Raw genomic sequence first — 57,671 nt, 5'->3', positions numbered from 1 at the left:
GCGGAGCAGCTCCTCCTGGCGCGCGTCCAGCTTGGTCGGCGTCTCGACGATCACGCTGACGACCAGGTCGCCGCGACCACCGCGCAGCCCGGGCACGCCCCGGCCGCGCAGGATCTGCTCGGTGCCGGACTGGGTGCCGGGCTTGAGCTCGAGCTCGAAGGACGTCTCGACGCCCGAGTCGGCGCCGCTCTCGACGTCGGCCTCCAGCGTCGGCAGGGTCAGCGTGGTGCCCAGCGCGGCCGCCGACATCGGCACCGACACGGTGCAGTGCAGGTCGTTGCCGTGGCGGGTGAAGGTCTCGTGTGGCGCGATGTGGATCTCGACGTAGAGGTCGCCGGCGGGGCCGCCACCGGGGCCGACCTCGCCCTGCTCCGTGAGCTGGACGCGGGTGCCGTTGTCGACACCGGCGGGGATCTTGACGGTCAACGTGCGGCGCGAGCGGACCCGGCCGTCACCGGAGCACTCCCGGCACGGGTCGGGGATGATCGAGCCGAAGCCGCGGCACGCCGCGCACGGGCGCAGCGTGCGGATCTCACCGAGGAAGGACCGCTGCACGTGGGCGACCTCGCCCGCACCGCGGCAGGTCTCGCACGGCACCGGGTGGCTGCCGGGAGCGGCGCCATCACCGTTGCAGGTGGTGCACAGGACGGCGGTGTCGACCTTGAGCTCGCGGGCGGTGCCGAAGGCGGCCTCGGCGAGGTCGACCTCGAGGCGGATCAGGGCGTCCTGGCCACGGCGTACGCGCGGACGCGGGCCCCGGCCCTGCGCGGCGCCCGGCGCCCCGCCGCCGAAGAACGCGTCCATGATGTCGGTGAAGGAGAAGCCGGCGCCCTGCCCGAAGCCGCCGCCCTGCCCGCCGAACGGGTCGCCGCCGCGGTCGTAGGCCGCGCGCTTCTGGGGGTCGGAGAGCACCTCGTAGGCCATCGAGACCTCCTTGAACTTCTCCTGCGTCTCGGGGTCCGGGTTGACGTCCGGGTGCAGCTGCCGGGCCAGACGCCGGTAGGCCTTCTTGATGGCGTCGGCGTCCGCGTCGCGGGCGACACCGAGGAGGTCGTACAGGTCCTGGCTCAAAACACGTTCCTTCTCGTTGCTGTGGGGGGCGTTCGGGGAAGAGGGCCTCAGCCCTCGTCGAGGAGGCGGGAGACGTAGCGGGCGACCGCGCGGACCGCCGCCATCGTGCCGGGGTAGTCCATGCGGGTCGGGCCGACGATCCCGAGGGTCGCCACGGCCTCGTCGCGCGGGCCGTAGCCGGTCGCGACGACGCTGGTGGCCGACAGCTCCTGGTAGGGGCCCTCGTGACCGATCCGGACGGTGACCGCGCCGCCGGTGGAGGCCTCGCCGAGCAGCTTGAGCAGCACCACGTGCTCCTCCAGCGCCTCGAGGAGCGGCCTGACCGCGGAGTCGAAGCTGTCGCCGTAGCGCGCGAGGTTGGCGGCACCGCCGACCGCGATCCGCTCGTCGGAGCGGTGGTCGACGAGCACCTCGACGAGCACCTCGACGACCGAGCGGGTCGCCTCCCCGTCGACGACGGGTACGACGGCACGCAGCGCCGTCACCGCGTCGGCGATCACGGCACCCGTCGCCGCCCGGTTGACCGCGAGGCGCAGGTCGGCGAGGTCCTCGTCGGTGATCGGGGCATCGAGCTCCACGACGCGCTGCTCCACCCGGCCGGTGGAGAGGATCAGCACCGCCAGCAGCCGGGTCGGGGAGAGCGCGACCAGCTCGACGTGGCGGACCGTGGAGCGGGAAAGCGTGGGGTACTGCACGACGGCGACCTGACGCGTCAGCTGCGAGAGCGTCCGCACGGAGCGCTGCACGACGTCGTCGAGGTCGACGGCGCCGTCGAGGAAGGTCGAGATCGCCTTGCGCTCCGCAGCGCTCATCGGCTTGACCGTCGAGAGGCGGTCCACGAAGAGGCGGTAGCCCTTGTCGGTGGGCACCCGGCCGGCGCTGGTGTGGGGCTGGGTGATGAACCCCTCCTCCTCCAGCGCGGCCATGTCGTTGCGCACGGTGGCCGGTGACACGCCCAGCCCGTGGCGCTCCACGAGAGCCTTGGACCCGACCGGCTCCTCGGTCGAGACGTAGTCCTCGACGATGGCGCGGAGCACGGCGAGCCGGCGCTCTTCCTGCATCGTGACCTCCTCGGCGCTGTCGTCAGTCTTGGCACTCGCGTGTTCGGAGTGCCAAGGGTACTAGGGTCTCGGGCCATGACGGAGTTCACGGAGGTGGCCGAGCGCGTGTGGGTCGCGCGCTACGAGTGGTTCGACGTGAACGTCACACTGGTCGGCGGTGACCGCGGGCTGCTCGCGGTCGACACGCACGCCTCGGCGCTGGCGGCGCGCGGCGTCCTGGACGACGTACGCCGGCTGGGCGCGGGCGAGGTGGTCGGCGTGGTCAACACCCACGAGCACTTCGACCACACCTTCGGCAACGGGATGTTCCGCAGCGCCTACGGCCAGATTCCGATCCACGCCCACGAGACGGCGGCGGCGCGGACCCTCGAGGCGGCCGAGCGGATCAAGGGCCTCTACCGGGACGACCCGTCCGACCCGCACCGCGACGAGGTGCTGGAGACCGAGGTCGTCGTGGCCGACACGACGTTCTCCTCAGCAGTCTCCCTCGACCTGGGCGACCGCGCGGTCGAGCTGGTCCATCCGGGGCGCGGCCACACGGGCGGCGACCTCGTGGTGCGCGTGCCCGACGTCGACGTGCTGCTGGCGGGCGACCTGGTGGAGGAGTCGGCGGCGCCGGGCTTCGGCGGCGACTGCTACCCGCTGGAGTGGCCGCTCGCGCTGGACATCGTGCTGGGGCTGACCACGTCGTCGACGGTCGTGGTGCCCGGTCACGGGGCTCCGGTCACCCGCGACTTCGTCGAGGAGCAGCGCAACGCGATCGGCATCGTCGCGGAGACGATCCGCGACCTCGCGACCCGGGGCGTGCCGGTCGACCAGGCCCTGGAGGTGGGCGACTGGCCCTACCTGCGCGAGGTGCTCGGACACGCCGTACGCCGTGGCTACGAGCAGCTGCCCCGCAGCCAGAAGCGTCTGCCCCTCATCTGACAGCGCACGCACGACCGGCCCGGAACCCCTGGAGGTCCGGGCCGATCTGACGAGCGGGCCACGCGGCCCGAGGGCTCGACCCCGGCGCTCAGCGCTCGATGTCGATGTCGCGGCGGGGCTGGACGTGACCCTCGACGTCGTCGTCGTCGGTCAGCGTGTGACCGCCCGCCCTGCGGTGACCCTCCACGTCCTCCTCCTCGGAGAGCGTGTGGCCGCCCGCCCTGCGGTGTCCCTCGACGTCGTCCTCGTCCGTCAGCGTGGGTCCACCCATCCTGCGGTGGCCCTCGACGTCGTCTTCGTCGTCGGTGAACGTGTGGCCGCCGGCCCTGCGGTGGCCCTCGACGTCCTCGTCCTCGGCGAACGTGTGGCCGCCGGCCCTGCGGTGACCTTCCACGTCCTCGTCCGTCGGCTCGTTGATCGGGTTGTCGTTCATGGTGGTTCTCCTCTGTTGGTGGGCCGCTCGCCCTGGTTGTTCCGAACTGTGCTCCTGCTGCTCGCTCCGTTCCGTCTGCTCGCTGACACAGCGAGCGTCTTCTCGCCGACCCCTACGGGACGGCGTTCTCGCTCACCGCCTGGAGCACCGCCTTCACCTGGAAGGGCGTGAGCCCCGGGTGCTTGCCGAGCAGCAGCGTGACCATGCCGGCCACGTGCGGTGCGGCGAAGCTGTTTCCGGTCGCGACGATCGAGGACCGGTCGGCCCACGCCACGTCGACGTCGATCCCGCGCGCGCCGAACTCCACCGGCGGCTTCGGGTTGTAGGCCAGCCCCATCGGGTCGGCGCCCTCCCGGGCGGCCACCGAGACGACCGAGGCGTACTGCGAGGGGTACGTCGGCCCGGGGCTGTTGTTGGCCGCGCTGACCAGGACCGTGTTGCCGAAGTAGGCCTCGTCGGCGACCTCGTGCAGCGGCCCGAACATCGCCTCGCTCTTGCTGGACAACGACAGGTTGGCCACGTGCATGCCGTGGTCGATCGCCCAGCCGATGCCGCCGTAGAACAGCGCGCCGCGGCCCTTGAGATTGGGGCCCAGCACCCGCACCGACCAGATCTCGGCGTCCGGCGCCATGGCCTTGATGATCGCGGCGCAGGCGGTGCCGTGGCCGACCAGGTCCTCGTGGGGACCCTCGTCGGCGCGGAAGCCGTCCTCGGTGTCCGGGTCGACCACCATCGCCACTCCCCCGGCGATCCCGCCGACCCGCGGGTGGTCGCCGTCGATGCCGCTGTCGATGACCGCCACCTTCACGCCCGCCCCGGTCGAGCCGCCGAACGCCCACTCACGCGCGTCGGCGATCGGGAGCGCCCGCACCTGGGCGAGGACCCCCGACTCGAACGCGGCCGACCAGGCCGGCAGCAGGCTCATCGGCGCCCCGGGGCGCCGTACGTCTCCACGGCGGCGAGGACCGACCGGCCGAGCTCGAGCAGCCGGGTCTCACCGACGTCGCCCCGGTCACCACCGGCGACGAGGGCCGCGATCGGCACGGCCAGGGTGCCCAGCACGGCCAGCACCCAGTCGGAGGCCTGGTCCACGGTCGGGTCGAGCACCTCGACCACCCCGAGCACCTCGCCGTCGGCGCCGTACAGGGGCGCTGCCAGGACCGAGGTCGGCACGTAGGCGGTGGCCTCGGCGACATCCCGGGCGAAGCGTGAGTCGGTCCGCACGTCGCGCACCGCGATCGGCTGGCCCGACATCGCCGCCCAGCCCGCGATGCCGCGGCCGATCGGCAGCGAGACGCCGACGATCTCGGCCGCGCCCTGCCCGTCGGCGGCCACGAAGGTCAACGACTCACCGGAGTCGTCGACGACCGCGCAGGAGCAGGCCTCGGCACCGAACAGGGCGCGCATCGCGGCCAGCGAGCGCTCCACCTCGGGGTTGGGTGTCACGGGTCCTCCTGAGGGGTTCCGGGTGGTTCACTGGCGCCATGGAGTGGCCCCTGCTCGCCTCGCTCGACGACGAGGAGCGCCGGCAGCTGCTGGCGACGACCCGGCGCCGCACGTTCGCGCGCGGCGAGGTGCTGGTCCACGAGGGCGACCCGTCCGACAGCCTCCATCTCGTGGCGGCCGGCCGGCTGGCCGTGCGGGTCTCCACCGCCGACGGCGACACGGTGACGCTCAACGTGCTGGGGCGCGGCGACTACTTCGGCGAGCTCTCGCTCCTCGACGGGCACCAGCCGGTGCGGTCGGCCACGGTCGTGGCCCTCGAGCCGGCCGAGACGCTGTCGCTGTCGGCGGCCGCCTTCGACGAGCTGCGTCGTCGCCACCGCGGCGCCGACCAGCTGCTGCTGACGCTGATGGCGCGCCGCGTCGAGGACCTCTCCGCCCGGCTCCTCGAGGCGTTGTACGACGGCCTCGACCGGCGCGTCTTCCGGCGCCTGGCCGAGCTGGCTGCGATCTACGGGGGCGACGCGGGCGACGGTCCGGCCACGATCCCGCTCACGCAGGAGCACCTCGCCGACCTCGTCGGGGGCACCCGGCCGAGCGTCAACCAGGTGCTGCAGCGACTCGCGGGCGAGGGCGTGGTGGAGCTGGGCCGCGGGCGGATCACCGTCCTGGACCGCGGCTGGCTCACCCGCAAGTCGCACTGACGTCACGTCGTCGCGCCCGCCAGCTGCTCATCGAGCTCCGTGGCCCAGGTGACCGCCCCGAGCTCGTCGAAGAGCTCGCGCGCCCGGGTCAGCAGGACCGCGGCCTCCTCGGGGCGGCCCTGCCGGCTCAGCCAGAGGCCCAGGTCGGCGCAGCACCGCGCCAGGGCCGGCCGTGCGTGCCAGGCCTCGCAGCCGGCGATGGCGGCGCGCAGGTGACCCTCCACGACGTCGGGCGGCTCGCCGTCCTCGGCGGCGAGCAACCCGCGGACCCGGTGGACCGAGGCCTCCACCCCCAGCGGCGGCTTGTTGCGGCGGTCGGAGTCCACGATCTCGAGCAGGGTCTCCAGCGCCGCCCGGTCGCCCCACCGCCAGGCCGTCTCCGAGACGAGGTGGAAGAGGGTGCTGAAGTCGTCGAAGAGCCCGATCGCGTCGAACACGGCCCGCATCTCGGTGAGCACGCCACCGAGGTCGCGCGCACCGCCCCGCTGCGCGCGGTCGAACGCCAGCGCGAGCTGGTGCGAGGCCCGCAGGGTCGGGTCGTCGGTGATCCCCTCCTCGTCGAGGCGCTCCGTGGGCCGCCACTCCTGGCCCCGCGCGAGGAGGACGCGGGCGCGCAACATGTCCGTCATCCCGATGTCGAGCGCGTTCATCGAGTCCTCGTCGGAGCGGGCGAGGACGCCGTCCCAGTCGCCGGTGATCGTCTGGGCGAGGACGAGGTTCAGGGCCGTCGAGCTGATCCAGTAGGCGTCTCCGGTGACCCGGGCGGCCTCGACGGCCTGGCGGCCGTAGCCGGCCGCGCGCTCGGCGTCGTCCTGGGTCCAGTCGGCGTTCAGGTTGGTCAGCGCCCGGCACAGGATCAGCGTGTCGTGGCTGTCGCGGGCGATCTCGGAGGCCGACTGCAGCAGCATCCGTCCCAGCCCGTGCGGCCCCTTCGTCATGTAGTGGAGCGCCAGGCTGACGTAGCTGTTGGCGATCTCGGTCGGAGTGCCGAGCTTCTCGGCCAGCCGGGCCGAGTCCTCGGACAGGTTGCGGATGTTGCGGCCCGTCCGGATGCCGGAGGAAATCATCGCCCGGAGCAGCAGCATCTCCTCGAGCGGGCCGATCTGCAGCTCGACCTCCCGGTGGCGTTCGGCCGCGACGTCGAAACCGCGTTCGTACTCGCCCGAGTTGGTCAGCGCCGTCGCCAGGCTGGCAACCGCCCGGGCCGCGAGGCTGACCTCGCCGGCCGCGTCGAGAGCGTCGCGAGCCCGCTCGGCGTGTGCCATGGCCGCCTGGTAGTCACCGGCCTTGGCCAGCTGCTCGGCCAGCTCGACCTCGATCCGGGACCGCAGCGCCGGGTCGTCACACCGCTCCAGCGCCGTGCCGAGGTGGCCGGCCGCCTCGGCCGGGGACCCCAGTGCCGCGGCACGGGCAGCGGCCCGCTGCAGGTGGGTGACGGCGGCCGCGGCGAGGGCGGGGCGGTCGGGGTCGTCGGGGACCGCGTCGAGGGCCTCGAGGTAGTGCTGGGCCACGATCGAGGCCACCTCGCCCGAGTCGTCGCCCTCGGCCTCCATGAGCGCCACGACCGCGAGGTGGCTGGCCTTGCGGTCGCGCCGCGACAGCGTGCCGTAGGCGATCTGGCGCACGGCGCTCTGCACGAACTGGAACTGCCCCAGCTCGGTGCTGAAGCGGTTGGTCTCGCGGCGCAGGAGCTGCACCCGGACCAGCGCCTCGAGGACGGACTCGAGATCGACGACCTCCGGGCACAGCGAGGCAATGGCCTCGTGGGTGAAGGCGCTGCCGACCACGCTGGCCTGGTCGAGGACGCGCCGCTGCTCGGGGGGCAGGGTGTCGAGGCGGGCGGAGATCAGCGCCTGGAGCGACGCCGGCGCGCCGATGGCACCGAGGTCCAGTGAGTCCGGCTCGGCCAGGACGTACTGGCCGCCGCGCGGCACGACCAGGTCGCGGTCGATGAGCGAGCGGACCGTCTCCACGGCGAAGAGCGGGATGCCCTCAGCCCGCTCGACGAGCGAGGTGCGGACCCCGTCGGGCAGGCCGACCACCAGGCCGTCGAGGAGCGCCGCCATGTCCCGCTCGGACAGCGTCTCGAGGTGCAGCACCGTGACGCGGCGGTTGGTGGCCAGCGACGGGTTGGCCTCGAGCAGGCCGGGCCGGGTGAACAGCACGACGAAGCAGGGGAAGGTGCCGACGCGCAGGAGGTACTCCAGGAACATCAGCAGGCCGTCGTCGGCGTGCTGCGCGTCGTCGATGACCAGCGCGACGGGGATCTCGTCCTCGCTGACCCGGTGCAGGAAGGTCGTCCACGCGGCGAAGAGGTCCTCGCGCGGGAACGCCCCCACGGCGCCGACCCCCAGGAGCGCCCCGAGTCGGGGGCCGAGCCACTCGCGCTCCTTCAGGTCGGGCACGTAGCGCTCCAGCCCGGCGGCCAGCAGCTGCGCCGGGTCGTCGTCGGGCTCCACCTCGTCGTCGGTCGCGGTCAACCGCTGGAGCCGGACCCGGACCGCCTCGGCCAGCGCGAAGAACGCCACGCCCTCGCCGTAGGAGAGGCAGCGGCCGCTGTGCCAGCGGACGGGGTCGTTGAGGCCGTCGACGTACTTCTCGAACTCCCACCCGAGCCGGGACTTGCCGACCCCGGGCTCGCCGTCGACCACGAGCAGGCTGGGCCGGTGGGACTCCTCGACGGCGTGGAAGAGCTCCTTGACGAGCCGCAGCTCGCGGTCGCGACCGACGATCGGCGCCTCGAGGCCGTCGGCACGCTGGGCGCCGCCGACCGCCGCGACGACGGCCCGCACGGACCAGAGCGGGACGGGGTCGGCCTTGCCCTTCATGACGTGGCTGCCGACGTCGACGTACGAGATCGCCGACGAGGTCAGCAGCCGCGTCGTCTCGTCCACCCACACCTGGCCGGGCTCGGCGGCGGACTGCACGCGCGCGGCGGTGTTGACGGCGTCGCCGGCGACCATGCCCTGCTGGGCCGCGCCGACCGTGACCGCGACCTCGCCGGTCACGATGCCCACCCGCATGGCGAGGTCGGGGATGCCGACGTCGGCGCCGAGGGCGTCGATCCGGTTGACCAGCTCGAGACCGGCGCGCACGGAGCGCTCGGCGTCGTCCTCGTGGGTGGTCGGGACGCCCCACACCGCCATCACGGCGTCGCCGATGAACTTCTCGACCGTGCCGCCGTAGCGGGCGATGATCTGGCGGCACTCGTCGAAGTACGTCGACAGCAGCTCGCGGACGTCCTCCTGGTCACGACTCTCCGAGAGGCTCGTGAAGCCGACCAGGTCGCCGAAGAGCACGCTGGTGACCCGGCGCGACGCCACCGCCTGCACCGGGACCGCGACGGCGGGAGCGGCGGCCCCCTGGGCCGCGCCGCAGGTGCCGCAGAAGCGGGCGCCCGGCACGATCTCGGCCTGGCACGCCGTGCAGGTGTGAGCCACCAGGCTGCCTCCGCACGCGTGGCAGAAGCGGGCCGTGTCGGGTTGCCCCGCGACCCCACAGGTGGCACAGGTGGTCACAACGGATCCCCCGATCGCTCACGTGACGCGTGGCCATCCTGCACCGCGAGCCACCCCCGCGTCGCCCTTTTGGGCTCAGATACCCAACCGCCGCGAGACCACGTCCTCGGCGGCCGCACGTGCCTCGTGGACGCCGGTGACCGCCTCGAGGAAGTCGGCCCTGTCCACGGCCAGCAGCGAGGTGTCGGTCCGTGCCGTCACCGTCGCCGTGCGCGGGACGTCGCGGACCAGCCCGATCTCGCCGAAGAAGTCGCCCGGACCCTCGGCCCGGAGGACGTGGCCCTCCTGCGTCACCTCGACCTCGCCGGCGACGATGACGTAGAAGCGGTCCGAGGGCTCCCCCTCCCGGACCACCGCCTCCCCGGCGGCCACCGCCACCGGCTCGGCCCGGTGCGCCAGCGACTCCACGACCGGTCGCGGCAGGGGCGCCAGGATCGAGGTCGCGGCCAACAGGTCGAGGTGGGCGGGCACCGCCAGCCGGCCGTCGAGGCGCCGGGCGCGAGGCAGCATCGAGAGCGCGTACGCCGTGACGGCCACGCCCAGCACGGCCAGCGAGGCCCGCAGCCCCAGCCACCCGATCAGCGGCGGCGCCAGGAACGCCCCGATCGCCACGGCGGCGATCAGCGCGCTGTCGACCGCCGCGAAGACCCGTGACAGCACCCGGTCGTCGACGATGCGCTGCGGGATGGTGTCGAGCCCGACGTTGACCCACGGGTCCATCAGCCCGATCAGGGCCAGCGCGACGAGGGCGGTGACCGGCGAGGGGGCCACGGCCATCAGCAGCAGCGGCAGCGACCAGCCCAGGACGCCCACGACCATGTCGCCGGCGAGCCGGCCCTTCGTCGTACGGGTGAGAATGACCAGGCCGCCGAGCACCGTGCCGACCCCGAGCAGCGCGTTGAGGTAGCCCACGCCGGCCGCACCCGTGTCGAGCATGTCGACGGACACGATGACCATGAGCACGGTCAGCGCGCCCCACACGACTCCCTGCGCCGAGGCCAGCCCGGTGACCAGCAGCAGGTCCCGGTCGCGCCGGATGGTGGTGAAGCCGGCCGTGACCTCGCGGAGGAAGCCCTCGGGCGTCTCGTGCTCCTCCGGCTCCTCCTCCCCCGGCGGTACGTCGATCGCCGCGACGAGCAGCAGCGACCAGCCGAAGGTGGCCACGTTGAACCACAGCGCGGCCTCGACGTCGACGAGCCCGACCAGCAGCGCGCCGAGCGCCGGTCCCGCGAATCCGACGACGTTCTCGATGTTCGCCGCGACCGCGTTGGAGGAGGTCAGCTCGTCGGGGTGCTCGAGCAGGCGCGGGATCAGCCCGGCCTGGGCCGAGCGGAACGGCGCCCCGACCATGCCGGCGACGACGGCCAGCGCGTAGACCACGAGCGGCGGGCCGCCGAGGCCCATGCTCACCGCCGCCGCGGCGACGAGCACCGCCCGGGTCGCGTCGGAGGCCATCATGAACGTCTTGCGCGCCACCCGGTCGGCCACGACCGCCCCCAGCGGGGCGGCCACTGCGATGGTCACGAACCGCACCGCCGAGAAGACACCGACGGCGGTCGCACCGCCGACCGAGTAGGCCCAGACGGTGATGGCGGTGGCGTAGGCCCAGTCCCCCATCCCCGAGCCGAGGAAGGCGAGCTGCACGCGGCGCAGGCGGCGGTTGGCCAGGACCCGTCGCAGGGACTGGGTCGCCGTCATCCGGCCAGCGTAGGACCGGGCGGACTTCGGGTCCGGTGCTTTGGCAACACTGTCGCTCGGCGCCATCGGCGGCTAACGTCGCGTGCCATGACGGACTCCCCCAGCAGCCAGGCCGACGGCGGCATCTCGGACGACCAGCTCCCCGAGGACCTCCGCCCCACCGACGACAACCCGCTCGCCCAGGACCTCGACGAGGACGTGGAGGTCGACGACCTCGACATGGACGGCGGCAAGGGCGCGGACGAGTGGGACGACGAACAGCTCGAGGACTGACCTCACACCGGGTCTCGCGGCGCGCCCTGCCCGGCCCGGCGGCGTACTCCTTCTAGCGTTGAGCGGGTGACCTCCCGCGACCGCTACGGCTCCGACGTCCTCCAGACCGACTGGCGCGCGCCCAAGCGCGGCCGCGCCGTCGAGGCGCCCGCCGAGCTCGGCGCCGTCGTCGAGGAGGTCACGACCGACTGGTGCGGCGAGATCGTCGCCGTCGACCGCGACCTCGACACGGTGACGCTGGAGGACCGGCGCGCGAGGCGGCGTACCTTCCCGCTCGGGCCGGGCTTCCTGCTCGACGGCAAGCCGGTCATCCTCGTCGCGCCCGTCCACGTCTCGGCGCATGCGAAGCCCACCCGCACCGCCTCCGGCTCGGTGGCCGTGCACGGCGCCAAGGCCCGCGTCGCACGGGCCAGCCGGATCTTCGTCGAGGGCCGCCACGACGCGGAGCTGGTCGAGAAGGTCTGGGGCGACGACCTCCGGATCGAGGGCGTGGTCGTGGAGTTCCTCGGCGGCGTCGACGACCTCGCCGACCACCTCCGCGACTTCAAGCCCGGGCCGCAGCGCCGGGTCGGCGTCCTGGTCGACCACCTCGTCCGCGGGTCCAAGGAGAGCCGGATCGCGGCCAACATCGCGAAGTCGCCGATCGGCAAGGACGTCCTGATCGTGGGCCACCCCTTCATCGACATCTGGCAGGCGGTCAAGCCGCAGCGGCTCGGGTTCGAGCGCTGGCCGGACGTCCCGCGCAGCATCGACTGGAAGACCGGCACCTGCCAGCAGCTCGGCTGGCCGCACCGCAACCAGACCGACATCGCCCGGGCCTGGCAGCACATCCTCGGCGGCGTCCGGTCCTTCGCCGACCTCGACCCCGCCCTGCTCGGCCGGGTCGAGGAGCTCATCGACTTCGTCACCGCCGAGGGCCCGGCCCGTGGGTAGGCCCGTGGGTAGGCTGGCGGGCATCGAGAGGGGAGCACGCCATGAGTGACCCGAACCAGCCGATGAACCAGCCGATGAAGCCGCCGCCGCCCGGCACCCCCGTCCAGCTCACCAAGGACGAGGTCACCTGGGGCTGCGCGGCCCACTGGACCGCGCTCGTCGCCTCCGTCGTGGCGCTGGCGTTCCTCGGCCCGCTGATCGTGATGCTGACCAAGGGCAACGAGTCGGCCTACGTCCGCGCCCAGGCGGTCGAGTCGCTGAACTTCCAGCTCTCGATCCTGATCTACGGCGTCGTGTCGTTCGTGCTGGTCTTCGTCCTGGTCGGCTTCCTGCTGCTGCCCGCCGTCGGCCTGCTGTGGCTGATCTGCACGATCGTGGGCGCGGTGCGGTCCAGCCGCGGCGAGCTCTACCGCTACCCGCTGACGATCCGGCTGGTCAGCTAGGGCAGGAGGTCCCGCACGACCGCGTCGGCGAGCAGCCGGCCGGTCGTGGTGAGGACCAGCCGGTCACCGGCGCGCTCGAGCAGGCCGCGCTCGACGAGCCCGGGCACGGCCGCCGCACCCGCGTCGTCGAGGACGTCGGTCGGCAGGCCCTCCCGCAGCCGGAGCTCGAGCAGCACCCGCTCCACGCGCCGGTCCTCCGCGGACAGCACCTCCCGCGCGTGCCCGGGGCTGACGCCCGCGGCCAGGCGGTCGGCGTACGCCGCGGGGTGCTTGACGTTCCACCAGCGCGTGCCACCCACATGGGAGTGCGCGCCCGGGCCGGCGCCCCACCAGTCGTCGCCGCGCCAGTAGAGCCGGTTGTGCTCGCAGCGACTCGCGTCGTCGCGCGACCAGTTGGACACCTCGTACCACCCGAGCCCGGCCTTCTCCATCGCCTCGTCGGCGAGGAGGTACTTGTCGGCGAGGTCGTCGTCGTCGGGCATCGGCACCTCGCCGCGCCGGACCATCCGGGCGAACGCGGTGCCGTCCTCGACGATGAGCGCGTACGCCGACACGTGGTCCGGCTCGCAGGCAAGCGCCGCGTCGAGGCTGGTGCGCCAGTCGTCGTGGGACTCCCCCGGCGTGCCGTAGATCAGGTCGAGGCTGATCTGGTCGAAGCCGGCCGCCCGCGCCCACTCCACGACCGCCGGGACCCGCTTGGGGTCGTGGGTGCGGTCGAGGGTGGCCAGGACGTGCTCGACGGCCGACTGCATCCCGAAGCTGACCCGGTTGATGCCACCCGCCCGCAGGTCGTCGAGTGCCTTGAGGTCCACGCTGTCCGGGTTGGACTCGGTGGTCACCTCGGCGCCCTCGACCAGCCCGAACTCGTCACGGATCGCCCCCACGACCGCCGTCAGGTCGGCCGGCGCCAGCAGCGTCGGGGTGCCGCCGCCGAAGAAGACGGTCGACACGGGGAGGTCGACGTCGCCGAGCGTCCGGCGGGCCCGGCGTACCTCCGCGATCGCGGCCTCGGCGTAGGTCGAGCGCGACGCCCCCGGCGCCGCCCCGGGACCGCCCAGCTCCTCGGCGGTGTAGGTGTTGAAGTCGCAGTAGCCGCACCGGACCGTGCAGAACGGCACGTGCACGTAGAACCCGAACGGCCGGCTGCCCAGCTGCGCCAGCGCCTCCTCGGGAAGCGACCCGTCGGCCGGGACGGGATCACCTGCGGGCAGGGCGGAGGGGGGCATCCACCCATCCTCCCACCCGGGTCGGGATCGCCGGTCCACCGGTGATCCCGGGCGGTGGTGCGCGAGTGACGGGTGGTGCAACCGCCCGCGACGACCCGGACGCCCCGGTCAGACCGGCACGTTGAGCGAGATCGTGTAGCCCTCGTCGACCGACCCGGTCACCGAGGCCATCTGCAGGGAGTAGCCGTCGCTGAAGATGCCGTCGGACGACAGGCTGATCTGCGCCAGGTTGCTCGCCGACTGCTCGTAACCCGAGGCGGTCCCGCAGACGTCGTTGCAGACGTCCTCGGGCAGCGCGAGCTGGGAGGTGCGGAGCTTGTTGGCGTACGTCGTGGCGTCGTCGACGGACGGGTAGACCGCGAAGTGCATGTGCTGCCAGCGGCCGGAGTAGCAGGCCGGGAAGATGCTGGTGAACTCCAGCGTGCCGTCCGCGCCCGCGACCTGGACGCCGCGCAGGTAGTTCTCGTCGGCCACGTCGGCGGAGTACATCGAGTAGTTGCCGTCCCGGTCGCAGTGCCACAGGTAGACCGCGGCACCGGCCAGGGGCGTCGCGTCACTGCCGTTGAGGTCGTAGACCTTGAGCTTCACCGTCACCGGCACGCCCTCCGCGACGCCCGAGGCGTCCCCGAAGGGGGAGGTGATGTCGGAGCGCACGATGCCGCTCTCGGAGAGCACGTTCGGCCCGTTGGAGCCGTCACCCGGGTAGGGGCCGGGGACGTCAGCGTCGTCGTGCGGTCACTCCCCCCCCCCCCCCCCCCCCAGCGAGCATCCGGCGAGCACCGCCGTCGCGCCGAGGCCCCCGAAGATGCCGAGCATGCCGCGGCGGCCGAGCCGCTGGCGCTCGACGATCCGGGGCAGGTCGTGGGAGAGGCCGACGTCGTGGTCCTCGAGGTCAGGGGCGTCATGCGAGTCGTGGGTGCTCATGCGGACATGACACCGGCGCCCCCTGTGCGGCCGCTGTGGACCGCGCAAGGGGCGCCGATGAATGAGTCAGTGACGGACGATCAGCTGTAGAACGCCGCGATCTTGTCGCCGTAGTTGCCCTCGACGACGTTGCGCTTGACCTTCATCGAGGGGGTCAGCTCGCCCGACTCGATGGTGAGGTCGTGGTCGAGGATCTCCCACTTCTTGATGGTCTCCCAGCGGTTGAGCCGGGCGTTGAGGTCGTCGACGTACCCGCTCACCAGGGCGTGGACCTTCTCGGACCGCACGATGTCGGTGTACGACGCCCCCGACATGCCGTTCTCCTCGGCCCAGCCGGCCATGGCGTCGGGGTCGAGGGTGATCAGCGCGACGCAGAAGTTGCGCTCGTTGCCGAACACCATGAACTGGCTGGCGTAGGGACAGACCGCCTTGAACTTCGACTCGATCGCCGACGGGGCGATGTACTTGCCGCCGGAGGTCTTGAAGAGGTCCTTGATCCGGCCGGTGATGGTCAGGAAGCCGTCGGCGTCGAGGCTGCCCTTGTCGCCGGTGTGCAGCCAGCCGTCCTCGGTGAGCGTCTTGGCCGTCTCCTCGGGGAGGTTGTGGTAGCCGTCCATGACGTGCGGGCCGCGGATCAGCACCTCGTCGCCCTCGCCGAGCTTGACCTCGCTGCCCGGCAGCGCGGGGCCGACGGTGCCGAACTTGTAGTCGTCGGGGTGGTTCACGAAGCCACCGGCCGAGCACTCGGTGAGGCCGTAGCCCTCGAGGATCACGATGCCCGCGGCGTGGAACCACTCGGCGATGTCGCGGTTGAGCGCCGCGGCACCGGAGATGAAGAAGCGGACCCGGCCACCGAAGCGGTCGCGGACCTTGCTGAAGACCAGCTTGTCGAAGAGCGCGTGCTGCACCTTGAGCGGCAGCGGGACCGACTTGCCCTGGCGCTTGAGCTCGTCGACCGCGAGGCCGACCTTGAAGGCCTGGGTGAAGATCTTCTCCTTGGCGCCGCCCTCGGACTGCGTCATCGTGACGATCCGGCCGTGGGCCTTCTCGAAGATGCGCGGCGCGGCGCCCATGAAGGTCGGCTTCACGATGCCGAGGTTCTCCACGATCTTGTCGACGCGGCCGTCGATGGCGGTGGCGAAGCCGCAGGCGAGCTGCGCGGAGAGCAGCACCTTGCCGAACGAGTGGGCCATCGGCAGCCACAGGAACTGCAGGTCGTCCTCGTGGAGGATGTCCTGCACCTCGATCGCGGCGCCCTCGTAGACCCACGACTTGTGGCGCAGCCGCACGCCCTTGGGGCGGCCGGTGGTGCCGGAGGTGTAGATCAGGGTGGCGAGCTGGTCGGGGGCGATCTTCTCGGCGATCGCGGCGATGATCCCCTCGTGCTCGGCGAGGTAGGCGTCGCCCAGCTCGGCCAGCTGGTCGAGGTCGATGACCCAGCTGTCGTCGGTGGTGCCGTCGAAGGTCACCACGCGCAGCAGGTGCGGCAGCTCGGCCTTGCGCTCCTTGAGCTTGGCGATCTGCTCGTCGTCCTCGGCGAAGACCACGCGGCACTCGGAGTCACTGAGGATGTACGCCGTGTCCTCGGCGTTGGTGGAGGGGTAGACCGTCGTGGTGGCGGCCCCCGCGCACATCACCGCGAGGTCGGCCAGGATCCACTCGTAGCGCGTGCCGGAGGCGATGCCGACGCGCTGCTCGGACTCGATGCCGAGCGCGAGCAGGCCGGCGGCGAGACGCTCGACGCGGTCGCCGGCCTCCTTCCAGGTCACCGACTCCCAGGACTCACCCCGGGGGAAGCGGAAGGCCTCGGCGTTGGGCGACTTGGCGACCCGGTCGAGGAACTGCACCGCGACGTTGGGGGCGAGGTGATCGACGAAGCTGGTGTCGGTGTTGACGGCCATGACACTCCTGCACAGGCATCGAGGGGCTGCGAGCGTGGGCTAGCACGCGAGGAGGTCGTCCGTGGTGACTTCCTCGATCAGTAACCTAGATCACCGGGTTACGGACCGGTAGCAAAACCCCCTGCACGCTCAGGATCCGGATCGTGTACCGGCCCGGCGACGATTCGTGCCTACGCCAGCGACGCGACGTACTTCTCGGCCCGCTCGCGGGCCTTCATGGGGAGCCCGTCGACCCGGAGCAGCTCCGGCAGCAGGGCGTGGTCGGTGGTCAGCGCCCGGAACATCGTCGTCACCGTGACCCCGTGACCCGGGCGGTGGCTCACGGTGATCTCGTCGCCGGCCCGTACGACGCCCTCCCGGACCACCCGCAGGTAGGGCCCGGGCCGGCCGGTCTCGGTGAAGCGGCGGACCCAGGCGCGGTTGTCGTAGCCGCAGCGACCCATCCAGTTCTTGAAGTCGTTGCACGGGATCCGCACCGAGGCGACCTCGAGGACCGCGTCGCCGACGAGCCAGCGCTCCCCCACCTCGGCCTCGTTGACGTCGATGCCGGAGGTGGTGAGGTTCTCGCCGAACTGCCCGTCGCGGACCTCCTCGCCGAGGTCGGCCGCCCACAGATCGAGGTCCTCACGGGCGAACGCGTAGACCGCCTGGTCCACGCCGCCGTGGTGACGCCGGTCGGAGATCTGGTCACCGTCGAGCCCGAGCCGACGGGCGAGCACCGGGCCGGCCACGGGCTGCTTGTCGATGGAGGTGCGCCCGATCTCGGCCCAGGCCGCCTCGCGCGGAGTGCCGAGGTTGACGGAGAGGAGGAGGGCGCCCATGCGCCGATCCTCTCAGTCCTGCATGGCCTTCGCGATCGCAATACAGCGGGTGATCCACTCCCGCTCCCCCTCGTCGGGGGCGCGCCCGGCCCGTTCGGCGTCCTGGATCGACCAGTGCGCGTTGAGCACCATCCGCACCACCACCCAGTCGCGGGCCCGCTGCTCGTCGAGGCCGCCGTCGTCGACGAGGGTGAAGAACCGCCGCCGCACCGCACCCCGGACGTTGCCCGACTCGGTGACCCGGTCCCAGAGGTTCCAGAGCATCGGGGCGGGCTCGTAGTGCGGGTCGCCCGACATCGGCTTGGGGTCGATGACCAGCCACGGCTCCCGGTCTGCAGCCAGCACGTTGTGCTGGTGCAGGTCGCCGTGCACCGTCGTGCCGACGCTCGCCGGGTCGGCCACCAGGTCCCGCGCGAGCGAGACCGCCTGCTCGACGAGCCGCCGCGGGACCGGCGCGTCCCGAGGGAGCGTGCCGAGGGCTGCGGCCCAGCGAGCGACGTACGACGTGACGGTGCGCAGCTGCGGCGGCGCCGGCCGGTGGATCACCGGGTAGAGACCGGCCACGATCTCGCACGCCTCGGTGTCGCCGACCGTGGACAGGTCGCGCGCGTGGACGCGCTCAAGCAGGAGGGCGTGGCGTCCCGGGTCTGCCCGGAGCAGCCGGACCATGCCGCGGCCGCCGGCCCGCTGCAGCATCAGCGCCTCGAACTCGCCCTCGTCGTCCCCGTCGAAGCCGACCTTGAGCACCGCCGCCTCGCCGGCAGCGGTGATCACCGGCACCACGACCGAGCAGAAGCCGCACATCGGCTCGCCGTCGACGACGAGCTTCCACTCGTCGAGGAGCTCGTCGGCCAGCCGCGGCAGGCGGTCCAGCCACACACCCCAGTCCGGCCCGAGCGCGCGCTGGCGCTCCAGGTCCGCGGGGATCCGCACCCGGGGCGTGGCTACTTCTTGCCCTTGTCGACCGAGCTGCCGGCGCCGTCGTTGGAGAGCGCGGCGACGAACGCCTCGGGCGGGACCTCGACCGAGCCGATGTTCTTCATCCGCTTCTTGCCCGCCTTCTGCTTCTCCAGCAGCTTGCGCTTGCGGCTGATGTCACCGCCGTAGCACTTGGCCAGCACGTCCTTGCGGATCGCGCGGATGTTCTCGCGGGCGATCACGCGGGCGCCGATGGCGGCCTGGATCGGCACCTCGAACTGCTGGCGCGGGATGAGCTCCTTGAGCTTGCCGGCCATCATCACGCCGTAGGAGTACGCCGCGTCGCGGTGCAGGATCGCGCTGAAGGCGTCGACCGGCTCGCCCTGGAGCAGGATGTCGACCTTGACCAGGTCGGCGACCTGGTCGCCGGAGCGTTCGTAGTCGAGCGAGGCGTAGCCCTTGGTGCGCGACTTCAGCTGGTCGAAGAAGTCGAAGACGATCTCGCCCATCGGCAGGGTGTAGCGCATCTCGACCCGGTCCTCGGACAGGTAGTCCATGCCCTGCAGCTGGCCACGCTTGAGCTGGCACAGCTCCATGATCGTGCCGATGTAGTCGGAGGGCGCCAGGATTGTCGCCTTCACGACCGGCTCGCGGACCTCGGCGATCTTGCCCTCGGGGTACTCGCTGGGGTTGGTGACGGTGTGGACCGACCCGTCCTCCATCTGGACCTCGTAGACCACGTTGGGCGCGGTCGAGATGAGCTCGAGGTTGAACTCGCGCTCGAGGCGGTCACGGGTGATCTCCATGTGCAGCAGGCCCAGGAAGCCGCAGCGGAAGCCGAATCCGAGCGCGCCGGAGGTCTCCGGCTCGAAGGTCAGGGCAGCGTCGTTGAGCTGGAGCCGCTCGAGCGCGTCGCGCAGCGTCGGGTAGTCGTCACCGTCGATCGGGTAGAGGCCGGAGTAGACCATCGGGTTGGGGTGCTTGTAGCCGCCGAGCGCTTCGGTCGCGCCGTTGTGCTGGGAGGTGACGGTGTCACCGACCCGCGACTGGCGGACGTCCTTCACGCCGGTGATCAGGTAGCCGACCTCGCCGACGCCGATCTCGGAGCCCTTGACCGGCTCGGGGCTGATCACGCCGACCTCGAGCATCTCGTGCACCGCGCCGGTCGACATCATCTTGATCCGGTCACGGTGGCTGAGCTTGCCGTCGATGACCCGGACGTAGGTGACCACGCCGCGGTAGGTGTCGTAGACGGAGTCGAAGATCAGCGCGCGCGGCGGGGCGTCCGCGTCGCCGACGGGTGCCGGCGTCTGCTTGACGATCTCGTTGAGCAGCGCCTCGACACCCAGCCCGGTCTTGGCGCTCGTCTGCAGCACCTCGGAGGGGTCGCAGCCGATCAGGCCGGCGAGCTCCGCGGCGTACTTCTCGGGGTTGGCGCTCGGCAGGTCGATCTTGTTGAGCACCGGGATGATGTGCAGGTCGGCGTTCATCGCGAGGTAGAGGTTGGCCAGCGTCTGGGCCTCGATCCCTTGGGCGGCGTCGACGAGCAGCACGGCCGCCTCGCACGCCTCGAGCGAGCGGGACACCTCGTAGGTGAAGTCGACGTGGCCGGGCGTGTCGATCATGTTGAGCACATAGGCGCCGGGCTCGGCGCCCTGCTCGTTGTCGGACGGCACCGTCCAGGGCATCCGGACGGCCTGGCTCTTGATCGTGATGCCGCGCTCGCGCTCGATGTCCATCCGGTCGAGGTACTGCGCCCGGGCGGCGCGCGCGTCGACGACTCCCGTCAGCTGGAGCATGCGGTCGGCGAGCGTCGACTTGCCGTGGTCGATGTGCGCGATGATGCAGAAGTTGCGGATGATCGCGGGATCGGTGTGGCCCGGGCGGGGCGCGGTCGATGAGGTGGCCACGAACTGCTCTCGTCAAGGATCGGGTGGACGGGGGCATTCTTCCATTCACTCGGGCGAGTCCACGAACTCCCGGGTCTTGGCGATGGCGAAGCCCCACCCCTGCTTCAGCGTGGGCTTCGGCGGTACGACGATCTCGTCGGGGTTGGTCAGCACGTCCAGGAGCACCGGGCCGGGGTGGTCGAGCATCGCCAGGACGCCCGCCTCGACGTCGTGCGGGTCCTCGACGCGAATCCCGTGCATGCCGACCGCCTCGGCCACCCGCGCGAAGTCGGGGTTGTGCAGGACCGTCCCGAACTCCGGCAGTCCGACCTGCTCCATCTCGAGCTTGACCATGCCCAGCCGGCCGTTGTCGAAGACGACCAGCTTGACCGGCAGCTCGTGGCTGACCGCGGTGATCAGGTCCCCCATCAGCATCGACAGGCCGCCGTCTCCGCAGAACGCGATCACCTGCCGGTCGCGGTCGAGGCCGGCGGCGCCGAGCGCCTGCGGCATGGCGTTGGCCATGGAGCCGAGGTTGTAGGAGCCGACCAGCCGGCGGGTGCCGCTCATCCGGACGAACCGGCTCAGCCACACCGTCGACATGCCGGTGTCGCTGGTGAACACCGCGTCCTGCGCCGCGTGCCGGTCCACGATCCCCGCGAGGAGCTCGGGCCGGACCCGGTCGGAGGCGTTGTCGACCTTGCGCCGCAGCAGCCCGACGGGCTTCTGGTCGTAGTCGGGGTCGACGAAGTGCTGCTGCCGCTCGCGCCAGTCGTCGTACGACGACCGCGCCTTGTCCAGCAGGGTCCGGTCGGTGCGGGCATCGAGCAGCGGGAGCAGCGCGGCGAGGCCGAGCCGGGCGTCGCCGACCAGGGGGTGATCGACGGGCGTGCGGCGCCCGATGTGGGTCCCGCGGACGTCGAGCTGGACGACGACCTTGCCCGTGGGCAGGAAGTCCTTGTAGGGGAAGTCGGTGCCGACGAGCACGAGCACGTCGCACCCGTCGAAGGCGATCTTGCTGGCGTGGTTGCCGATCAGGCCGGACTGCCCGACCTCGAAGGGGTTGTCGTGCTCGAGCCCCTCCTTGGCCTTGAGGGTGAGCACCATCGGCGCGGCGAGGCGGTCGGCGAGCTGCAGCACCTCGGCCCGGGCATGGCGCGCGCCCTGCCCGACGAGCAGGGTGACCCGCTCCCCCGCGTTGATCGCGTCGGCCGCCGCCCGCAGCGCCTCGGGGCCGGGCTGCTGGTCGGGCCGCTCGGCGACGAAGCGCGGGACGGCCGTGTTCTTGGGCAGGTCCAGCCCTCCCACGTCGCCCGGCAGGGTCAGCACGGCCACCCCGCGCGCCTGGAGTGCCGCGTTGCCGGCCTGCTCGATCAGGCCGGGCAGCTGGTCGATGCTGGTCACGGTCCTGCAGAAGACCGACACGTCGGCGAAGAGCGCGTCGTTGTCCACCTCCTGGAAGAAGTCGCTGCCCATCTCCTCGCGCGGCACCTGGCCGCAGATCGCCAGGACCGGCGCGTGCGACTTCTTGGCGTCGTAGAGCCCGTTGAGGAGGTGGATCGCGCCCGGCCCGACGGTGCCCATGCACACCGCGAGCCGGTCGGTCAGCTGCGCCTGGGCGCTCGCGGCGAAGGCCGCGACCTCCTCGTGGCGCACACCGACCCACTCGATGCGGTCCTCGCGCCGGATCGCGTCCGTGACCGGGTTCAGCGCGTCTCCGACGACGCCCCACACCTGGGTCACGCCGTGCTCGGCCAGCGCTTCGATCAACAGCTCGGCAACGGTGGTCAACGGAACCTCCAGGTCGGGGAACGGGTCACGGGACGAAGCGGTCGGGGTCGGCGCGCGCCCAGTCCCGCTCCCACGAGGCCGGCGCGTCGCGGAGCAGCTGGCCGGCGGCCAGGTGCGGGAAGAGGTCGCCGTACGACGCGATCGTGCCGGGCGCCGTGCGCCGCCGCAGCATGTGCGGGCGCAGCTCGTCGAAGGAGTGCAGCCCCATCGAGGCGATCACCTGCATCGCCTGGTCGACGGTGGCCTGCTGGTAGCGGAAGACCCGCTCGGTCTTGTCCGGCACGTCGAGGGCCCGCATCCGCTTGGGGTCCTGGGTCGCGACGCCGACCGGGCAGGTGTTGGTGTGGCAGGTCTGGGCCTGGATGCAGCCGACCGCCATCATCATGGCCCGCGCGGCGTTGGTGTAGTCGGCGCCCTGGATGAGCCGCTTGACCAGGTCGATGCCGGTCGCGACCTTGCCGCTGGCACCGACCTTCACCCGGTCGCGGACCCCGGCGCCGAGCAGCGCGTTGTGGACGGTCATCAGGCCCTCGGTCAGGGGCATCCCGACGTGGTCCTCGTACTCCAGCGGCGCCGCGCCGGTGCCGCCCTCGGCACCGTCGACGATGATGAAGTCGGGCGTGATCTGCTCCTCGACCATCGCCTTGCAGATGGCCAGGAAGTCGGTGCGCGAGCCCAGGCAGAGCTTGAAGCCGGCCGGCTTGCCGCCTGCGAGCTCGCGGAAGTGGCCGATGAACTGGACCAGCTCGCGCGGCGTGGAGAAGACCCGGTGGTACGACGGCGAGATCACGGTCTGGCCCTGCGGGACGTCGCGCGTCCTGGCGATCTCCGCGGTGACCTTCGCCCCGGGCAGCACCCCGCCGATGCCGGGCTTGGCGCCCTGGCTGAGCTTGAGGCTGACCATCTTCACCTGGTCGTCGGCGGCCTTCTCGGCGAACTCGCGCTCGTCGAAGCCGCCGTCGTGGGTGCGGCAGCCGAAGTAGCCCGAGCCGATCTCCCACACCAGGTCGCCGCCGTTGCGGTGGTAGGGGCTGATCGCGCCCTCGCCGGTGTCGTGGGCGAAGCCGCCCTTGGCCGCGCCGCGGTTGAGCGCCTCGATCGCGTTGGCCGACAGCGAGCCGAAGCTCATGGCGCTGACGTTGAGCAGCGCCATGTCGTAGGGCTTCGTGCAGTCGGGGCCACCGATCCGGACGCGCGGCGGCTCCTCGAGCTTGTCGACGGGGACGGTGGAGTGGAGGAGGTACTCGTAGCCCACGGCGTACAGGTCCCGCTCGGTGCCGAAGGGCTGCTCCTCCTTGATCCCCTTGGCGCGCTGGTAGATCGAGGAGCGGGTGTCGCGGTCGAAGGGTCGGCCGTCGTAGTTGCGCTCGATGAAGTACTGCTGGAGCTCGGGCCGGATCCCCTCCAGCAGGAAGCGCAGGTGACCGAGCACCGGGTAGTTGCGCAGGATCGCGTGCTTCTTCTGCACCAGGTCGTGGACGCCCACGACGAGCAGCAGGGCGAGCAGGACCAGCAGGCCCCACCAGCCGGGGCCGCCGATGGAGGCAGCCAGCGCGGTGATCGCGCCCAGCGCGATGATGATCCCGAGCACGAAGAAGCGCAGCACGTGCTGTGTCTACCACCGTCGGCAACCCGGTCGCCTGCAACCAACATGGTCGGCAAGGATGGATCCGTGACGACCCGGATCCCCACGACCGTCCCGCACGGCCGCACCGCTCGCCGCGTCGAGTGGTCGTTCCTCCCTCCGCAGGTGCGCCGCCTGGTGGAGCAACGCCTCGGCTCCCCGGTCGTGAAGGCGACCTCGCAGCCGACCGGCTTCACCCCCGGGCTGGCCTCGGTGCTGGAGTGCGAGGACGGGAGCCGGCACTTCGTGAAGGCGGCCTCGGTCAAGGCCCAGCGCGCGTTCGCGGAGTCCTACCGCACGGAGGTCCGCAAGCTCGCGGCGCTGCCGGCCGGTGTGCCGGCGCCGCGGCTGCTGTGGAGCTTCGAGGAGCACGACTGGCTGGTGCTCGCCACCGAGCACGTCGAGGCGCGACACCCCGCCCGCCCCTGGCGGCAGGACGACCTGGACCTGGCCCTGGACCTGCTCGAGGAGGTCGCCGACCGGCTGACCCCGGCTCCCGCCGCGCTCGGCCTCGACGGCTTCGCCACGGAGTACGCCGACTGGCCGGCGCTGTGGGACCACGTCCTGGCGACCTACGTGCTCCCCCACGGCGACGAGGCCGCCGCCCTGGCGGCCCGGTTCGCGGAGGTGACCGCCGGGTCGAGCGTCGTGCACACCGACGTCCGCGACGACAACCTGCTGATCACCGCCGACGGCCGGGCGCTGCTGTGCGACTGGAACTGGCCGGCGGCCGGGGCGCCCTGGCTCGACACGCTGCTCCTGCTCATCGGTCCCCGCGGAGACGGCCTCGACGCCGAGGCGGTGCTGGCCTCCCGGCGGCTGACCCGCGACGTGCCGGCCGAGCACGTCGACATCGTCCTGGCGCTCCTCACCGGTTACTTCCTCCACCAGGCCGACCAGCCGGTGCCGCCGACCTCGCCGCACCTCCGCGACGCCCAGATGTGGCAGGGTGACGTGGTCTGGGACTGGCTGTGCGAGCGGCGGGGCTGGGCCTGATCCGGTCGGATTTGGGCGCCTGAGCGGCCCGCTGCTAACCTTTTACGTCGCGTGTCCGGCTGTAGCCTGCGCCGACCGCACCCCCAGAACAGCACCACCCCCACACCTACGACGAAGGCGCAGTAGTGGCGAACATCAAGTCCCAGATCAAGCGGAACAAGCAGAACATCAAGGCGCACGAGCGCAACAAGTCGGTCAAGACCGGCCTGAAGTCTGCCGTCCGCAAGTTCCGCGAGCTCGCGGAGGCCGGTGACAAGGACGCTGCCGTTCTCGCCGGCCAGGCGGCCGCCAAGAAGCTCGACAAGGCCGCCTCCAAGGGCGTCATCCACAAGAACCAGGCCGCGAACCGCAAGTCCGCGATCGCCAAGAAGGCCGCCTCTCTCTGAGGCCCCTCGCTCTCAGGCGTCGTCCCCTCGGGGTCGACGCCTTTTTGCGTTGTCTCGGTGGTTGAGGAGCGAGCGCCAGCGAGCGTCTCGAAACCCCCCCCGCCCGAAGGCTCAGCGCTGGTCGCGGAGCCCGGTGACGGTGAGGACCAGCCGCTCGAGGGTGTAGGACGCGTCGCTGGCCGCACCCTTGATGTCGGCGTCGGCGCGGGCCACCGCACGGATCGCCCGGGCGATGCCGGCGTCGGACCAGCCGCGTGACTGGTCGCGGATCGTGCGCAGCTTCCACGGCGGGACACCGACCTCGCGGGCCAGGTCGAAGTCCTTCATGCCGCGCGGGGCGGACATGTAGCGGGCCAGGCCGCGGGCGCCGCCGGCGAACGCCGACGTGACCAGGACCGCCGGGGTGCCGGCGTCCAGGGCCCAGCGGAGCTCCTCGAGCGCCACGTGGCGGCGGCCCCAGAAGGCGGCGTCGGCCACGGCGAACGACTTGGCCTCGGCCCGGCCGCCGAAGTACTGCTTGACCTTCTCGACGGTGAGCGCCTCGCCCGGGAAGTCGCTGGCCAGCTGGCTGGCCGCGGCGGCGAGCGAGCGGAGGTCCTGGCCGACGGCCTGGATCAGGTGGTTGGCCGCCTCGTTGTCGATGGTGGAGCCGTGGGTGCGGACCTCCGAGACCACGAACGACGGGAACTCCGAGGCCTTCAGCTCCCCCGACTTGGCCTCGGTGACCGTGCGCAGCTTGCGGAGCTTGGTGAGCACGCCGCTGCCCTTCTGGCCGCCGCCGTGGACGAGCACGAGGGCGACGTCCTCGACGGGCGCCCCGGCGTAGGCCAGCAGCCCGTCGACGGACTCGTCGGGGAGGTTCTCCAGGTTGCGGACCACGACGCAGCGGATGCTGGAGAACAGCGAGGGGGCCGCCATCTCGCCCAGCGTCGCGAGCGAGAGCTCCGCCGCCTGGGACTCGGCGAGCTCGGCATCCGGGTCGTGGGCACGCACCGCCTGCCGCACCGCCCGGACCGTGCGCTCGTTGAGGTACTCCTCCTTGCCGGTGACCAGGGTGACCCGACCGAGGACGTCTGCTGCCTGTGGACCTGCCATCGTGCGAGAAGCCTGCCACAGCCCACCGACGGCCCTGCAGGCTCACCCGGACGTGACCGCCAGCAGGTCACCGTCGCGGGCGACGACGGCCACGTCGCCGTCCTGGTCGGTGCGCAGCACCCGCGCTCCGGTCGACGCGAGACCGGCGATCGTCGAGCTGGCGGGGTGGCCGTAGTCGTTGTCCGCGCCGACCGAGACGACCGCCAGCCGGGCGCCGAGCGAGGCCAGGAAGTCGAGGTCCTGGTAGCGGCTGCCGTGGTGCGGCACCTTCAGCACGTCGACCCGCAGCCCGGGCAGCTCGCGGGCGAGCTCGGCCTGCCCCTCGGGCTCCACGTCGCCCGAGAGCAGCATCCGCACCCCGTGCACCTCGGCCACCATCACCACGCTCGCCTCGTTGGCGGTGCTGCCGTCCCCCGGCCCGGTCGTGGGCGACTCCGGCAGCGGCCACACGACCTGCAGGTGGACGTCCCCCACCTCGGCGGAGGCGGCGTACGGCGCCGGGGTGGGCACCAGCCCGACGGCCGCCGCGGCCGCGCCGACCTCCTCCACGCCGTAGGGCGGGTCGAGCAGCCGGGTCGTCCAGATCGCCCCGACCCGGCGGCCGTCGAGGACGCCGGTGATCCCGTCGACGTGGTCGGCGTGGAAGTGGGTGAGCACCAGCAGCGGCACCTCGGTGATGGCGAGCCGGTCCAGGCAGCGGTCGACGAGCACCGGGTCGGGCCCGGCGTCGATGACGACGGCGGCGTGCGGCCCCGCCCGGACCGCGAGGGCGTCGCCCTGGCCGACGTCACAGGCCACCAGCACCCAGCCGGCGGGCGGCCAGCCCGGCGTCGGCGGCCGGACCAGGACCACGACGACCAGGAGCAGGCAGCTGGCGGCGCCGGCCACGCGGTGCCGCAGGACGGCCGGCGCGAGGAGGGCGACGAGCAGGGTCAGCACCGTCAGCAGGGCCAGCGACAGCACGCCGCTCCCCCACAGGACCGCGGCCGTCGGCAGCGCCGCCCCGTGCCGCGCGACGGCCACGATCCATCCCACGCACCACCCGGCGGGCGTCCCGGCCATCGTGCCGAGCGGCCCCCACACCAGGCCGAGGAGGCCGCCGGTCAGGCCGAGCACGGTCGCTGGACCGACGGCCGGGGCGGCCAGCAGGTTGGCGCCGACCGCCACGAGGCTGACCTGCCCCGAGATCGCGGCGACGAGCGGGGTGCAGGCGAGCTGGGCGGCCGCGGGCACGGCCACCGCCTCCGCGACCCAGCGAGGCAGCCACCGGGCCAGGGCGTCGCGCCAGGCGGGGGCGAGGAACAGGATCCCCGCGGTGGCCAGCACCGACAGGGCGAAGCCCGCCTCCGCCGCCAGCCCCGGGTCGACGAGCAGCAGCCCGACGACGGCGGCGCCGAGCGCCCGCCCGCCGCGCTGCCGGGCGTCCCGGCCGAGGCCGACGAGCGCCACCGAGCCCATCACCGCGGCGCGGAGCACGCTCGGCTCGGTCCGCGCCAGCAGCACGAACCCGACGATCCCCAGCGCACCCACGAGCAGCAGCCAGCGGCCCCGGACCCGGCACCACCGCGCCACGACGAGCAGGAAGCCGACCACGAGGGTCAGGTTGGTCCCGGACACGGCGAGCAGGTGGGTCAGCCCGGTGGTCCGGAAGTCGTCGGCCAGGGCGGGGTCGAGCCCGGCGTCGTCGCCGTCGACCAGCGCCGGGACCAGCGCACGCTGGTCGGCGGGCCGACCCGCGACCGAGGCGCGCAGCGACGCCCTGACCGCCTCGGCCCCGCGCCACCAGGCGTCGGGCCCGGCCAGCCCCCGCGGCGGGCCGCGGGCGGAGAGCACCGCCGCCGCGTCGCCGCCGTCGGAGGGCGCCAGCAGGCCGCCCGCGGCCACGGTCGACCCCAAGCGGACGTCGCCCCACGAGGTGTCACCCAGCACCAGGACGGGCACCGCCATGGTCCAGGCCCTCCCCCGAGCCTCGACGTGCCGGACCTCTCCCCGCACCAGCACCCGGTCACCGAACCGGCCGGACAGCATGTGCGGATCCGAGAGCACCGTCAGCTCCAGCCGCGCGGCCGCGCCGTCCCGGGCGAGCACCGCGACCGGGCTGTCGTCGACCTGGGTGTGCCGGACCAGGCCCGAGCAGCAGACGGCCCCGGCGACCAGCACGGCCACGGCGACCCCGGGCCGGCGCCGCACGGCCGCCCAGCAGCCCACGGCGACGAGCCCCGCCACCCCGGCTGCCAGGACCGTGCCGGGGGCCAGGGTAAGGAGCGCTCCCAGCCAGGCGGCCACGCCGAGCGCCGGCATCCGCAGGTCCGGGGCCACCTGCTCATACCGTCACGTAGGGCGCGAGCTTGCCGAGCGTGGCGTCCCCGATGCCGTCCACCTCGAGCAGCTCGTCGACCGAGGTGAAGCCACCGTGCTCGGTGCGCCACTGGACGATCGACCCGGCGGTCACCGGCCCGACCTCGGGCAGCGTCTCGAGCTGCTCCTGGGTGGCGGTGTTGAGGTTGACCAGAGGGCCGGGCGGCGCACCCCCGACCGGGACCGCCGACGCAGCCACGCCGACGGGCGCGGGCACACCCACGAGGATCTGCTCGCCGTCGACGAGCACGCGGGCCAGGTTGAGCGAGGACAGGTCGACCCCGGGCCGCGCGCCGCCCGCCCGCTTCAGCGCATCGATCACCCGGGAGCCGGCGTCGAGGACCACGATGCCCGGCCGGCGTACCTTGCCCGCGACGTCCACCGTCACGGTGCCACTGGCGGTGGCCGTGGCCCCGGCGGCCGCGACCGGGCTCACGACGGCGCCCGCCAGCGGGGTGCCCGACGACAGCACCGGCGCCGGCACACCGGGCGCCTCCACGGTGGACGGCTGCCCGCGGACCAGCCACCAGCACGTCACGGCCAGGCCGAGCGCCACCAGCACGGCCACGACTGCGACCTGGCCGGGGCCGAGCCGGACCCGCCCGCGCAGCGTCTCGGGGATCGCGGCGGTCAGGGTGGGTCCGGCCCGGCGGGAGGCGTGCCGTCCGGGGACCGGCAGGGCCGGTGGCGGCGACGCCTCGTCGGGGAGGTCGGGGAGGTCGGGAGGCTCACGGCGCGGGACCCGGGTGTGCCCGAACAACCAGTCCGGCTCGGGCTCGGGCTCCCCCACGGGCTCGGGCCGGACCTGCGCCAGCTCGGCGCTCAACAGCTCCAACCGCCGGGAGACGGCCTGCTCGTGCTCGGGGCTGGGGCGTCGGGTTCGCATGTCCCGAAACTAGGATTGCGAGCCCCCGGCCGGCCGCGCGCCGGACCCCGCCTGGGGACGGGCGTGCAGGGCGCCGGGCCTGTGCACGACAGGTGGCCGGCCAGCAGGCACCTGTCAGGAGGGCACCTGTCGGCACGGCGCCGGTACCGCAGCCAGCCGCAGACGCGTCCGCCGCAGCCTCAACAGGAACGCGGCGCCACGCACACGGCCAGCATCCCCGGCCCCACGTGGGCGCCCAGGACCGCGCCGAGCTCGCCGCACCACACGTCGCGGCCCTCGAGGTTGGCGGCCAGCCGGGTGGTCAGCCTGGCCGCGAGCTCGCCGGCCCGGTCCGGGCTCGCGAGGTGGGCGACGCACACGTCGACCGGCTGCTCCCCCGCCTTGGCCACGGCCAGCTCCTCCAACCGGGCCAGGGCCCGGGCGGCGGTGCGCACCTTCTCGAGCGTCGCGACCTTGCCGTCGCGGATCTCGAGGAGCGGCTTGACCGCCAGGGCGCCGCCGAACAGCGCAGCGGCGGCGCCGATGCGCCCGCCGCGGCGGAGGTACTCCAGCGTGTCCACGTAGAACAGCGACGACGAGCCCGCGGCCCGGGCGCTCGCGGCCGCGAGCGCCTCCTCGGCGCTGCCCCCGGCGTCCAGGACGTCCGCTGCGGCCAGCACGGCGTACCCGGTCGCCACGCCGACCTGGCGGCTGTCGAGCGGGTGCACCGGGATCGAGGCGTCGCGGGCGGCGAGCTGGGCGGACTCGAAGGTCCCGCTCATCTCGCCGGACAGGTGGATCGAGACGACCTCGCGCGCGCCCGCCGCAGCGGCGGCCTCGTAGGCCTCCAGCAGCGCGGCGGGCGTCGGGCGCGACGTGCTGACCGGCGTCCACTCCTTCAGAGCAGCGGCGACCAGCTCCGGCGTCGCGCCGTCCGAGCCCTCGTCGTGCACCTGCGCGCCGATGACGACCTGCAGGGGCACCACGACGATCCCGCGCTCGGCCGCCACCTCCGGAGGGAGGGTGGCGGTCGAGTCGGTGACGATCGCGACCGGGCCCGACATGCGAGGAAGGCTAGAGCACGTCAGGTGACGATGTTGACCAGCTTCGGAGCTCGGACGATCACCTTCCGGACGGTCGCCCCGTCCAGCGCCCGCTGGACGGACGCGTCGGCCAGCGCCAGCTGCTCCAGGTCGGCCTCGGAGATGTCGGGCGCGACCTCCAGGCGGGCCCGGACCTTGCCCTTGATCTGGACGACGGCGGTGACGGACTCCTCCACCAGCAGCGCCGGGTCGACCTCGGGCCAACCCGTCCGCGCGACGGTCGGCTCGTGGCCCAGGCGCGCCCACATCTCCTCGGCGGTGTACGGCGCCACCAGGGACAGCAGGATCGCGACCGCCTCGGCGGCCTCCCGGACCGCCGGGTCGGCGGGACCGCAGCCGGAGTCGATCGCCTTGCGGGTGGCGTTCACCAGCTCCATGACGCGCGCGACCATGACGTTGAACCGGTAGGACTCGACCAGCTCGCCGGCGTCGTGCACGGTCCGCGCCGTGACGCGACGCAGCGCGACGTCGCCGCCCTCGGGCGACGCGCCCACCTCCGACGCGACGTCACCGGACAGCCGCCAGGCGCGCTGCAGGAACTTCAGCGACCCGGCCGGAGACATGTCGGCCCAGTCGATGTCGTCCTCCGGCGGGCCGGCGAAGACCAGGGTCAGGCGCACCGCGTCCACACCGAAGGCACCGAGTTGGTCCCCCAGGTTGACGCCGTTGCCCAGGGACTTGCTCATCTTCTTGCCCTGGTTGATCACGAAGCCCTGGTTCAGCTGCGCCAGCCAGGGCTCGCGGAAGTCGACCAGGCCCATGTCGTTCAGGACCTTGGTGAAGAAGCGGCCGTACAGCAGGTGCAGGACGGCGTGCTCCACGCCGCCGACGTACAGGTTGCACGGCATCCAGGCGTTGACCTTGGCGCTGTCGAAGGCCTGCGTGTGGTCCTGCGGGGAGCAGTAGCGGAACATGTACCAGGACGAGTCCACGAAGGTGTCCATGGTGTCGGTGTCCCGGGTCGCCGGGCCACCGCAGGTCGGGCAGGTGGTGTTGACCCACTCGGTCGCCCCGCCCAGCGGCGAGGTGCCCTTGGGCTTCAGGTCGGCGCCGCGCAGGTCGGGCAGGGTGACCGGCAGCTGGTCCTCGGGGACCCGGACCTCGCCGTCGACCGGGCAGTGCACGATCGGGATGGGCGCACCCCAGTAGCGCTGGCGGCTCAGCAGCCAGTCGCGCAGGCGGAAGTTGACGGTGCCGCGACCCAGCCCCTGGCCCTCCAGGTAGGCGATCGTCGTCGACTTGGCCTCGGCGACGCCCAGCCCGGACAGGTCGATCTCGTCGTTGGCGGAGTTGATGGCCGGGCCGTCGCCGGTGAAGGCCTCGCCCTCCCAGTCGGCCGGCGGCTGGACGGTGCGGATGACGGGCAGGTCGAAGGCCTGGGCGAACTCCCAGTCGCGCTGGTCCTGGCCGGGCACGGCCATGATCGCGCCGGTGCCGTAGTCGGCCAGCACGTAGTCGGCGGCGTACACCGGGATCTGCGTGCCGGTCAGCGGGTTGGTCGCGTGCACGCCCAGGAAGACGCCGGTCTTGGGCCGGTCGGTCGACAGCCGGTTGATCTCGGTCTCCTTGCGGACCTCGACCAGGTAGTCGTCCAGTGCCGGGCGCTGCTCCTCGGTGACCAGCTCGCCGGCCAGCGCGGCGTCGGCCGCCACCACCATGAAGGTCGCCCCGAACAGGGTGTCGGGCCGGGTGGTGTAGACGGTGACGGGCTCGTCACGGCCCTCGATGGCGAAGTCGACGTGCGCGCCCTCGGAGCGGCCGATCCAGTTGCGCTGGGCGGTGACCACGCGGTCCGGCCAGGTCTGCTCCAGCTCGTCCAGGCCGTCCAGCAGCTCCTGGGCGTAGTCGGTGATCTTGAAGTACCACTGGGTCAGCTCCTTCTTGGTCACCTCCGCCCCGCAGCGCTCGCACGTGCCGCCGACGACCTGCTCGTTGGCCAGCACGGTCTGGTCCTGGGGACACCAGTTGACCGGGGAGTTCTTCCGGTAGGCCAGGCCGCGCTCGTGGAACTTCAGGAACAGCCACTGGGTCCAGCGGTAGTACTCCGGGTCGGAGGTGTTGAAGGTCCGCGTCCAGTCGAAGGAGGCGGCGTACTTCTTGCACGACTCGATCGAGCGCGCGATGTTGGCGCGCGTGTAGGTGTCGGGGTGCTCGTCGTTCTTGATGGCGGCGTTCTCCGCGGGCAGGCCGAAGGAGTCGAAGCCCATCGGGTTCAGGACCTCGTAGCCCTTCTGCCACCAGTAGCGCGCCATCACGTCGTGCAGCGCGAACACCTCGGCGTGGCCCATGTGCAGGTCGCCGGAGGGGTAGGGGAACATCGTCAGCGCGTACTTCTTCTCGCGCGGGGCGTCGTCGTCGGCCCGGAAGGGCTGCAGCCGGTCCCAGACGGGCAGCCACTTGTCCTGTACGGCGACCACGTCGTAGGTCTCGGCCTCGGTGTCGTGGCTCTGGGTCTGCTCGCTCATCATCGTCTCTCTCGCAGCTCGTGGGTGTTCCTGCTCCTGGCGCCCGCACCCCGGGCATGAAAAAGCCCCTCGCGCACGAGGGGCAGCCGCGTCGAAGAGTGCGTGTCGACGCGGCTAGGTAAGGAGCAGGTTCCTCTGCATGTCCTCATCGTAGCGCGAGACGACGGTCCCGGTCAGCCGACGGGTCCTAGGGTGGCGGCCATGACTGTCCCCGACATGTTCCGACTCGACGGCAAGGTCGCCGTCATCACCGGCGCCTCGAGCGGCCTCGGCGTCGCCTTCGCGCAGGGCCTGGCCGAGGCCGGGGCCGACGTCGCCCTCGGCGCCCGGCGCGTCGACCGGCTCGCCGAGACCGCCGCGCTGGTGGAGAAGACGGGGCGTCGCGCGCTCACGGTCGCCACCGACGTGGCCGACCCCGACTCCTGCACCAACCTGGTCGCGCTCGCGATGGAGGAGTTCGGCCGGGTCGACATCCTGGTCAACAACGCCGGCATCGGCACCGCCGTCCCCGCCACGAAGGAGACGCCCGAGGAGTTCCGGGCGGTCATCGACGTCAACCTCAACGGCTGCTACTGGATGGCGCAGGCCTGCGGCCGAGTCATGCAGCCCGGCTCGAGCATCATCAACATCTCCTCGGTCCTCGGGCTCACGACCGCGGGCCTCCCCCAGGCGGCGTACGCCGCGTCCAAGGCCGGCCTGATCGGGCTGACCCGCGACCTGGCGCAGCAGTGGACGGGCCGCAAGGGCATTCGCGTCAACGCGATCGCCCCGGGCTTCTTCGCCTCGGAGATGACCGAGCAGTACCCGCCCGGCTACCTCGAGCAGCAGGGCGCGCGGATCCCCGTCGGCCGCAAGGGCGACCCGGCCGAGCTCGCGGCCGCGGTGGTCTTCCTGGCCTCCCCCGCCGGCGGCTACGTCACCGGCCAGACCATCGCCGTCGACGGCGGCATGACGATCACCTGACGACACCGGGCAGGGTGAACGTCGAGGCCGTCCCGGTCGAGAGGGTCAGCACGTCGGCCACCTTGGCGTTGTACGACGTCTGGTCGGTCGTGCAGAGCACCAGCCGGACCGCGTGGCCGGCGGCGAACCGGTGGGCGAAGCCCGCGAGCCGCATGTCCACCGGCTCGCCGACCGCCGCCGCGGGCACCCGGACCGGCGCGATCAGCCGGTGCACCAGCACCGTGCTGCCGTCGGGCGCCACGTCGTAGACCTTGGCGAAGAAGACCATGTCCTGGCCGTTGCTGTTGGTCAGCAGCAGGTGCGCCTCGGGGATCCCGACGGCCGCCACGGGCCGCGCGAACGGCGCCGAGGTGAAGGCCGCGAACTGGCCGTCGATCTCGGTCGGCGGGGTGTCGCCGGAGCTCGGCGAGGCGTCCGGGCCGGTGAAGTTCGACGTCTCGGTGTAGGCCGCGGGCTCGCCGCCCTGCGGGTTGAGCATCGTGACCGACCCGCTCGTCACGGGCTTGCCCGGCGCCACCAGCGCGTCGGTGCCGGAGATCCGGAAGGTCGTCGACGCGTGCAGTGGGAACCGCGCGGACGTGCCGTACTGCTCGTCGTCGGCGCCGTGGCCGGCGTACTTCTTCCAGTCGCGGTACCAGGCGAACGCCGGGCCTCGGCCGCCCGCCGTGCCGCGCAGCCAGTGGTCCATCCAGCGCAGGGATCGCAGCGACAGGTAGCAGTGGTCCATCCGGCGCACCGAACGCAGCGTCCCGTCGTAGGCCTCGCACTCCCCCGGCTGCGAGTCGTAGCCGCCGTGGCCGCCGGAGTTCCAGATCATCCCGACCGGCACGCCGCGGCGGTGCAGCGCGCGGTAGGTCGCGCTGGCGTCGTTGAGGTTGAACAGGGTGTCGCTCTGCCCCTGCACCAGGAGCACCGGGACGTGGATCCGGTCGAGGTACGTCGACGCGGAGGCGCGCCGGATCAGCCGGCGCGCCTCGGCGTCGGAGTCGCCGGTCGAGGTCAGCAGCTCGTAGGTGCGGCACAGCGGCAGGTAGTAGCCGGGGCAGCTCGCGGCGCCGCCGATCTCGACGGGGTCGCCGGAGGCCTGCTTGGCGCCCGGGCAGTCGCCGCCGCCCATCGCGGGCTGGCTGTTGCCGAGGGCGTAGAAGAGCGAGGTCCACTCCTGCTTGAAGACCCCCTGGGCGTTGAGGCCGTGGTCGAGCCCGGTCGGGTCGCCGGGCACGACGCGGTTGTTGGGGTCGAGGGAGTAGATGAGGTTGTTCCACGTCCGGCCGACCACGCTGGTGCGGATCCGCCTGTCGTGCGCGGCCAGCGGCAGCTGGATGCCGCCGCCGTAGGACCCGCCGATGGTGCCGACGACCACGCCGCGCGCGTCGCGCCGTACGTCGCGGCGGGGCTCGAGGACCTTGTCGATCAGCTGGCGGGCGCTCTTCACGTCGTAGTCGGCCGACTGCAGCGTGACGCAGCCACCGCTCGCCCCGAAGCCCGACGAGGTGTAGGTCAGCACGACGTAGCCGTGCGCCGCGAAGAACCGGGCGGTGCTGACGACCTCCGGGGACGTCTTGTTCAGCCCGAAGCCGTGGGTCATCAGGATCGCCGGCTGCGGGTGCCGCCGGCTGGCGTTGTCCGGGACGTAGAGGCGGGTGTCGAGGTCGATCGCGATGTCGTCGTCGGGGCCGGTCACCACGGGCACCAGCCGGTCGATCGTCTTCCAGTGGTGGCTGCCGTGCGCCGCCGGCACGTGGTCGGAGCGGACGTGCGGGCGCTGCTGCCCGGCGTCCGCGGGTGCGCCGGTCGCGCCGGTCACGAGAAGGAGGAGGCCCACGACTGCTGCGGCGCTGCGCACACGGCTCGACATGGGCCGACCGTACGCCGCCGCGGACCGCTACGGTCTCGTTTGTGACTCACCCCCGAGCAGTCGTCATCGGTGCCGGCTTCGGCGGGCTGGGCGCCGCGCGCGCCCTCCGCGAGCAGGGCATCACCGACATCACCGTCCTCGAGCGGGCCGACACGGTGGGCGGGGTGTGGCGCGACAACACCTACCCGGGCGCGGCCTGCGACGTCCCGTCGCCGCTCTACTCCTGGTCGTGGGCGCCCAACCCCGCCTGGCACCGGCGCTACGCCGAGCAGCCGGACATCCTCGACTACCTGCGCCGGACGGCCGCCGACGAGGGGCTGCTCGAGCACGTCCGCACCGGCGTCGACGTGGTCTCCGCGGTCCTCGAGGAGGCGGCCGGCTTCTGGCGGCTCACCGGCCACGACGGATCGACGTACGACGCCGAGATCGTGGTGTCCGCGGTCGGCCAGCTCTCCAACCCGGTGGTGCCCGACGTCGCGGGGGCCGAGACGTTCGCGGGGCCGGCGTTCCACTCGGCGCACTGGCGCCACGACGTCGACCTGACCGGCAAGCGGGTCGCGGTGATCGGCACGGGGGCCAGCGCGATCCAGTTCGTCCCCGGCATCGTGGACCGGGTCGCCTCGATGACGGTCTTCCAGCGGAGTGCGCCGTACGTCGTCCCGAAGCCCGACCAGGAGTACCGCGAGCGGCACCACGCGCTCTTCCGCCGCTTCCCGCGCACCCAGCAGGCCGAGCGTTCCTTCGTCTACTGGATCGGCGACCGGCTCAACCGGGCGCTCGGCGAGGACTCCCGCTACAGCCGGGCTTTCGTCGGCGCGATCCGCGCGTCCTGGAAGCTCCAGCTGCGCCGCCAGGTGCCCGACCCGGCGCTGCGCGCGAAGCTCGTGCCGGACTACCCGATCGGCTGCAAGCGGCTGCTCTTCTCCAACGACTGGTACCCCGCGCTCTCCCGCGACCACGTCGACGTCGTCACCGAGAAGGTGACCGGCATCGAGCCCGGCGGGGTCCGGAGCGCCGACGGCACCCTGCACGAGGCCGACGTGCTGATCTGGGGCACCGGCTTCGCCGCGACCCGCTTCCTCGACGGGATCGACGTGCGGGGCGTCGGCGGCCGGGACCTGCACCAGGAGTGGGTCGACGGCGCCCGGGCCCACCTCGGCATCACGGTGCCCGGCTTCCCCAACCTGTTCTGCATCTACGGCCCCAACACCAACCTCGGCGGCAGCTCGATCATCGCGATGATGGAGGCGCAGGCCGGCTACGTCGCCCAGGTCGCGCGCCGGATCGCCGACGGGGACGCCCGTCTCGTGGCCGCGCACCCTGCCACGCTGGAGCGCTTCGACGCCGAGATGCAGCACCGGTTGGCGACCAGCGCGTGGTCCTCGTGCCAGAGCTGGTACGTCGACGGCGGGCGGATCACCACCAACTGGCCCGGCCTGGTCGCCGAGTACGAACGCCGCACCGCCGAGGTGGACTGGGACGACCTCCAGGTGATTTCTTGACCTTCCCCCCAGTTCCGGAACGGATCCGACCGGAACGCTGCCTAGGGTGGTGCCACCGGCGTCCACGGGGGATGCCACACAGAGAGGTCCGTCATGGCTGAGGTCGTGTTCTTCCACCACGTGCAGGGGCTGACGCCCGGGATCGTCGCGTTCGCCGACGAGCTGAGGGCCGCGGGACACACCGTGCACACGCCCGACCTCTTCGAGGGGCAGACGTTCGCCAGCATCGAGGACGGGATCGCCTACGTGCGCGCCCAGCCCGAGGGGGCACTCGACGAGCGTGCCGACAAGGCCGTCGCCTCGCTGCCGGCCGAGGTCGTCCTCGGCGGCACGTCCTTCGGCGCCGGACAGGCCCAGCGGCTGGCGAGCACCTCCACCGCCGCCGGGATCCTGCTCGAGTCCTTCGTCGGACCCGAGTGGATCCAGCCCTGGCCCGAAGGGGTGCCCGCGCAGGTGCACGGCATGGACGCCGACCCGTTCTTCGCCGAGGAGGGCGACCTGGACGCCGCCCGTGCCGTCGCGTCGACGCGCTCGGACATCGAGGTCTTCACCTACCCCGGCAACGTGCACCTCTTCACCGACAGCTCGCTGGCGGCGTACGACGCGGACGCGATGGGTGTCGTGACGTCGCGGGTGCTGGAGCTCCTCGCGAGGCTCTGACTGGGTGCGTCCCATGCGGTCCCTGCGCCACCTGTCGCGTGTTCAGGCTCCCGGCGCGCACTCCCAGCCGCGGCCTGACCACGCGGAGTGCGGCAGAACCAGACGTTTGCCGAGAGTCAGTCAGGTGCCAGCACCTGGACTTCGCAACGTCAGTCAATGCACTGACTCCACGCGCCTGCTCGCCACGCCCCATCGGTGCGCCACACGTCGACCTGTACCGAGCGTCGCCCTCTGCGATTGAGCAAGTCCATGACGCGCACGACTTCTTGGTCCCCCGGCCCAACGTCGGCTTCTTGGCCACGCGCTTGGGTCCGCAACGACGCGCCGCGACCCCAATCCTCATTCGCCAGCATCGCTTCTTCAAGCCAGACCAGGTGTTTGCACTCGCTACTGGTTCGTAGTGGCTGGTGCAGTCGCCGCCCTCATCCGCACCCGAGCAAGCGCTGAGCAACGAGCAAGCAACAAGGGCCACGGACAATCGCAGCGACACCGACATCGGCATGGGACGCACTCTGCCTGTTGGTGGTTCCGCACGCCCGCTCATCGGCAGGACCGCGCCGATCGCGGCAGTGGCGTGCGTCTGCGAGCGCGCGCAATTCGCGGCATAGGAGCGTGCGGTCACCCGTCACCGCTTCGGCAAAGTTGGTGCCCCGCCAGCCTTCCGGTACGCGTCCCAGCCGGCACGCATCCCCTGTTTAAGGGGTAGTGCCTGCGCCAGCATCGTCCGGCGGTGCAGGTGGGTCCGTTCAATCGTCGGGCGCGCGTCCATGCCGAAGTACGCGCACACCTCGATTACCAGCGCGTCAGACACGTCGAGCAACGGCACCAACACCGACGACCAGATCGTTGCCGCGTCACCCTCGAGACCTTCCACCAGCCATCCTCGGCTGTGTGCTGCTCCGGAGAACAGGGGCCACAGCGACTGCTGATTCGGGGTGAACCGAGCCACTTGGTCCGTCACCTTTGGTGTCAGCAGCGACGCCTCGCCCTGATACGTGACGAGCCGCGTCTCTTCGCTGCGATCGCCACCCTTCAGTCTCAGCTCAATGCCAGCCTGCCTCATCAACTTCTGACCCAGGCCGCGTCCCTCGAGGACCCGCTCTTTCTCGCCCTCCGCGGCGTTGACCTCTCCGAAGCTGTCGAGAGCGTTCGGTGGCGCCTGACTGTCGTGCAGAAGCCTGCCGGCCCACCGTGCGATGCGCTGCTCGGTGCTGACGTCGGGCTGGATGAGCCAGAACGTGTTGAACGAAGCCTCGTAGATAGCTCTGCCGAGCGTCATCGCGGACAGCGGCATCAACTGGTCGGAGACGACGATCGCCATCAAGCCCCGCACGTGTTCCGCACCGGACGAAAGGTTGAGAATGGCGCCCTTGTGTGCCCACCAGCGGAGGCCGAGCAGGTCCATCTTCCGCTTGTGGTTGTTGATGTGGTCGAAGTCTGCGCGTGCCGGCGTGCCTTCGGGCGGTCTGTCAGCAAGGCCGTTGGCTTGCTTGAGCAGGCCCGTGAGGTGGCGGACTTGCTGCGTGATAACGCGTGAGGCCAGGACGAACGGGTCGGCGGACACGGGAACACGGTACGGCGACGCAAGCCTGCCGGGAGACTGAGTCACAACGACTCGAGAGGGGCAACGGGCGGATTGCTTGCCGTAGTTAGCTCGTGTGGTCGGCAAGCCATCCGCGCGCGCCCATGTGCACGCTATGCGGCATAGCGTGCGTTCACGCGAGTGTGCTGATTCGGTGTTAAGGCGCAGACGCCTGCGCCCACGTTCGGTACGCCATGGCGAGGTTGTTCGCCGAGGTCGACCCGTGGGAACGCTGCGGCGTGGTTTCCTTGCCTTGCACGCGACCACCCACTGAACGAGGAGGCTGTGTCGACCGTGGCCCAGTCCCGCGACCGGCATGAAGTGCTTCACGCCGTCGACTTCGACCTGCACGACACGACGTTCAGATACCCCGAGGGCGGGCCTCGGCTGTGCCGCGCCGACCTGTCCCCCAGGTCCGACCCCGTTCTGCTGGCCGACAGAGGCAGCCTTGAGTTCTGTCCGGTGTGCGTCGCTGCCGCACGCGCGTCGTGCGAGGCCTACGAAATCTTCGGGGAAGAACTCACCGACATCGAGTGGCGGACCGTTAGCGGGAGATGGCTGCAGTGTGAACCCAGCGACCTACCCGGTGATCTCGCGGAGCTGTACTGGGACGACGTCGACATCGAGCCGCCCGCCCCCGGACGGTCAGTCCCCGAGCCGCTCGCGGAGCCGACGCTAACCGGCCCTGCGCACGCGTACGCCGAGGTGGTCAGGCTGAGCAACTCGGAAGTGTGGCTGATCGGCCCGGGAGAGGGGCCAGCGGCCGCGCTGGAACACCCCGCTGGTGTGCGCCCCTGTGTCGCGTCGATGGCGGGCATTCGCAATGATCGCTTCCCACGTCCTGAGTACGGGGAGTACTGCCCGGTGTGCGTTTCCGTCGTGCTCGGCTGGTTGTATGCACGCGCATCGGTCTCTGGGGTCGACTGGTGCATCCAAGACGGTACGCGCGTCGCCGAGCCGGCCCGCGTCCGTGACGTCGCCGAGAAGCAGGGCCGGAAGTCAAGGCAAGCTGCGGAGGCGCGCGAGGAGAAGCGCCACGAGACCGTGCGTCAGTTGCGCCGGCGCGGATCGGAACTCCTTGCTCAGGAGTGGACCGCTCGCCACAGCAAGTAGGCACCGCGACGGCAGGGGCGTGCGCGGGCAAGTCTCGAAGCGTGACGACTTGCGGAATCGAGATGTGTGGGCGCCGGTGACGACGCACTCACGAATCCTTGAGCAGGGCCACCCCTCTCAGAGGCGACGTACATCAGCCAGCCACCGGTGGACTCTGTCGGTTCCAGCTGAGGGCATGGCGCGCTCTTGGGCACGAGAGTGCGCTTCTCGCGGGCCTCGATCATCCGGGAAATGGGGCACCCAGTGAGAGGTCCTGTCGGGGCCTGCCCCACCGGGTTACCCACTTCAGATGTATCGCCCGGCTCCCGGCCGTCACATGCTGAGGGTCGTTGCGCCGCACCCGAGTCCCCTCGCGAAGCGGCATCTCGTGGAGCTGATACGGAGGACATGGACATGCTCAAGACACGACTCGCGGCCGTGGGCTTCGCCGCCGCCACCCTGGTCGCCACCTCGGCAGGTGTCGCCAGTGCGGACCCGGTGAACGCGAAGAACGCACTCCCGCTGCACATCGTCTGCAACAACGGCCACACCTACTCGGGGGTCTCGAACGGCGACGGCAACTTCACCCCGGCGCACGACCTGGGCAGCAACGCCGTGCTGATCCCGGTCTCGTTCGGCGCGATCACGTTCACCGTCAAGGACGCGCAGGGCCACATCCTCGACCAGGAGACCGACCCGCCGGCCAGCAAGGGGAGCTCGGCGAAGAACCCGGGTGCCACGACCAGTTGCAGCTTCTCCGGCGGCGCCACGGCACCGGACGGCACGAGCTTCAGCATCGTCGGCACCGTCGTGGGGATGGTCACGCCGCTGCGGTGATCGCTTCCGGGGCTCACCCCGCCTGACGTTCGCTGGGGTTGCGGTGCGCCGCGGCGATCGCCGAGCACACACGCGAAAGGGCCCGGCAAGCGCTTGGCGCTTGCCGGGCCCTTTCTTCGTGTGTGGAGCTGAGGGGACTCGAACCCCTGACCCTCTGCATGCCATGCAGATGCGCTACCAGCTGCGCCACAGCCCCAACTGTTTCCTTCGCGTCTCCGCGTCGGCAACGAGCAGGAATACTAGCCAGAAGGGGCATCCGATGTGAAATCGGGGGTCCCCTCCGGGGGCAACAGGCCGGTGTGGACCGTCTCGTTGTACGACGACAGCCGCAGCCGACCGCTGCGGTGCTCGGTCAGCGTGGCCCAGCCGCAGTTCTCCATGGGCATCAGGTCGCCGTCGGCGTCCTCGGGCACGCCGAGGATGCTCTGCACGGTGACGTTGATGGCGGCGCCGTGCGAGACCACGATGCCGGTCTGCCCCGTGCCGAGCTCCGCGAGCTTTTCCATGAGCGCGGGCACCATCCGAGCCTGGACGTCCGCGACGGACTCCGCGCCCGGCACGTGGCCGGTCACGTGGCCGGCGGACCACAGCGCGTGCGCCTCGGGGAAGCGCGCGGCGAACTCCGCCACGGTCAGCCCGGACCGCTCCCCCACGTCGAACTCACGCAGGCGCGGGTCGGTGCGGGCCACCAGGCCGGTGGCCAGCTCGACGTACGACGCCGTCTGGCGCGCTCTCCGCAGGTCGCTGGACCACAGCGCCACCGCGCCGTAGCCGCCGAGGTACGGCGCCGCCGCGGCGGCCTGCGCGTGGCCGGTCTCGTCGAGGGAGACGTCGGTGTGGCCCTGGGCGCGGCCCTCGAGGTTCCACGCGGTCTGCCCGTGACGGAGCAGGACGAGGCGGCGTCCGGTCATCGGATCAGCGCTGGTGGGACACCACGTCGGCGGGCAGCTCGATGGCCGGGCAGTCGCGCCACAGCCGCTCGAGGGCGTAGAACTGGCGCTCCTCCTCGTGCTGGACGTGCACGACGATCTCGCCGTAGTCGATGAGCACCCAGCGACCGTCGCGCTCGCCCTCGCGACGGATCGGCTTGGCGCCGATCTCGCGGAGCTTGTCCTCCACCTCGTCGACGATCGCCTTGACCTGGCGGTCGTTGGTGGCCGAGGCCAGCACGAACGCGTCGGTGATCGCGAGCTGCTCGCTCACGTCGAAGGCGATGATCTGCTGGGCGAGCTTCTCCGACGCCGCGCGGGCGGCGGCGTGCACGAGCTCGAGGGCGTGGTCGGTGGCGGTCATGCGTGTGGGTCTCCGGACTGGTCGGACTTCTGGGGGTACAGGTCGTGCTTGGCGAGGTACTGGACCACGCCGTCGGGCACGAGGTACCAGACGGGTTCGCCGCGGCGCTTGCGCTCGCGACAGTCGGTCGACGAGATCGCCAGCGCGGGGATCTCGACCATGGTCACACGCTCGGCCGGGATCGACCCAAGCGTCGCGGGGTCCATCGTGTAGCCGGGGCGGGTGCAGCCGACGAACTGCGCGAGCGCGAAGAGCTCCTCGGCGTTGCGCCAGGTGAAGATGTCGGCGAGCGCGTCCGCGCCGGTGATGAAGTACAGCTCGGCGTCCGGCATCGCGGCCTTGAGGTCGCGGAGCGTGTCGATGGTGTACGTCGGTCCCTCGCGGTCGATGTCGACCCGGGAGACGTTGAACCGCGGGTTGGACGCGGTCGCGATGACCGTCATCAGGTAGCGGTCCTCGGCCGGTGAGACCTCGCGGTCGGACTTCTGCCACGGATCCCCCGTGGGGACGAAGACGACCTCGTCGAGGTCGAACCACGCCTGCACCTCCGAGGCCGCCACGAGGTGGCCATGGTGGATGGGGTCGAAGGTGCCGCCCATGACCCCGACGCGGCGCGCTGGCGTGCTCAGCTGTGCTCGCGCCCCGCGCCGAACATCAGAAGTCCGGCCATCATGAAGATGAGGATGCCCAGGGCGATGCCGCCCACAACCCAGTGATTCATGCGGGACAGCCTACCGGGCCCGCGCCGGGGGGTGGCACGGGCTCAGCGCACGTGGCCGTCGCCGGTCACGACGTACTTCGTCGAGGTCATCTCGGGCAGCCCCATGGGGCCGCGCGCGTGCAGCTTCTGGGTGCTGATCCCGATCTCGGCGCCGAAGCCGAACTCGCCGCCGTCGGTGAAGCGGGTCGAGGCGTTGACGAGCACCGCGGCCGAGTCGACCTTGGCCACGAACCGGCGGGCGGCCGCCTGGTCCTCGGTGAGGATCGCGTCGGAGTGCTGGCTGGAGAAGCGCCGGATGTGCGCGATGGCCTCGTCGAGGTCGGGCACGACGCGCGCGGAGATGTCGAGGGAGAGGTACTCCTGGGCGTAGTCCTCGTCGGTGGCGGCCAGCACGCCGTCGTACGCCGTGAAGGAGTCGTCGCCGTGGAGGGTGACGCCGGCCTCCTGGAGGGCCGCCACCACCCGCGGCAGGAACGCGTCGGCCACCTCCGCGTGCACGAGCAGCGACTCGGCCGCGTTGCAGACGCTCGTGCGGTGGGTCTTGGCGTTGAGGACGACCGCGAGGGCCTTGTCGAGGTCGGCGGCGCGGTCGACGTAGACGTGGCAGTTGCCGACGCCGGTCTCGATCACGGGCACCGTCGACTCCTCCACGACGCTGCGGATCAGGGAGGCGCCGCCGCGCGGGATCAGCACGTCGACGAGGCCGCGGGCCCGCATCAGGGCCTTGACCGAGTCGTGGGAGTCGCCGGGGACGAGCTGGACGACGTCGGCGTCGAGGCCCTGGCCGACGGCGGCGTCGCGCAGGACCGCCACGATGGCGGCGTTGCTGGACCGGGCGCTGGAGCTGCCGCGGAGCAGCACCGCGTTGCCGGACTTCAGGCAGATGCCGGCGGCGTCGGCGGTCACGTTGGGGCGGGCCTCGTAGATCATCCCGACCACGCCGAAGGGCACCCGGACCTGGCGGAGCTCGAGGCCGTTGGCCAGCGTGGAGCCCCGGACGACCTCGCCGACGGGGTCGGGCAGGCCGGCGACGTCGCGCAGGCCCTGGGCCATCCCCGCCAGCCGGTCGGGGGTGAGGCGCAGCCGGTCGACGATGTTGGGCGGGGTGCCGCCGGCCTCGGCGCGGGCCACGTCCTCGGCGTTGGCGGCGAGCAGGTCGGCCTCGGCGGCGAGCAGCGCGTCGGCCATCGCGAGCAGGGCGGCGTCCTTGCGCGCCCGCGTCGCGAGCGCCAGCCCGTGGCTGGCCGCGCGGGCCCGGGCGGCGGCGTCCAGGACGTCCTGCTGGGTGCTCATGCTGCGAGCGTAATCACCCGACCGGACCAGTCCCCCGCGTGTCTCGGCCGGCAGGCAACCGTCCGGGCCGTTCGCGCGTCCTACGCTCACCCGGACCCACTCGGGGCATCCACTCCTCCGTGAAGGACACGCCCGTGCACCCCCGTCGCCGCACTCCCCGCGCTCCCCTCGTCACCGCCGTCCTCGCCGCGCTCGGGCTGGCCGCCGCAAGCCTCGGGTCGGGCTCCGCCGCCGCCGCTCCCGCGCCCGAACCGGCCCCGGCGGTCACCCTGTGGGCGCCTGCGTCCCTCACGGTCACGGCCTACGACAAGCACGCCTTCACCGACCTCGGCCTGAAGCTGATCGCCGGCGACGCTCCCCTCGAGCTGTGGTCGACCCGTCCCGCCTACGACCAGCTGATCCACACCGTGCGGCGCGGCCCCTCGGGCGACGTGGCGCTGCCCGACGGGGCGATGAAGGACTTCAACAGCATCCGGCGGTTCGTCACGCTCACCATCACCCCGGCCAACGGCGACCCGGCCCGCTCGGTCACCCGGAAGGCCTGCCTCAACGGGTGGTCCGAGCGGGTGCGGCCGGACGCGCCGCCGCGGTCGCCGTACCCCCGTGGCTGCTGGTACAACCCCTACTCCCTCGGCTCGGTGCAGGGCATCCAGGCCGGCTGGGCGGCGCCGTTCCTCCAGCAGGAGCGGCCACTGAAGCTCGCCCCCGGGAGCTACACCGTCACCGCGACGATCAACCCGGCGTACGCCGCCCCGCTGGGGCTCACCGGCGACGCCGCGACCCGCACGATCGCCCTGACCGTGGAGAACGGCGACGCGCCCTCCGTCGGTCGCCGGGTCTCCCCCACCGCGCGGCCCGCGGCGCACCGCCCGTCCGGCGTGACCGGCGGCCAGCAGGCGGGCCCGACGCCCGACCTGCGCGCACTGCCCGCGTGGGGCATCCAGATGGCGCGCAACGGCAACTACCTGAACTTCTCCGCCACCGTGTGGAACGGCGGCGACAGCCCGCTCGTCGTCGACGGGTTCCGCCGCGAGGGCGAGGACCTGATGGATGCCTACCAGTACTTCTTCGACGCCGACGGCAACCAGACCGGCTACCAGCAGGTCGGGCAGATGCACTGGGATCCGCGCCCCACCCACCAGCACTGGCACTTCGAGGACTTCGCCCGCTACGTGCTGCTGCGCGCCGACCACACCGAGGCGGTCCGGTCCCGCAAGGAGGCGTTCTGCCTGGCCAACACCGACGCCGTCGACCAGACCGTGCCCGGCGCCAGCTGGAACCCCGAGAACACCGACCTCTCCACCGCCTGCGGCGACCTCGGGTCGCTGTCGATCCGCGAGGTGCTCGCGTCGGGCTGGGGCGACACCTACGGCCAGTTCCGCGCCGGCCAGTCGTTCGACCTCAAGGGCCTGCCCAACGGCACCTACTACGTGACGGTCATCGCCAACCCCGACGACCGGCTCGTCGAGTCGGACACCACCAACAACACCTCGTTCCGCGAGGTCGTGATCGGCGGCAGGCCCGGCGCCCGCACCGTCACCGTCCCGCCCGTCGGGCTGGTGGTGGAGCCGACGTACGGCGACGGTCCGCCGGTCGACTGACGGCGGTCTGGACGACCAGACCGGGCGCCGTCCCGAAGACGTCGTACGGCGCGCGGTCAGGAGGCGCGACGACGACCACGCACGTCGTGTGCGGCCTCGCATCGCCCGGTCGCGGTATTCACTTCCGCCCGCGGGCGGCTCACAGTTGCAGGTTCCAGACCCGTGTCGGCGGGCACTCCTGCCTGACCCGGGACGACGACCGGAGGAGCACCACGTGAGCAAGCCCTGGACGACCCGAGCCGCGGGAGCCGCGGCCCTCCTCCTGGTGGCGTCGGGGCTCGGCGCCCTGTCCGCCGCGTCCGCCACGGCGACGCCCGGCCACGGCGCGGGCGGGCGCCTGCACGCCGTGCGCGTGTGCACCGCGACGCTCGGCACGGGCGAGGCGAACTGCCACGCCAAGGTCCTCGTGGACAGCAAGGGCGCCTACCCGGCGTCGACCTCGCCGCCGGCCAGCGGCCTCGACCCGGCCGAGCTCAAGGAGGCCTACAAGCTCACCGGCCTCACCTCGGGCGGCCGCACCGTCGCGATCGTGGACGCCTTCGGCTATCCCAACCTCGAGCGCGACCTGGCGACCTACCGCAGCCAGTTCGGTCTCCCGCCCTGCACGCGGGCCAACGGCTGCCTGCGCATCATCGACCAGACCGGCGGCACGGCCCTCCCGCGCCTCGACGTCGGATGGGCACAGGAGCAGGCGCTCGACGTCGACGCGGTCTCGGCGGCCTGCCCCGACTGCAAGATCCTCGTCGTCCAGGCGAGGACGAACTCCTTCGCCAACCTCGGCGCCGCTGTCGTCACGGCGTCCAACCAGCCGGGCGTCGTGGCGATCTCGAACAGCTACGGCGGCGGCGACGCCGCGGACGCGACGTACGGCGCCTACTACAACCACCCGGGCATCGCGGTGACCGCCTCGACCGGCGACAGCGGCTACCGGGGCGGCAGCTACCCCGCGTCCTCGTCGTACGTCACCGCCGTCGGCGGCACGTCGCTGGTCAAGGACTCCAGCGCCCGTGGATGGTCCGAGAGCGTCTGGAGCGGCGCGGGCTCGGGCTGCTCGTCGTACAACGCGGCGCTGGCCGCGGCCTCGACCTTCGACACCGGCTGCACGCGGCGCGCGATGGCCGACGTGGCCGCCGCGGCTGACCCGGGCAAGGGTGGCCTGGCGGTCTACTACCCGACCAGCAGGAACGGCTCGACCTGGGGCCAGTTCGGCGGCACCAGCGAGTCCGCCCCGATCATCGCGGCGGTCTACGCGCTGTCCGGCAACACGGCCGGCTATGCCAACGCGATCCCCTACAGCCACGCGGGCAACCTGTTCGACGTGACCAGCGGCAGCAACGGCTCCTGCCCCACGACGCAGTGGTGCACCGCCCGGACCGGCTGGGACGGGCCGACCGGGCTCGGGACCCCCAACGGCGCGGGGGCCTTCTGACCCGAGCGGGGGTTGAATCGGGACTTGCGACCACCCCAATCGGGAGTTCTGACCATCGCCGCGGGCCCGGGTGACCACAAGTACCGACTCATGTGTCCATAACTACCGATTCAACATGCCGACGGCCCGCCCGGATGATCCGGACGGGCCGTCGTACGACGTGGGCTGGACTCAGCCCTTGCGCTTGTTGATCTCCTCGGTGGCGGCGGGGAGGACCGTGTGGAGGTCACCCACGACACCGAAGTCGACGAGCTCGAAGATCGGGGCCTCGTCGTCCTTGTTGACCGCGACGATCGTCTTCGAGGTCTGCATGCCGGCGCGGTGCTGGATCGCACCGGAGATGCCGTTGGCGACGTAGAGCTGCGGCGAGACCGTCTTGCCGGTCTGGCCGACCTGGAAGCTGTGCGGCATCCAGCCCGAGTCGACGGCCGCACGCGAGGCACCCACGGCCGCGCCGAGCGCGTCCGCGAGGCCCTCGATGGGCTCGAAGTTGCCGCCGGTGCCACGACCACCGGAGACCACGATCGCGGCCTCGGTGAGCTCGGGACGACCGGTCGCCTTGCGCGGCTGCGAGGCCACGATCTGCGCGGTCTTGGCGGCGTCGGAGATCTCGGCCGTGAACTCCTCGACCGTGCCGGCGCCCGCGGACTCCTCGGGCGTGGCGGCGTTGGGCTTCACGGTGATGATCGGCGTGCCCTTGGTGACCTTCGCGGTCACGGTGAAGTTGCCGGCGAACACGCTCTGCGTGGTCACCGGGCCCTCCTGCACGTCGACGGCGTCGGTGATCAGGCCCGACTCGAGCTTGATCGCGAGCCGGCCCGCGATCTCCTTGCCCTCGTAGGAGGACACGATCAGCACGGCAGCGGGCGAGGTCTTGGCGACCAGCTGCTGCAGCGCCTCGGCCTTGGGCGCGACGAGGTAGCCCTTGATCTGGCTGTCCTCGACGGCGTAGATCTTCTCGGCGCCGTAGGCCTTGAGCTTCTCGGCGACCTCGGCGGTCTTGCCGGCGTCGCCGATGAAGACCGCGGACGGCTCACCGAGGCGCTTGGCGATGGCGAGCAGCTCGAGGGTGGGCTTGCGGACGGCTCCGTCGACGTGGTCGACGAGAACGAGAACTTCAGACATCTCTATCTCTCTCCCGGTCCTCAGATGAACTTCTTGGCGGCGAGGAACTCGGTCAGCGCCGTGGCGCCCGAACCGTCCTCGTCGGTGACGATCTCGCCGGCGGTGCGCGGCGGCCGGGCCGTGGTCTCCTCGACCTCGGTCCAGGCGACCGACAGGCCGACGTCACCGGCGTCGACGCCCAGGTCGGCCAGCGACCAGGTCTCCAGCGGCTTCTTCTTGGCCGCCATGATCCCCTTGAAGGAGGGGTAGCGGGCCTCGCCGGTCTGGTCGGTGACCGAGAGGACCAGCGGCATGGTGCCGCCGATGACCTCGGTCGCGGTGTCGCCGTCACGCTTGATGCGGACCTGGTCGCCCTGGGTCTCGATGACCGAGGCGAAGGTGACCTGCGGCAGGCCGAGACGCTCGGCGAGCATCGCCGGGACGACGCTCATGCCGCCGTCGGTGGAGGCCATGCCGCAGACGATCAGGTCGGCGGGGCCGGCCTTCTCGACGGCCTTGGCCAGCACCAGCGAGGTCGCGATGGCGTCGGAGCCGGCGATCGCCTCGTCGGAGACGTGGATGCCCTTGTCCGCACCCATCTGGAGTGCCTTGCGGACCGCGTCCAGGGCCTTCTCGGGCCCGATGCAGACAGCGGTCACCTCGGTGTCGTCGCCGGCCTTCTCCTTGATCTGGAGGGCCTGCTCGACGGCGTACTCGTCCAGCTCGGAGAGCAGGCCGTCGACGCCGACTCGGTCAACGGTGTTGTCCGACTCGAACTGCCGGTCGGCAGTCGCGTCGGGAACGTACTTCACGCAGACAACAATGTTCATGGTGGTGTGGCCTTGACGGCCCCTCCTGTGCGCTCGTGGTGGCACTCGATCGTGGTCGCGAGGTTACCGGGGCGTAGCAGGCGCGTCACGGCGTCTCGCGGTGGGAACCGTCACAGCGTCGAGAAGGTCACACGGCCGGACCTACGGCCGGATGAGCCGCTCGACGATCCGGCCGACGACCAGCCAGGCGACGGCGCCCAGGCCCCAGTTGAACAGGGCGTTCTTGGTGGTCGCGTCCTGGCCGGTGAAGTGCTTGATGCCGTCCTGCCGCGAGAAGACACCCAGGTCGACGCGGTCGGCGGTGTCGATCACGAACTTCACCAGGGCGTTGCCGGTGTTGGCGTCGAGGGCGACCATCAGCGCACCGACGGCCAGGAACAGCGCCGCCAGCGCGAACAGCAGCCACACGACCCGGGCCACCTGCGTCCGGACCTTCGTCACCGGGCTCACCGCCACCTCGGACCTCCTCTTCATCATCGTCCCCTGAACTCGGCCTTGCCGGGGCCGTTCTCGACGAAGGAGCCCATGCCGATGGCCCGGTCCTCGGTCGCGAACAGCGCCGCGAATTGCTGGCGCTCGATCTCGAGGCCGGTCTCGAGGTCGGTCTCGATGCCCCGGTCGATGCTCTCCTTGGCCGCACGCACGGCGTACGTCGCGGCGTGGGAGAACTGTCCGGCCCAGGCGAGCGCCTGGGCGTAGACGTCGGCGGCCGGGAACACCTTGTCGACCAGGCCGATGGCCAGCGCCTCGTCGGCCTTGACGAAGCGGCCGGTGAAGATGAGGTCCTTGGCGGTGCTCGGGCCGACCAGGCGGGTCAGCCGCTGGGTGCCGCCGGCGCCCGGGATGATGCCGAGCAGGATCTCGGGCTGGCCGAGGGTGGCGTCGTCGGCGGCGAAGCGCACGTCGGCGCACAGCGCCAGCTCGCACCCGCCGCCCAGCGCGTAGCCGGTGATCGCGGCGACGACCGGCTTGGGGATGCGGGCGACCGCAGTGAAGGCCGACTGCAGGCCACCGGATCGCTTGACCATGTCCGTGTAGGACATGTCGTTCATCTCCTTGACGTCGGCGCCGGCCGCGAAGACCCGCTCCCCGCCGTAGACGACCACGGCCTTGACGTCGTCGCGGTCGGTGGCCTCGGCGGCCGCCGCGCGGATCTCCTCCTGCACCTGCACGTTGAGTGCGTTCATCTTCGGCCGGTCAAGGCGGATGGTGCCCACGCCGTCGGCTACTTCCAGTCTGACGAACTCACCCATGGTGTCGATTCACTTCCTGTTCGGGTCCTGCTCTGGTCCTGCTCTGGTCCTGGTCGGGCGCCCCCGGTTGCCGGCGCCCCCGGGGGCATTCTGCCGTCACCCCCGGAACTCGTGGACAATGCGTCGGGTGACCCCCGGAATCTGGAGCCACCCGGGCCAGACGGCCAAGGTGTGGCCAGGCCGCAACTACCCGCTCGGCTCGACCTGGAGCGAGGAGTCGACGAACTTCGCGGTCTACGCGCCCGCGGGCACCCAGGCCTGGGTCTGCCTCTTCGACGAGGAGGACGTCGAGACCCGGCACCAGCTCACCGAGCGGTCGCTGGGCATCTGGCACGGCGCGATCCCCGGGGTGCGTCCCGGCACGCGCTACGGCTACCGGGTCGCCGGCCCGTGGCAGCCCGCCGAGGGGCTCCGCTTCAACCCCCACAAGCTGCTGTTCGACCCCTACGCCCGCGCGATCTCCGGGGCACTCACCCCCGAGCCGGCCGTCTTCGGCTACGTCCAGGGCAGCCCCGAGGAGCGCAACCTCGAGGACTCCGCGCCCTACGTCCCCCGCAGCGTCGTGGTCGAGGACGACACCTTCGACTGGGGCGGCGACACCCCCATGCACCGGCGGTGGCGCGACACCGTCATCTACGAGATGCACGTCAAGGGGATGACCGCGCTGCACGACCGGGTGCCCCACGAGCTGCGGGGCACGTACGCCGGCCTCGCCACGCCCGCGGTCATCGACTACCTCCGCGACCTCGGCGTGACCGCGGTCGAGCTGCTGCCAGTCCACCAGTTCGTGTCCGAGCCGCCGCTGACGCACCGCTGGACCTCGAACTACTGGGGCTACAACTCCATCGGCTACTTCGCCCCGCACCACGAGTACGCCGCGTCCGGCGACCGGGGCGGGCAGGTGACGGAGTTCAAGCAGATGGTCAAGGCCTTCCACGAAGCCGGCCTCGAGGTCATCCTCGACGTGGTCTACAACCACACCGCCGAGGCCGGCCCGCTGGGCCCGACGCTGTCCTTCCGCGGGCTCGACGACCGCGGCTTCTACCGCCGGGTGCAGCCCGAGCGCGACAAGAAGACGACGCTGCTGGCCTTCAACGACACCTACTGGGACGTCACCGGCTGCGGCAACACCGTCGACTCCTCCAACCCGCTGGCGCTGCGGATGATCCTCGACTCGCTGCGCTACTGGGTGACCGAGATGCACGTCGACGGCTTCCGCTTCGACCTGATGTCGGCGCTGACCCGGACCGGCTACGACATCGACATGCAGTGCGCGCTGCTCATCGCGATCGGCCAGGACCCGATCCTGCGCCACGTGAAGCTGGTCGCCGAGGCGTGGGACGCGTCGATGGACGGCTACCTCGTGGGCCGGATGCCGCCGCCGTGGGTGGAGTGGAACGACCAGTACCGCGACACGATCCGCGACTTCTGGCGCGGCCACTCCTCGGGCATCCGCACGGTCGCGACCCGGCTCGCCGGGTCGTCGGACCTGTACGCCGACGACGGGCGGTCGGCGTACAACTCGGTGAACTTCGTGACCGCCCACGACGGCTTCACCCTGCGCGACCTGGTCTCCTACGACCACAAGCACAACGAGGCCAACGGCGAGGACAACCGCGACGGCACCGACAACAACCGGTCGTGGAACCACGGCGTCGAGGGCGAGACCGACGACGACGGCATCGTGGCGCTGCGCCGGCGGCAGGCCGCCAACCTGATGGCGTCGCTGTGCCTGTCCAACGGCGTCCCGATGATCACGGCCGGCGACGAGCGCGGCCGGACCCAGGGCGGCAACAACAACGCCTACTGCCAGGACAACGAGACGTCCTGGATCGACTGGTCACCCGACGACGCGTGGCTCGACGTCTACGAGATCACCAAGCAGGCGCTGCGGCTGCGGCGCGAGCACCCGGCCCTGCGGCAGCGGCACTGGTTCGAGGGACGCCCCGCGATCCGGGGCGGCCCGAAGGACCTCGCGTGGCTGCACCCGTCCGGGCGCGAGATGACCGGCGACGACTGGCACGACGAGTCGATGACCGTGGTCGCGATGTTCGTCTCCGGCGCGCCCCTGCGCTCCCCCGGTCCGCGCGGGGAGCAGCAGGTCGACAAGTCCTTCATGATCTACCTCAACGCCGGCGCGAAGCCCGTGCGCATCGAGCTGCCGGAGAACGACTGGGTGCAGGCCGGCGAGGTCGTGCTGTCGACCGACTTCAAGCTGCCGATCGGCACGCCCGTCAAGGCCGGTGACCGGATGATGCTGGGCAGCCGGTCGGTGCTGGTGCTGCGCCAGACGTAGGCGTCAGGTCGGGGGCGCGCCCAGCCACTCGAAGCAGTGCTCGGGACGCCCGGTCGAGCCGTAGCGCAGGGTCAGCCGGACATGCCCGTCGCGGGCCAGGTCGGACAGGTAGCGCTGCGCGGTGGCCCGCGAGACGCCGGTGGCCTCGGCGACCTCGACGGCCGTGAGCGCGTCACCGGCCGACCGCAGCGCGTCGGTGATGGCCACGGACGTGACGGGCGAGCGGCCCTTGCGGGCCGTGGCGACCGGGGAGTCGGCCATCCGGAGCGTCTGCAGCGCCCGGTCGACGGCGGTCTGGTCGAGGTGGGCTCCCCCGCCGAGCTGCCTCCAGAAGCGCCCGAACGCCACCAGCCGCTCGACCAGGACCGAGGGAGGGAACGGCTTGAGCACGTAGTTGACCGCGCCGCCCGCGAGCGCGCGACGCACCACCGCGGAGTCCTCGGCGGCGCTGACCATGAGCACCGCCGCGGGCAGGTCGCGGATGATCGAGGAGCCGTTGGCGTCGGGGAGGTACTCGTCGAGCAGCACCAGGTCCGCCGCGAGCTCCCCTGCCAGCCTGACCGCGTCGGCAGCGGTGTGCGCGAGGCCGACGACCTCGAAGCCCTCCGCCGCGGCGACGTACGACGCGTGGAGCTGCGCGACGCGGAAGTCGTCGTCGACCACCAGCACCCGGATCGGGTTCATCACCCCTGCCTCTCCCGGGCGCCGGTCAGCACCCGCACCAGCCGGGCCTCGAAGACCGCGCCGTGGTCCTCACCGCCGGCCTCGACGATACGCACGTCCCCGCCGTGGGCGCGGGCCGTGTGCCGGGCCAGCGCCAGCCCGATGCCGTGGCCCGGGGCGCCTCCTGACTCCGCGTCGCGGGTGGTGAAGCCGTGGTCGAAGACCTGCTCGACGTGGTCGGCCGGCACGCCCTCGCCGCTGTCGACGACGTGGACGAGGAGGTCGACGCCGTCGCCGAGCAGCGTCACCTCGACCCAGCGCGGCTCCCGGGCGCCCTCGGCAGCGGCCCGGATCCCGTTGTCGAGCAGGTTGGCCACGACGGTGACGGTGTCGAGCGGGTGGGACAGCCGGTCCTCGAGCCAGGTGGACTCCGAGACCCGCAACGTCACCCCTGCCTCCGACGCGGCGGCGGACTTCGCGGCGAGCAGCCCGGCGAGGTAGGGGTCGTCGACGCCGGAGACCCAGGTGCCCTGCTGGCTCAGCGACGAGAGGTACTCCCCCGCCTCCTCGACGTCCCCGTGGTGCAACAGCCCGGTCAGGGTGTGCAACCGGTTGGAGTGCTCGTGGGCCTGCGCGCGGAGCGCGTCGGTCAGCGCCCGGGTCGCCTCCAGCTCGCGGGCCAGCTCGTCGAGGTCGGTGCGGTCCCGCAGGATCAGCACCGTGCCCAGGTCGCGGCCCTCGCGCTGCACGACCAGGCGGGTGGCCAGCACGACACGGCCGCCGATCACGCGCAGGGCGCCGGCCGGCGCGGGCTGCTCGGCGAAGAGCCCGAGCGCCTCCGGACCCAGCCCGGTGTCGGCGATCGACGTACCTCGTGAGAGGTCGCGGCCCAGCAGCCGGGTCGCCTCGGGGTTGCTCACGGTCACCCGCCCGCGGGGATCGACGGCGAGGACGGCGTCCCGGACGCCACCCAGGACGGCCGCGTGCTCCCGGACCAGGTCGGCCATCTCCTCGGGCTCCAGGCCGAGCGTCGTACGACGGAGTCGGCGCGCCAGCAGGACGGCACCGGCGATGCCCAGGGCCAGCGGAGGGAGCGCGACCAGGCCGAGGAGAATCACCAGCTTGCGGGTCTCCGCGTCGAGCTCGGAGATCGCGATGCCGACGCTGACCTCGCCCACGACGTCGCCGGCCTCGTTGCGCAGAGGCACCTTGCCGCGCGCGGAGTAGCCGAGCGTGCCCTGCTCGATGGCCACGACCTCCCGGCCACCGAGCGCCTCCTCGGGACTGGTGCTGACCGGCTTGCCGATGTTGGCGAGCGTCGGGTGGCTGTAGCGGATCCCGCGGGCGTCGGTGACGACGACGTACAGCGCGCCCGTGCCGAGCCGCATCCGCTCGGCCACGTCCTGCACGGGTCCGTGGGGGTCGGGGGTGCCCGAGGTGACCATCCCGGCGAGGCCCGGCTCCGAGGCCATCGCGCGCGCGATGGCGAGCGCGCGCTGCTCGTACTGCTTCTCCAGGTCATTGCGCAGCACCGCCGCCGAGGTGGCCAGCGAAACCAGCACGACGAAGGTCAGCAGCAGCGCGAGCGCCACCACCGCCTGGGTGCTGAGCGCCAGGCGGTGCCCTCGAAAGGGACGTCGAAGTGGCCAGCGCACCCGGTCACTGTAGGGCCCGGGAACGGTCGCCGAGGCGGTGTGAGCACAACGCGCAGAACGCGACTTGTGCGGTGATCGCCCACAACTGGCGCAAGGCTGGTGACGGTCGTCACTCGCTCCTACGGTCCTCTGCCATGACCCAGACCACACCCCATCGATCGCCCGGCGCGGGCCCGGCGGCGATCTCGCTGCGGGACGCCACGAAGCGCTTCGCGACCAAGAGCGGAGACCCGTTCACCGCCCTGCGCGACGTCACCCTCGACGTCGCCGCCGGCGAGTTCGTCTCCATCGTCGGGCCGACCGGCTGCGGCAAGTCCACGACCCTCTCCCTCGTCTCCGGCCTCGAGCCGGCCTCGGCGGGGACGGTCCACGTGCACGGCGCCGCGGTCGCCGGCATCCCCGACGGCGTGGGCTACATGTTCCAGGCCGACGCGGTCCTGCCCTGGAAGAACGTGCTCGACAACGTCGCGCTCGGGCTTCGCTACCGCGGCGCCTCGAAGACCGCCGCCAACGAGCGGGCCCGCGACTGGATCGAGCGGGTCGGCCTGGCGGGCTTCGAGGACCGCTACCCCCACCAGCTCTCCGGCGGCATGCGCAAGCGGGTCGCGATGGCCCAGACGCTGATCACCGAGCCGTCCCTCCTCCTGCTCGACGAGCCCTTCGGCGCCCTGGACGTCCAGACGCGCGAGCTCATGCAGGACGAGCTCCTGCGGCTGTGGTCGGGCACCGGCGCCGCCTGCGTCTTCGTCACCCACGACCTCACCGAGGCCATCAGCCTGGCCGACCGCGTGGTCGTGATGACCGCCGGCCCGGCCACCGTGAAGGACGTCGTCACCATCGACCTCCCGAGGCCGCGGAAGGTCGAGGAGATCCGGCTGACCCCCGAGTTCATCGAGCTCTACAAGCAGGTCTGGGACAGCCTCCGCGAGGAAGTCGAGATCACCCGTGCGAGAGGAGCCTCCCGTGTCGCTTGACACCCCGGTCCAGCCCCGGACCACCACCGCCCCGGCCGCGCCCGCGGCCACCCGTCGCCCGCGGCGGCGTCGTACGTCGCAGTCGTGGGCGACCCACGCCGTCCGCGCCGCCCTGATCGTCGTGTGGCTCGGCTCGTGGGAGATCACCGCCCGCACGGTGATCGACCCCTTCTACTACTCGATGCCCAGCCAGATCTGGGACAAGCTCGTCATCTGGTTCACCGACGGCACCTCGCAGGGCTCGATCTGGGCCAACATCGCGGTGACCCTCGAGGAGGCCGTGCTCGGCTTCGCCCTGGGCACCCTCGCCGGCGTCGTGCTGGGCGTCGTGCTCGGCCGCAGCCGGTTCGTCGCGGACGTGCTCGCTCCGTTCATCAAGGGCGCCAACGCCATCCCGCGCATCGTCCTGGCCTCGCTGTTCGTGATCTGGTTCGGGCTCGGGATGTCCTCGAAGGTCGCCACGGCGTTCGTGCTGGTCTTCTTCGCGGTCTTCTTCAACGCCTTCCAGGGCGCCCGCGAGGTCGACAAGGTGCTCGTGGACAACGCCCGGATCCTGGGCGCGAGCCGCTGGGACCTGATGCGGTCGGTGATCCTGCCGAGCGCGACCTCGTGGATCCTGGCCAGCATGCACGTGGCCTTCGGCTTCGCGCTGATCGGCGCGATCGTCGGCGAGTACACCGGAGCCGACCAGGGCCTCGGCCTGCTCATCAACCACTCCCAGGGCAACTTCGACGCCGCCGGCATCTACGCCGGGATGCTCATCACGACCGTGCTCGCCCTCGTCGCCGAGTGGCTGATCACCCAGCTCGAGGTCCGGCTGACCTCGTGGCGCCCGCCTGCCAGCGGCCAGGCCTCCGGACTCTGACTCCTCCCTGACCCACCCTCACCCAACCATCCACCGGGCACCGCCCGGGAAGGAGCGCTCCACCATGCGCAAGAACACCGCCCGCCGGGTCTCCGTGGCCCTCGTCTCCCTGGTCGCGGCCAGCTCACTGGCCGCCTGCCGCAGCAACAGCTCCAGCGCCGAGCACGGCGACGCCGCCAGCGGCCGCCCGACCGTCACGATCATGGTCGGCGGCATCGACAAGGTGATCTACCTGCCGGCGATGCTGACCGAGAAGCTCGGCTACTTCGACGACGAGGGCGTTGACGTGAAGCTGCTCACCGAGCCGTCGGGAGCGACCGCCGAGAACGTCCTC

General features: G+C 72.0%; 50 protein-coding genes, 1 tRNA gene and 1 pseudogene (2 of these 52 running past the window's edge). 18 read left to right on the top strand and 34 right to left on the bottom strand.

The window, feature by feature from the left end:
• Both dnaJ and hrcA read right to left on the bottom strand, forming a co-directional pair.
• Positions 1 to 1,071 carry the 5' portion of a molecular chaperone DnaJ gene (dnaJ, locus tag FB382_RS05140; protein ID WP_182537358.1) on the bottom strand. The gene continues 102 nt to the left of window position 1, outside the view, so the window shows 1,071 of its 1,173 coding nt (coding positions 1–1,071); it begins with the start codon at positions 1,069 to 1,071; its stop codon lies beyond the left edge, outside the window.
• 47 nt (positions 1,072 to 1,118) lie between these two features.
• Positions 1,119 to 2,132, bottom strand: coding sequence for a heat-inducible transcriptional repressor HrcA (hrcA, locus tag FB382_RS05135; protein ID WP_182537356.1), 1,014 nt, complete (start codon positions 2,130 to 2,132; stop codon positions 1,119 to 1,121).
• 75 nt (positions 2,133 to 2,207) lie between these two features.
• Between hrcA and FB382_RS05130 the strand changes: the two genes are divergently transcribed.
• Positions 2,208 to 3,059 carry an MBL fold metallo-hydrolase gene (locus tag FB382_RS05130; protein ID WP_182537354.1) on the top strand — a complete coding sequence of 284 codons (852 nt, stop codon included), beginning with the start codon at positions 2,208 to 2,210 and terminating at the stop codon, positions 3,057 to 3,059.
• Positions 3,060 to 3,147: 88 nt separating this feature from the next.
• Here FB382_RS05130 and FB382_RS05125 read toward each other — a convergent pair whose 3' ends face one another.
• The 3 genes from FB382_RS05125 to FB382_RS05115 form a co-directional block, all read right to left on the bottom strand.
• Positions 3,148 to 3,492: a hypothetical protein gene (locus FB382_RS05125; RefSeq protein ID WP_182537352.1), complete on the bottom strand. Its 345-nt coding sequence runs from the start codon at positions 3,490 to 3,492 to the stop codon at positions 3,148 to 3,150.
• 112 nt (positions 3,493 to 3,604) lie between these two features.
• Positions 3,605 to 4,417 (bottom strand): S8 family serine peptidase, encoded by an 813-nt coding sequence (locus tag FB382_RS05120; protein WP_182537350.1) that lies wholly within the window; start codon positions 4,415 to 4,417, stop codon positions 3,605 to 3,607.
• Positions 4,414 to 4,938, bottom strand: coding sequence for a GAF domain-containing protein (locus tag FB382_RS05115; RefSeq protein ID WP_182537348.1), 525 nt, complete (start codon positions 4,936 to 4,938; stop codon positions 4,414 to 4,416). The genes FB382_RS05120 and FB382_RS05115 overlap by 4 nt, the downstream gene beginning before the upstream one ends.
• A gap of 38 nt (positions 4,939 to 4,976) precedes the next feature.
• On the opposite strand from FB382_RS05115, the gene FB382_RS05110 reads away from it, so the two are divergent.
• Positions 4,977 to 5,639, top strand: a complete 663-nt coding sequence (locus FB382_RS05110; protein WP_182537346.1) for a Crp/Fnr family transcriptional regulator — start codon at positions 4,977 to 4,979, stop codon at positions 5,637 to 5,639.
• A gap of 2 nt (positions 5,640 to 5,641) precedes the next feature.
• On the opposite strand, the gene FB382_RS05105 is transcribed toward FB382_RS05110, so the two are convergent.
• Positions 5,642 to 9,157, bottom strand: a complete 3,516-nt coding sequence (locus tag FB382_RS05105; RefSeq protein ID WP_182537345.1) for an adenylate/guanylate cyclase domain-containing protein — start codon at positions 9,155 to 9,157, stop codon at positions 5,642 to 5,644.
• A gap of 75 nt (positions 9,158 to 9,232) precedes the next feature.
• On the bottom strand, positions 9,233 to 10,855 hold the full coding sequence (locus FB382_RS05100; RefSeq protein ID WP_182537343.1) for an MFS transporter: 1,623 nt from the start codon (positions 10,853 to 10,855) through the stop codon (positions 9,233 to 9,235).
• Positions 10,856 to 10,942: 87 nt separating this feature from the next.
• On the opposite strand from FB382_RS05100, the gene FB382_RS05095 reads away from it, so the two are divergent.
• From FB382_RS05095 to FB382_RS05085, 3 genes are all read left to right on the top strand, one after another.
• Positions 10,943 to 11,128 (top strand): hypothetical protein, encoded by a 186-nt coding sequence (locus tag FB382_RS05095; RefSeq protein WP_125035443.1) that lies wholly within the window; start codon positions 10,943 to 10,945, stop codon positions 11,126 to 11,128.
• 66 nt (positions 11,129 to 11,194) lie between these two features.
• A complete protein-coding gene (locus FB382_RS05090) occupies positions 11,195 to 12,061 on the top strand; it encodes a DUF3097 family protein (protein ID WP_182537341.1) in 867 nt (288 codons plus the stop codon).
• 41 nt (positions 12,062 to 12,102) lie between these two features.
• Entirely contained in the window at positions 12,103 to 12,504 is a 402-nt protein-coding gene (locus FB382_RS05085) for a DUF4870 domain-containing protein (protein ID WP_220481265.1), read from the top strand.
• Here FB382_RS05085 and hemW read toward each other — a convergent pair.
• The 9 genes from hemW to FB382_RS05045 form a co-directional block, all read right to left on the bottom strand.
• Positions 12,501 to 13,730, bottom strand: a complete 1,230-nt coding sequence (gene hemW / locus FB382_RS05080; RefSeq protein WP_182537339.1) for a radical SAM family heme chaperone HemW — start codon at positions 13,728 to 13,730, stop codon at positions 12,501 to 12,503. The two genes, FB382_RS05085 and hemW, sit on opposite strands and share 4 nt — an antisense overlap.
• A gap of 108 nt (positions 13,731 to 13,838) precedes the next feature.
• Positions 13,839 to 14,405: a dioxygenase family protein gene (locus FB382_RS22040; RefSeq protein ID WP_343055490.1), complete on the bottom strand. Its 567-nt coding sequence runs from the start codon at positions 14,403 to 14,405 to the stop codon at positions 13,839 to 13,841.
• 60 nt (positions 14,406 to 14,465) lie between these two features.
• Entirely contained in the window at positions 14,466 to 14,654 is a 189-nt protein-coding gene (locus FB382_RS22035; protein ID WP_246377093.1) for a hypothetical protein, read from the bottom strand.
• 80 nt (positions 14,655 to 14,734) lie between these two features.
• The gene (locus FB382_RS05070; protein WP_182537337.1) at positions 14,735 to 16,555 is read right to left on the bottom strand and encodes an AMP-dependent synthetase/ligase; all 1,821 of its coding nucleotides are present in this window, start codon (positions 16,553 to 16,555) and stop codon (positions 14,735 to 14,737) included.
• Between the two features lie 170 nt (positions 16,556 to 16,725).
• On the bottom strand, positions 16,726 to 17,376 hold the full coding sequence (locus FB382_RS05065; RefSeq protein WP_182537335.1) for an MOSC domain-containing protein: 651 nt from the start codon (positions 17,374 to 17,376) through the stop codon (positions 16,726 to 16,728).
• Between the two features lie 12 nt (positions 17,377 to 17,388).
• Positions 17,389 to 18,309, bottom strand: a complete 921-nt coding sequence (locus FB382_RS05060) for an aminoglycoside phosphotransferase family protein (RefSeq protein WP_182537333.1) — start codon at positions 18,307 to 18,309, stop codon at positions 17,389 to 17,391.
• Positions 18,310 to 18,320: 11 nt separating this feature from the next.
• Positions 18,321 to 20,204 carry a translation elongation factor 4 gene (gene lepA, locus FB382_RS05055; RefSeq protein WP_182537331.1) on the bottom strand — a complete coding sequence of 628 codons (1,884 nt, stop codon included), beginning with the start codon at positions 20,202 to 20,204 and terminating at the stop codon, positions 18,321 to 18,323.
• A 45-nt stretch (positions 20,205 to 20,249) separates the two neighbouring features.
• Complete coding sequence (locus tag FB382_RS05050; protein ID WP_182537329.1) at positions 20,250 to 21,974, bottom strand: thiamine pyrophosphate-dependent enzyme; 1,725 nt, start codon at positions 21,972 to 21,974, stop codon at positions 20,250 to 20,252.
• A 25-nt stretch (positions 21,975 to 21,999) separates the two neighbouring features.
• Entirely contained in the window at positions 22,000 to 23,580 is a 1,581-nt protein-coding gene (locus FB382_RS05045) for a glutamate synthase-related protein (protein ID WP_182537327.1), read from the bottom strand.
• 66 nt (positions 23,581 to 23,646) lie between these two features.
• Here FB382_RS05045 and FB382_RS05040 point away from each other — a divergent pair, with 66 nt between their 5' ends.
• A complete protein-coding gene (locus FB382_RS05040; RefSeq protein WP_246377091.1) occupies positions 23,647 to 24,594 on the top strand; it encodes a phosphotransferase family protein in 948 nt (315 codons plus the stop codon).
• A 125-nt stretch (positions 24,595 to 24,719) separates the two neighbouring features.
• A complete protein-coding gene (gene rpsT / locus FB382_RS05035; protein ID WP_125035432.1) occupies positions 24,720 to 24,980 on the top strand; it encodes a 30S ribosomal protein S20 in 261 nt (86 codons plus the stop codon).
• 111 nt (positions 24,981 to 25,091) lie between these two features.
• On the opposite strand, the gene holA is transcribed toward rpsT, so the two are convergent.
• From holA to leuS, 5 genes are all read right to left on the bottom strand, one after another.
• Positions 25,092 to 26,075, bottom strand: coding sequence for a DNA polymerase III subunit delta (holA, locus tag FB382_RS05030; RefSeq protein ID WP_182537323.1), 984 nt, complete (start codon positions 26,073 to 26,075; stop codon positions 25,092 to 25,094).
• 42 nt (positions 26,076 to 26,117) lie between these two features.
• Positions 26,118 to 28,394, bottom strand: a complete 2,277-nt coding sequence (locus FB382_RS05025; protein WP_343055489.1) for a ComEC/Rec2 family competence protein — start codon at positions 28,392 to 28,394, stop codon at positions 26,118 to 26,120.
• 4 nt (positions 28,395 to 28,398) lie between these two features.
• Positions 28,399 to 29,319: a ComEA family DNA-binding protein gene (locus tag FB382_RS05020; protein ID WP_182537321.1), complete on the bottom strand. Its 921-nt coding sequence runs from the start codon at positions 29,317 to 29,319 to the stop codon at positions 28,399 to 28,401.
• Between the two features lie 179 nt (positions 29,320 to 29,498).
• Positions 29,499 to 30,362 carry a DegV family protein gene (locus FB382_RS05015; RefSeq protein WP_182537319.1) on the bottom strand — a complete coding sequence of 288 codons (864 nt, stop codon included), beginning with the start codon at positions 30,360 to 30,362 and terminating at the stop codon, positions 29,499 to 29,501.
• A 20-nt stretch (positions 30,363 to 30,382) separates the two neighbouring features.
• Complete coding sequence (gene leuS / locus FB382_RS05010) at positions 30,383 to 32,866, bottom strand: leucine--tRNA ligase (protein ID WP_182537317.1); 2,484 nt, start codon at positions 32,864 to 32,866, stop codon at positions 30,383 to 30,385.
• Positions 32,867 to 33,067: 201 nt separating this feature from the next.
• Here leuS and FB382_RS05005 point away from each other — a divergent pair, with 201 nt between their 5' ends.
• Entirely contained in the window at positions 33,068 to 33,829 is a 762-nt protein-coding gene (locus FB382_RS05005; protein ID WP_182537315.1) for an SDR family NAD(P)-dependent oxidoreductase, read from the top strand.
• Here the strand turns inward: FB382_RS05005 and FB382_RS05000 are convergent.
• Positions 33,822 to 35,687 carry a CocE/NonD family hydrolase gene (locus tag FB382_RS05000; RefSeq protein ID WP_182537313.1) on the bottom strand — a complete coding sequence of 622 codons (1,866 nt, stop codon included), beginning with the start codon at positions 35,685 to 35,687 and terminating at the stop codon, positions 33,822 to 33,824. The genes FB382_RS05005 and FB382_RS05000 overlap by 8 nt on opposite strands.
• Positions 35,688 to 35,728: 41 nt before the next feature.
• Here FB382_RS05000 and FB382_RS04995 point away from each other — a divergent pair, with 41 nt between their 5' ends.
• Positions 35,729 to 37,189, top strand: coding sequence for an NAD(P)-binding domain-containing protein (locus FB382_RS04995; RefSeq protein WP_182537311.1), 1,461 nt, complete (start codon positions 35,729 to 35,731; stop codon positions 37,187 to 37,189).
• A gap of 72 nt (positions 37,190 to 37,261) precedes the next feature.
• A pseudogene (locus FB382_RS04990) lies at positions 37,262 to 37,849 on the top strand (dienelactone hydrolase family protein); the annotation flags it as partial.
• Positions 37,850 to 38,474: 625 nt separating this feature from the next.
• Here FB382_RS04990 and FB382_RS04985 read toward each other — a convergent pair.
• Positions 38,475 to 39,413: a hypothetical protein gene (locus FB382_RS04985; RefSeq protein WP_182537307.1), complete on the bottom strand. Its 939-nt coding sequence runs from the start codon at positions 39,411 to 39,413 to the stop codon at positions 38,475 to 38,477.
• Positions 39,414 to 39,716: 303 nt separating this feature from the next.
• On the opposite strand from FB382_RS04985, the gene FB382_RS04980 reads away from it, so the two are divergent.
• Both FB382_RS04980 and FB382_RS04975 read left to right on the top strand, forming a co-directional pair.
• Positions 39,717 to 40,544 (top strand): hypothetical protein, encoded by an 828-nt coding sequence (locus FB382_RS04980; protein ID WP_182537305.1) that lies wholly within the window; start codon positions 39,717 to 39,719, stop codon positions 40,542 to 40,544.
• 393 nt (positions 40,545 to 40,937) lie between these two features.
• Positions 40,938 to 41,360, top strand: coding sequence for a hypothetical protein (locus FB382_RS04975; protein ID WP_182537303.1), 423 nt, complete (start codon positions 40,938 to 40,940; stop codon positions 41,358 to 41,360).
• A 123-nt stretch (positions 41,361 to 41,483) separates the two neighbouring features.
• On the opposite strand, the gene FB382_RS04970 is transcribed toward FB382_RS04975, so the two are convergent.
• The 5 genes from FB382_RS04970 to FB382_RS04950 form a co-directional block, all read right to left on the bottom strand.
• A tRNA-Ala gene (locus tag FB382_RS04970) sits at positions 41,484 to 41,556 on the bottom strand.
• Between the two features lie 43 nt (positions 41,557 to 41,599).
• Positions 41,600 to 42,271, bottom strand: a complete 672-nt coding sequence (locus FB382_RS04965) for a histidine phosphatase family protein (RefSeq protein ID WP_182537301.1) — start codon at positions 42,269 to 42,271, stop codon at positions 41,600 to 41,602.
• A 4-nt stretch (positions 42,272 to 42,275) separates the two neighbouring features.
• On the bottom strand, positions 42,276 to 42,653 hold the full coding sequence (gene rsfS / locus FB382_RS04960) for a ribosome silencing factor (RefSeq protein WP_125035420.1): 378 nt from the start codon (positions 42,651 to 42,653) through the stop codon (positions 42,276 to 42,278).
• A complete protein-coding gene (gene nadD, locus FB382_RS04955; RefSeq protein ID WP_125035419.1) occupies positions 42,650 to 43,282 on the bottom strand; it encodes a nicotinate-nucleotide adenylyltransferase in 633 nt (210 codons plus the stop codon). Before nadD ends, rsfS begins: the two co-directional genes overlap by 4 nt.
• A 134-nt stretch (positions 43,283 to 43,416) precedes the next feature.
• Positions 43,417 to 44,667, bottom strand: a complete 1,251-nt coding sequence (locus FB382_RS04950; protein ID WP_182537299.1) for a glutamate-5-semialdehyde dehydrogenase — start codon at positions 44,665 to 44,667, stop codon at positions 43,417 to 43,419.
• 119 nt (positions 44,668 to 44,786) lie between these two features.
• On the opposite strand from FB382_RS04950, the gene FB382_RS22790 reads away from it, so the two are divergent.
• Together FB382_RS22790 and FB382_RS04940 are read left to right on the top strand one after the other, a co-directional pair.
• The gene (locus FB382_RS22790; protein ID WP_182537297.1) at positions 44,787 to 46,268 is read left to right on the top strand and encodes a lysyl oxidase family protein; all 1,482 of its coding nucleotides are present in this window, start codon (positions 44,787 to 44,789) and stop codon (positions 46,266 to 46,268) included.
• Between the two features lie 214 nt (positions 46,269 to 46,482).
• Complete coding sequence (locus FB382_RS04940; protein WP_182537295.1) at positions 46,483 to 47,697, top strand: S53 family peptidase; 1,215 nt, start codon at positions 46,483 to 46,485, stop codon at positions 47,695 to 47,697.
• Between the two features lie 171 nt (positions 47,698 to 47,868).
• Here the strand turns inward: FB382_RS04940 and FB382_RS04935 are convergent, their stop codons facing one another.
• From FB382_RS04935 to FB382_RS04920, 4 genes are all read right to left on the bottom strand, one after another.
• Entirely contained in the window at positions 47,869 to 48,822 is a 954-nt protein-coding gene (locus FB382_RS04935; protein ID WP_182537293.1) for an electron transfer flavoprotein subunit alpha/FixB family protein, read from the bottom strand.
• Positions 48,823 to 48,842: 20 nt separating this feature from the next.
• Complete coding sequence (locus FB382_RS04930) at positions 48,843 to 49,613, bottom strand: electron transfer flavoprotein subunit beta/FixA family protein (protein WP_260430577.1); 771 nt, start codon at positions 49,611 to 49,613, stop codon at positions 48,843 to 48,845.
• Between the two features lie 159 nt (positions 49,614 to 49,772).
• Positions 49,773 to 50,105: a hypothetical protein gene (locus FB382_RS04925; RefSeq protein WP_182537291.1), complete on the bottom strand. Its 333-nt coding sequence runs from the start codon at positions 50,103 to 50,105 to the stop codon at positions 49,773 to 49,775.
• A complete protein-coding gene (locus tag FB382_RS04920; RefSeq protein ID WP_182537289.1) occupies positions 50,105 to 50,884 on the bottom strand; it encodes an enoyl-CoA hydratase/isomerase family protein in 780 nt (259 codons plus the stop codon). Before FB382_RS04920 ends, FB382_RS04925 begins: the two co-directional genes overlap by 1 nt.
• A gap of 127 nt (positions 50,885 to 51,011) precedes the next feature.
• On the opposite strand from FB382_RS04920, the gene glgX reads away from it, so the two are divergent.
• On the top strand, positions 51,012 to 53,180 hold the full coding sequence (glgX, locus tag FB382_RS04915) for a glycogen debranching protein GlgX (RefSeq protein ID WP_182537287.1): 2,169 nt from the start codon (positions 51,012 to 51,014) through the stop codon (positions 53,178 to 53,180).
• Between the two features lie 3 nt (positions 53,181 to 53,183).
• Here glgX and FB382_RS04910 read toward each other — a convergent pair whose 3' ends face one another.
• On the bottom strand, positions 53,184 to 53,864 hold the full coding sequence (locus FB382_RS04910; protein WP_182537285.1) for a response regulator transcription factor: 681 nt from the start codon (positions 53,862 to 53,864) through the stop codon (positions 53,184 to 53,186).
• Positions 53,864 to 55,498 (bottom strand): ATP-binding protein, encoded by a 1,635-nt coding sequence (locus FB382_RS04905; RefSeq protein WP_220481263.1) that lies wholly within the window; start codon positions 55,496 to 55,498, stop codon positions 53,864 to 53,866. Before FB382_RS04905 ends, FB382_RS04910 begins: the two co-directional genes overlap by 1 nt.
• 134 nt (positions 55,499 to 55,632) lie before the next feature.
• Here FB382_RS04905 and FB382_RS04900 point away from each other — a divergent pair, with 134 nt between their 5' ends.
• From FB382_RS04900 to FB382_RS04890, 3 genes are all read left to right on the top strand, one after another.
• Positions 55,633 to 56,472 (top strand): ABC transporter ATP-binding protein, encoded by an 840-nt coding sequence (locus tag FB382_RS04900; RefSeq protein WP_182537283.1) that lies wholly within the window; start codon positions 55,633 to 55,635, stop codon positions 56,470 to 56,472.
• Complete coding sequence (locus FB382_RS04895; protein WP_220481262.1) at positions 56,462 to 57,337, top strand: ABC transporter permease subunit; 876 nt, start codon at positions 56,462 to 56,464, stop codon at positions 57,335 to 57,337. Before FB382_RS04900 ends, FB382_RS04895 begins: the two co-directional genes overlap by 11 nt.
• Before the next feature lie 64 nt (positions 57,338 to 57,401).
• Positions 57,402 to 57,671: the start of an ABC transporter substrate-binding protein gene (locus FB382_RS04890; protein ID WP_182537281.1), read on the top strand. It continues 786 nt past the right edge of the window; the window shows 270 of its 1,056 coding nt (coding positions 1–270); its start codon is at positions 57,402 to 57,404; the stop codon falls past the right edge of the window.

This window comes from Nocardioides ginsengisegetis, from assembly GCF_014138045.1.
Classification (GTDB): domain Bacteria; phylum Actinomycetota; class Actinomycetes; order Propionibacteriales; family Nocardioidaceae; genus Nocardioides; species Nocardioides ginsengisegetis.
The sequence above is the reverse complement of the archived record's forward strand: the minus strand, read 5'-3'. Positions and strand labels throughout refer to the sequence as shown.

Coding starts and splice junctions, on each gene's coding strand:
- hrcA (WP_182537356.1), bottom strand. CDS start 2,132: ATGCAGGAAGAGCGCCGGCTCGCCGTGCTCCGCGCCATCGTCGAGGAC.
- FB382_RS05130 (WP_182537354.1), top strand. CDS start 2,208: ATGACGGAGTTCACGGAGGTGGCCGAGCGCGTGTGGGTCGCGCGCTAC.
- FB382_RS05125 (WP_182537352.1), bottom strand. CDS start 3,492: ATGAACGACAACCCGATCAACGAGCCGACGGACGAGGACGTGGAAGGT.
- FB382_RS05120 (WP_182537350.1), bottom strand. CDS start 4,417: ATGAGCCTGCTGCCGGCCTGGTCGGCCGCGTTCGAGTCGGGGGTCCTC.
- FB382_RS05110 (WP_182537346.1), top strand. CDS start 4,977: ATGGAGTGGCCCCTGCTCGCCTCGCTCGACGACGAGGAGCGCCGGCAG.
- FB382_RS05100 (WP_182537343.1), bottom strand. CDS start 10,855: ATGACGGCGACCCAGTCCCTGCGACGGGTCCTGGCCAACCGCCGCCTG.
- FB382_RS05095 (WP_125035443.1), top strand. CDS start 10,943: ATGACGGACTCCCCCAGCAGCCAGGCCGACGGCGGCATCTCGGACGAC.
- FB382_RS05085 (WP_220481265.1), top strand. CDS start 12,103: ATGAGTGACCCGAACCAGCCGATGAACCAGCCGATGAAGCCGCCGCCG.
- hemW (WP_182537339.1), bottom strand. CDS start 13,730: ATGCCCCCCTCCGCCCTGCCCGCAGGTGATCCCGTCCCGGCCGACGGG.
- FB382_RS22035 (WP_246377093.1), bottom strand. CDS start 14,654: ATGAGCACCCACGACTCGCATGACGCCCCTGACCTCGAGGACCACGAC.
- FB382_RS05070 (WP_182537337.1), bottom strand. CDS start 16,555: ATGGCCGTCAACACCGACACCAGCTTCGTCGATCACCTCGCCCCCAAC.
- FB382_RS05065 (WP_182537335.1), bottom strand. CDS start 17,376: ATGGGCGCCCTCCTCCTCTCCGTCAACCTCGGCACTCCGCGCGAGGCG.
- holA (WP_182537323.1), bottom strand. CDS start 26,075: ATGGCAGGTCCACAGGCAGCAGACGTCCTCGGTCGGGTCACCCTGGTC.
- FB382_RS05020 (WP_182537321.1), bottom strand. CDS start 29,319: ATGCGAACCCGACGCCCCAGCCCCGAGCACGAGCAGGCCGTCTCCCGG.
- FB382_RS05015 (WP_182537319.1), bottom strand. CDS start 30,362: ATGTCGGGCCCGGTCGCGATCGTCACCGACTCGACCGCCACCCTCCCT.
- leuS (WP_182537317.1), bottom strand. CDS start 32,866: ATGAGCGAGCAGACCCAGAGCCACGACACCGAGGCCGAGACCTACGAC.
- FB382_RS05005 (WP_182537315.1), top strand. CDS start 33,068: ATGACTGTCCCCGACATGTTCCGACTCGACGGCAAGGTCGCCGTCATC.
- FB382_RS05000 (WP_182537313.1), bottom strand. CDS start 35,687: ATGTCGAGCCGTGTGCGCAGCGCCGCAGCAGTCGTGGGCCTCCTCCTT.
- FB382_RS04975 (WP_182537303.1), top strand. CDS start 40,938: ATGCTCAAGACACGACTCGCGGCCGTGGGCTTCGCCGCCGCCACCCTG.
- FB382_RS04965 (WP_182537301.1), bottom strand. CDS start 42,271: ATGACCGGACGCCGCCTCGTCCTGCTCCGTCACGGGCAGACCGCGTGG.
- rsfS (WP_125035420.1), bottom strand. CDS start 42,653: ATGACCGCCACCGACCACGCCCTCGAGCTCGTGCACGCCGCCGCCCGC.
- FB382_RS04950 (WP_182537299.1), bottom strand. CDS start 44,667: ATGAGCACCCAGCAGGACGTCCTGGACGCCGCCGCCCGGGCCCGCGCG.
- FB382_RS04935 (WP_182537293.1), bottom strand. CDS start 48,822: ATGTCTGAAGTTCTCGTTCTCGTCGACCACGTCGACGGAGCCGTCCGC.
- FB382_RS04925 (WP_182537291.1), bottom strand. CDS start 50,105: ATGAAGAGGAGGTCCGAGGTGGCGGTGAGCCCGGTGACGAAGGTCCGG.
- FB382_RS04920 (WP_182537289.1), bottom strand. CDS start 50,884: ATGGGTGAGTTCGTCAGACTGGAAGTAGCCGACGGCGTGGGCACCATC.
- FB382_RS04910 (WP_182537285.1), bottom strand. CDS start 53,864: ATGAACCCGATCCGGGTGCTGGTGGTCGACGACGACTTCCGCGTCGCG.
- FB382_RS04900 (WP_182537283.1), top strand. CDS start 55,633: ATGACCCAGACCACACCCCATCGATCGCCCGGCGCGGGCCCGGCGGCG.